We start from the raw sequence: 56,130 nt of genomic DNA, 5'->3' as shown, positions 1-56,130 counted from the left end.
GGCGCGGTTGTGGAATTGAAAGCGCTGCCCTCCGTCGATATAGGCAATCAGGGCCGGAACGGTATCGGTCAGCTGGCGCAATTGTTCCTCGCTGTTGCGAAGAGCCTCGGTAATGCGCACGCTCTCGGAGATGTCGTGAATGATGGCCGTGAAAAGTCGCTTTCCGCTCACATTGACATCGCCAAAGGACACATTGACGGGGAATTCGGTCCCGTCGTGGCGCTGGCCCAGGATCTTGACGTCCCACTCCCGGAAGCCGCGCTGGCGGCCGCCCAGCCCGGAGAAAAAGGCGCTAAACCCCATGCGGTACCGCGTCGGCAGCAGCATGGTGACTTCCTGGCCAACCAGGTCTTCGAGCCGGTAACCAAAAAGATGACGCGCTGCGCTGTTCGCGTGGACGATCAGGCCTTCCCCCGTTGCCGTGACCAGCCCTTCGGCCATGCTCTCGGTCACGGCCCGGCTCATGGCTTCGCTGTCCAAAAGCTGCGCCTCAGCACGGCGGCGCTTTTCCTGCGTCCGGAGAATCCTCTGGATCGCCCAGCCAAATATGCTGAGCGACAGCAGCCCGCCCATCAGAATCAGCTGCTTGACGGTTTGAGCAGTCTGGCGGGTTTCGGCCTTGGTGCGTTCAAGGGCTGATTCTTCACCCCCCTTGATACGGCCAACCAGTATCTCGATTTCATCGTGGAGCTGGCGGTTCAGGGGGCCACCCACGATGGCTATAGCGGCTTCCAGACCGGATTGCTGGCGTGCCGTGACGGTCTGTTCCATCAAGCCGACCGTTCGCGTGATCGCATCTTTCAGTGCAAGCCAATCTGCAACGGAGGTGACAACATCCTGGCTAGGCCGCATGCTTTCGAGCGCCTGCTGGATCTGTGCAAGGGACTGCCGGTAGTCAGCCAGGTCGCTGGAGGCATTGGTCAGCAAATAACGCCGCTGCAGGGATTCCGTCGCCTTGAATCCAGAAACCACGCGCTGGAGAACGAGCGCCTTTTCCCGCGCTTCGCTTTCACTCTGCGCATCGCTGATCAGCGAATTGATGGTGACATAGGATGCCGCAATACTCAGGGCGATCAGCACCATTCCGGCACACAGGGCCACGTTGGTGCTTGAGCGAAAGGGCATTTTCATGGCGCTTGGAGCTTCTTCAGGCCTGTTCGCCGCAAAGGCGCGCTATTGGGTGCCCAGCACGGTGCGGACTGCCTGAATCAGTGATTCCGTCTCTACAGGCTTGGTGACATACCCGTCGGCACCACCCGCCAGGCCCTTCAGCACGGACTCCCGCGTTGCCTTGGCGGTCAGCATGATGACCGGAACGTCCTTGAGCACGGGATGGGAGCGAATCCGCAGCAGGATGTCGAAGCCGTCCGCATCCGGAAGCATCACGTCCAGAAGCACCAGATCGGGAATCGGCTGCTTGCGAAATTCCGCCACGATTTCGGCACGGGAACCGGCCGTGCGAACGTCGAACCCCTCGAACGTCAGATAACTTTGCAGGAATTTGGCGAGGTGCTCCTCGTCGTCCACGATAACGACTGACAGGCGCTCGCCAGCTGCGCGGGCACGGGGTGCTCCGCGTTTGCGCGCAATACGCACATAGTAATTGGACTTCTTGAGCGTGGCCGCACAGGAGTCGGCTTCCGCGCCCGCCGCTGTCAGGGCCAACGGGCTGAGGTGGAGTTGAAGCGAGGCCGCAAACGGATCGGGCTGAACCATTTCCACAAGCCCCTTGGCATAGAGCAGATCGAGCGTGCCGTCTACTGTGGCACTGCCTGCTTCACCCATGCTCTGCCGGATCTGCGCAACCGTCAGAATGCCATCAAGGCGCACCAGCAATTCAATCTCAGGCTGCGAAATCGAAGTGGCGGCACTGCGCAGTTCCTGTTGACCTTTGGGTGTAACCGCATATACGTTGTTTGGATGCACTGTGGATGTCCTTTCGCGGGTAACGGGTAACAGTCGTGGCATGAGCCTGAATGCATTCTGATTCTAGTGGCTTGCGATGTAAGGAAACGATACACCTGCAGGCCCGGCCCCTCATGGATCGCTCGCTAAGGGCCTGTGGGGGCCGGATCCGTCGGTGGTAACCCTGACTGCAGCGCGGCAATCAGCTCGCCCAGGGATAACTCCAGTTTCCCCAACAATTCATCCAGACTTTTGCGCGGCAGGCCCTCATTGATGGCCTGCTCAAGCGCAGCCGCATCCGCCGGCACGCTAATGGCGCCGATCTGGGCCGAAACGCCCCGCAGGGAATGGCTGAGCAGTTCGGCATTCTTCAGGTCGCCCGCATCCAGCGCTTCGCGAATGTGCCGGGGAGTATCCCGTCGGCCGTCGAGGTAGCGGCGCAGCATCGACAGGTAGAACCCCTTCATCCCCATTGCGCGGGTCAGGCCGACGCTGAGATCCAGGCCGGCAATGCTCTCAGGCAACGTGGCGTCTGCGGCATCCGCCATGGGAATTCCCGTACCCGGCGTTTTGACGGTATCCCGCGGCGGCGGCTGCAACGTTGGCGGGGTCGCTGTCGCAACAGCCTGCGGCAAGCGCGCCGGTTTCAGCACAGCATAAACCGGAATGGGCTCCGCAAATCCCTTGGCCGTGACGGCAGGCCGCGCTTCGGCCTGGATTTCCGCCTGGACCAGTGCATGGGTTTCACGGGAGATCAGCATCTGGCCGGGCTCTGCGGCCTGCTCAAGCCGCGCGGCAAGGTTCACCTCCCGGCCAATGATGGTGTAGTCCATGCGCAGCTTGCTGCCGAAATTTCCGACATCGCAAAACCCGGAATGAATGCCGATGCGTATTTCAAACGCCTTGTCGATGCCCATCGTTTTCCACCGCACCTGGAGCTCGTCAAGCCGCACCAGCATGGCCACCGCCATCCGGACGCACTGCACGGCATCCTGCTGCCGGCCAAGGGTGTGCGGGTCCCCGAAAAAAATCACGATGGCATCGCCAATGAATTTGTCCAGCGTGGCGCCATAGTCGGCCGCGATTTGCGACATCTCTTCAAAATAGCTGTTCAGCAGGAACGTAACTTCTTCGGGCTGCCATTTACCGGTCGATTCGGTGAAGTTCTTGATGTCCGAAAAAAACACCGTAAGCCATTTGCGCTGCGTCTCGATTTCGGCCTGGCGCGACCCGTCAAAGAGGGACTGGTAGACCTGCGGTGCCAGGTAACGCGACAGTTGTTCTGACAGGGTCTTCAGGCGCTTGGCATTCGCGCTGCGTTCAAGATGCATCCTGACGCGCGCCAACAGGATGGGCGGGCTGACGGGCTTGGTGATGTAGTCGGTGGCCCCCAGGTCCAGCCCATATTGCTCCTCCTCCACGCTGGCAAGCGCCGTCAGGAAGATCACCGGGATATCAGCCGTGCGCGGATCGCCTGCCAGTTGCCGCATCACCTCGTAGCCGTCCATGCCGGGCATCATCACATCCAGCAGGATGATCTCTGGGCGTACCCCCGAAATTGCCGCCTGCAGGCCCTCCTCGCCCGACGCAGCGGCAATCACCTCATACCGGTCCTGCAGCAGCGTCGCGAGGAAATAACGTATGTCCTCGGTATCGTCCACCACCAGGATGCGGGCCCTCCGCGCGGAGGGCGCCTCACCAACCAGCGGCTTCACAGGTTCAGTCATGATGCGGCTCTTCCATGAATGCCGGGCCAGTTGCGGCCCTACCGGTTTTCGGGCAGAGAGATATGGGAGACAGGGGTCTGCATCGTTGCAGTCTGCCTTATTTCACCAGCTCCACCCGCATGGCGTCAATCACCGCCCTGTAGTCGGGTTTCCCGAAAATCGCACTGCCCGCGACAAAGGTATCGGCACCGGCCGATGCCACGCGCGCGATATTGTCGGTCTTGATGCCCCCATCGACTTCCAGGCGAATGTCTTTTCCCGAAGCGTCAATGCGTTTTCTCGCATCTTCTATTTTGCGCAGCGCGGAGTCAATAAAGCTTTGTCCGCCAAAGCCGGGATTGACGCTCATGATCAGGATGAGATCAATATCCTCAATCACCCAGTCCAGCACATCCAGCGGAGAAGCCGGATTGAACACCAGCCCCGCCTTGCAGCCTTTTGCCTTGATGGCCTGCACGCTGCGGTGCACGTGGCCCGACGCCTCGGGATGAAAACTGATGAAGTCGGCGCCTGCATCGGCAAAGGCTGCAGCCAGCGCATCGACGGGCTGCACCATCAGGTGCACATCCACCGGCACGGCCGTGCCATCGGCTTTTTTTGCATGGGGCTTGAGCGCCTGGCAAATCATCGGTCCAAACGTCAGGTTGGGCACATAGTGGTTGTCCATGACGTCGAAGTGGATCCAGTCGGCTCCCGCGGCAATCACGGCCTTGATCTCGTCACCCAGGCGGGCGAAGTCGGCGGACAAAATGGAGGGGGCGATCCGGTAGGTGGGCGGCGTGTTTTTAGGCATGGCAGGGATTGTCGCAGCAAGCCGCCGCCGCGTCATGCCCGCACGCATGACAGGCTCCCCGGCAGGCGGTTAACATGGGCGCCAACCGTTTACCTGCCATGCCCAAATACCAGTTCTCCTGCGAAGTCGTTCCGCAATACCAGCCTGACCAGTCGGCCCCGGAAGACCACATCTACGGGTTTTCCTACACCGTCACGGTGACCAACACCGGGGACGTGACCGCCCAGCTGATTTCCCGCCACTGGATCATCAGCGACGCCAACGGTCACAACGAGGAGGTCAAAGGGCTTGGCGTTGTGGGCCACCAGCCGCTGCTCAAGCCGGGTGAGTCCTTCCAGTACACCAGCGGATCACGCCTGCGCACGCCCACCGGCACCATGCACGGCAGCTATTTTTGTGTGGCCGAAGATGGCGAACGTTTTGACGTACCCATTGCCATGTTCGTTCTGGAAGCACACAACGGCAGCGCCCCGCACGGCCGGGTGCTGCACTGAACGGATGGGTTTGACCGGCTGATGAAGGATCTTGCTTCCCTCCTGAAGGCGCTCGACCCCGACGCCGACCTGGCCCAGCGCCATGTCTGGCTGATCAAGCTTTTCGAGTGGATTCGCGGCGACCAGACTTCCGTGCCTGCGGCCGTGTCACGGGTACAGGCGTTGATGGACGCCGTGGAGATGCAGCCCGAAGTGCGCACACGGCTGCAAGCCTGGTGGCAAACGCTGATGCAGACCGTTGACATCACCACCTTGCTGGCCGACTTCGGCTTTGCTCCGCGCACGGCGTTTGTCAGCGAGCTGGCCGAACGCCTGCGTCGCAAGCTGCTTCCCGGAACACCCGAAACCACCGATGCTTCGGAGCTTTTCCCGCTGGTCGCTCCCACGCGCTTCGATGCCCAGTGGATGGGCGCACTGGAAGATGCCCAGATCAGCCGCCTGACGCAGCTGCTGTCGGCCAGCCCAAAGCTGGATGCACTGCACTGGCAATACAGCCTGATGGACGCCCTGACGTATTGCACTGCGCAGATTCGCGCCACCGGTTTTGCGCCGGAGCTGCGGCTGCGCATGAACCGCGCCACGCCACACGCCCGGGCCTTCCATGCCCTGCCCGCTGATATTGACGAGCTGCGCAACGCGTTCTTCAAGCCTGACCGGAACGAAGCCCAGCTGCAATCCGCCATCGCACAGTACCGTGAGCGACTGGACGCCTGCCGCCAGGCCGTCAACAGCATTTACGTGCACCTTGAAGACCACGGCATCTCCGTCGGCATGGTGTTTCGCCTGCGCCAGTTACGCGAACGCATCCTGCGCGTGCGCGAACTGCTGGACGCCCTGCTTTCGGCCAAACCCGGCATGGCTGCGCTGAAACTGCTGACGCGCCGCGTCATCACGGCGCAGGAGAGCAAAAGCATAGGCGCGCTGATCAGCGCCAACTCCACGCTGCTGTCGGCCAAGATGGCTGAGCGCAGCGCAGAGACCGGGGAAACCTACATCACCCGTACCCGCGAGGAATACCGCGAAATGCTGGGCAAGGCCATGGGCGGCGGAGCGATCACCGCTTTCACCACGCTCCTGAAATTCATGGTCGTCGCCGTTGGTCTTTCTGCCTTCTGGGGCGGCTTCTGGTCCAGCGTCGTCTATGCCGGCAGCTTTGTTGTCATCCAGCTGCTGCATTTCACATTGGCCACCAAGCAGCCTGCCATGACCGCACCGGCGATGGCGGCCAAGCTCAAGGACATCGGTTCGGTCGATACGACCGGCCCCATTGAAGCGTTTGTCGACGAGGTGACACACCTGGTGCGTTCGCAAGTTGCGGCGGTGTGCGGCAATGTATTCATGGTCGTTCCGGCCGTGCTGCTCGTCAACACGCTGATCCAGGTCGTTCTGGGCCGGCCCATGATCAGCGTCGCCGACGCGCACCACGTGCTGGAAACCCTCACCGTGATGGGCCCCGCCCTGCTATGGGCCGGGTTCACCGGCGGCATCCTGTTCGCAGCCAGCATGATCGGGGGCTGGACCGAGAACTGGTTTGTACTGCATCATCTTGACTCGGCGATGCGCCACAACCCGCGTATCACTTCCGTGCTGGGCGGCGAGCGCGCTGCGCGCTGGTCCGGCTTCATGCGCGACAACATTTCGGGTTTCGCGTCCAACATCGCACTGGGTTTCATGCTCGGCCTCATACCGGCCTTCACCGGTTTCTTCGGGCTTGAACTCCAGGCCCGCCACGTCACCCTGTCAACCGGACAACTGGCGGCGGCCGGCGCCTCTCTCGGGCTCGAAGCATTCCGGCACTGGCAAATCTGGTCCTGCATCCTTGCCATTCCCCTGATAGGCGCGCTCAACCTCGGTGTGAGTTTTTACCTGGCGTTTCGTCTGGCCCTGCAGGCGCACAACGTGAGCAACCTGGACCGGGCCCGCATACGCATCGCCATCTGGGCACGCCTGCGCAGCCACCCGCGCAGCTTCTTCATGCCCTAAAAGCTGGCTCCCCCTGTCCAGGCTCACTTCGTGTAGCCTGTTCCCCCCTCAAGGGGGCGGCGCCTGGGGCCGGCGAAGCCGGACCCTCGGCCCCCACTGGTGAAATACCCCCGCTGCATACGCCCTGAATCTTCACGCCAGCATGAGCCGTGGAACCGGCTTTGCCGGGCCACAGGCGGGCGGCCCCCTCGGGGGGCAGGGAGCGACACGCAGTGCGCGACCGTGGGGGCCACATTCAGGTTTTGTCCTACAGGTCCCGCCGCGAGGCGCCTGTAAATTAATGCAACGTTTCTTTTCAGGAACACCACCGGGCTTCATGCCGCCAAGGCTGGCCACTCAACGCGCAACATGCCGCAGACACAGGGCATGCTTGTAGAAGAAGTCCTGACGACAGTGGAGACAACCCCGTATGAACGAAATTCTGGCCATATGGGCTGAGTGGATCAAGCCGTCGGCAGGTTTGCCGACCGTGCAATGGTCCATTCTGCTGGCGGTAGCGGCTGCTGCCGGCCACCTCGCCAACCGCTACACAGGCCTGCCCAAGGTCATCGGCTATTCACTCGTCGGCGGGCTGGCCGGACTGGCCGGTTTTACCGGCGCCGTGTGGCCATTGCAGGGCACCGGGCTTTTCCTGCTGGAGCTGGGCGTTGCCGTGGTGCTGTTTGAAGCGGGCGGGCGCATTCCGCTGCGCTGGTTTCGCCACAACCCCATGGTGCTGGTGCAAAGCCTGGCTGAATCTGCCCTCACCTATGTTTTTGTCCACTGGGCCCTGAGCAAGCTGGGCGTGCGCGAGATCGTTGCGGAGTCGCTCGCGCTGCTGGCCATGGCCGCATCACCGGCCGTTCTCTCGCGTGTGGCGATCGACACAGGTGCCGCCGGACCGGTGACGGAACGCGCCCTGGTGCTGTCAACGCTGGGCACCCTGTATGCCCTCACGCTGTGCAGCGCCCGCGCCGGCCTGATGCCGCGGGGCGAAGCCGCGCTGTCAAGCCCGCTCTACGCAGTGCTGGTGGTGCTGGGCCTGTCCGTCGTGGTCGGCGCTGTGCTCGCCCTCACATTGCGCATCGCCTTGCGAGTGATGAGCCCCACCAGCGAGAACACCGCCATCCTGCTGCTGGCACTGATCGCCACAGGCGCGGCGCTTGCAGCCCACTTCGGCGGCTCGGCGCCGCTGGCGGCCCTGCTGGGCGGCATGCTGCTCAAGCAACTGAACCCGCGCCCCTGGTCATGGCCGCGGCAGATGGGCACGGCCTCGTCGATGCTGACCATGTTGATGTTTGTGCTGGTCTCCGTGGTCGCCGCGCAAGCAGACTGGAGCGGGCCTGTTGCCGGGCTCGTCATCGGCATGGTCGTGGCCCGCATGGTTGCCAAGATTACCGGTGTCGCCATCGGTAACGTGGGCAGCGGCGCCAGCTGGAAGCAGGCCCTCTGGGTCGGCTGCGCGATGTCGCCGATGTCATCGGTGGCGCTGCTGCTGGTTTCACAGTTTGCGGCGGCCTCGGGCGCCACGGGGCGTCAGATTGCCAGCGTGGCCCTGCCTGCAATCTTGCTGATGGAAGTGCTGGGTGCCGTGCTCGCCACCGTGGCCATCTACCGCTCGGGCGAAAGCTCCAAACCCTGGGCGCCGCTCACACGCAGCCCTTCAACAGGACCTGTTCATGAGTCTTGAACCTTTCCAGAAGTCCGCAGCCCTCTCGCTGGGTGTCGAGCTTGAACTGCAGCTCGTCAATACCCACGACTATGACCTCGCGCCGTATGCCGAAGACATGCTGCGCCTGATGGCCAAAATTCCGCTACCCGGCGCCGTGGTGCCGGAGATGACGTCCAGCATGATCGAGATCTCGACCGGCGTGTGCCATAACGCCTCGGAGGTGCTGGGCCAGCTTTCGCAGATTCGCGACGCGCTCGTCAAGAGCGCCGACAAGCTCAACATTGCGGTGGTGGGCGGCGGCACGCATCCGTTTCAGCAATGGCACGAGCGCCGCATTTACGACAAACCGCGCTTTCGCGAACTGTCGGAGCTGTACGGCTACCTTTCCAAGCAGTTCACGATCTTCGGCCAGCACGTGCACGTGGGCTGCCCCGACGCCGACAGTGCCCTGCTGACGCTGCACCGCATGTCGCGCTATATCCCGCACTTCATTGCCCTGTCGGCATCTTCGCCTTACGTGCAGGGGCAAGACACAGCGTTTGATTCGGCGCGCCTCAACTCCGTGTTTGCCTTCCCGCTATCGGGCCGTGCACCGTTTGCCCTGACGTGGGACGACTTCACCGTGTACTTCGACAAGATGACGCGCACCGGCGTGGTCAAGAGCATGAAGGACTTTTACTGGGACATCCGGCCCAAGCCGGAGTTCGGCACCATCGAGATCCGCGTGTTCGACACCCCGCTGACCGTGGAGCGTGCCACCGCGCTGGCCGGCTTTGTGCAGTCACTGGCCTCCTGGTTCATGCACGAACAGCCCTTCATGCCGGTCGAGGACGACTACCTGGTCTACACCTACAACCGCTTCCAGGCCTGCCGCTTCGGGCTGGACGCAGTCTATGTCGACCCGGCCACGGGCGGGCACATGCCGCTGCGCGAGCACATCCTGCTGACCATGGCACAGATTGAACGCCATGCCACCGGCATGGGTGCCGGTGCGTCGCTGCACCTGCTGCGCAACAGCGTGGAGCGTGCCGACAATGACGCCCGCTGGCTGCGCGAAAAGCAGGGCGAGGAACACCTGCTGGCCGAAGTCATACGCCAGGCGGCCGACCGTTTCCGCGGTGGCGTCACGCACCAACAACATCCCTGATCCGGCTTTGCCGGATACCCTTGTATGCTCGGCATATGGGTGAATTTGACCTGATCGCACGCTATTTCACGCGTCCCGCCGGCCGGGCCGTCCTGGGTGTCGGTGACGACTGTGCATTGCTGCAGCCCGCGCCCGGCACACAACTGGCCATCTCCAGCGACATGCTGGTCGAGGGCCGGCATTTCTTTGCAGATGTAGATCCTTTTACCTTGGGCCACAAGGCGCTGGCCGTCAACCTCAGCGACCTCGCCGCCTGCGGCGCCCAGCCCCTGGCATTCACACTGGCCCTGGCCTTGCCCCTTATCGACGACGCCTGGCTGGCCGCGTTTTCGCAAGGCCTGCTGTCGCTGGCCGATGCGCACGGCTGCGAACTGGTGGGCGGCGACACCACCCAGGGGCCGCTCAACATCTGCATCACGGTGTTCGGCGAAGTGCCTGTGGTCGGCGGCAAGAGCCAGGCATTGCTGCGCTCCGGCGCAAAGCCCGGCGACGACATCTATGTCAGCGGCACGCTGGGTGACGCCCGGCTTGCCCTGGAGGCGCTGCGCGGCGCCCTGGCCCTGCCTCCAGGCGTCCTTGCACAGACCCGCCAGCGGCTCGAACAACCCACGCCGCGCGTCGCCCTCGGCCTGGCCCTGCGGGGTGTTGCCTCTGGAGCCATCGACGTGAGCGACGGCCTGCTGGGTGACTTGCAACACATCCTCAAGGCATCCGGCGCCGGCGCTACCATCGACACCTCACTTACTATCAATTTAATAGCTGTCCGCGCTTGTCCTGATTGGGCCGAAGGCACAATTCCCCATGAAAAGCAGCTGGAATGCGTACTGGCAGGCGGGGATGATTATGAGCTCGCCTTCACCGCGCCGCCCTCCGCGCGTGAGGCCGTACGGGCAGCTTCACGGCTTGCCGCAACGCCCGTCACCCGCATCGGGAAAATCGACTCCCAGCCAGGCCTTCGACTGATTGATGCACAAGGAAAAGCTGTTTCGCAGCGCTTCTCCTCGTTTGATCACTTTGTCGGGAAATAGACAAGGAAAGACAGCGCGTTTGCGCGCCGGCACCGGCGTGGTTCAGGTCCCCGTCTGTTTGCGCAGCCGGGCGTGGCGCGCCAGACTCTGTACAAACCGGGTTGCTGCCCGCAGGGCGGCCGGCGCGGCCCCGTTGCCGAAATTCTCCACGGCCTCGCGGCGTAGTTGCCTCGCACGCTGCCCGGCCAGATCGATCAGGCGGTTGTGCTCGTCAAGCGAAAGGGTGCGGTTCATGATGTTTTCCTTTTCTGTCCCCGGGGTTTGCGGGGGGTGAAAGCACTGTAGGAAAAGCACGGCCCGCCGGAAACGGCATGGTCCGCAAATGGGTCTTGCGCTGGCTGCAAAGCCACCCGCAGGCCCTGTACTGGTTACCATTGACCCATGCGCAACCTTGGCTTCGACGACATGCTCCTCTTTGCCCGCGTGGCCGAGCTGGGCACCCTCTCGGCCGTTGCCCGCGAACGCGACGTACCGGTCAGCCAGGTTTCGCGCAGCCTGAGCCGCATCGAAAAAGCCTGCGGTACGCGCCTGATCCATCGCTCCACGCACGGTTTGGCGCCCACCGCAGAGGGCGAAACCTTTCTGCAGTACTGCCGCCGCATCGTGGGAACGCTCGACGAACTGGAAGGCGAATTTGCCAGCCAGTCGCGGCAAGCCACCGGCTGGGTGCGTGTGGCGGCCAGCACGGTGGTCGCCCAGTACCTGCTGGCGCCCAGTTTTGACAGCCTGCACCGGCGCCACCCGCAGCTGTGCGTGGACCTCCAGGTGGAAGACCGGCTGGTGGACATGGCGCGCGACGGCATCGACATCGCGATTCGCACAGGCACCCCGGTAACCGACACAGTCGTTGCACGGCAAATCGGTGCGCTGGGCCGGCGCCTGTATGCTGCGCCGGGCTACCTTCAGGCCTACGGAACACCCCGGCACCCCGATGAGCTGCACAACCACCGGCTGATCACCAACAGCGGCGTGCCCATGCTCAACCACTGGCCCTTCGTGATTGACGGGAAACCCAGCGTGATCGTGCCCAAGGCATCCTGGCGCTCCGACAATACCGGCATGACCGCCACGCTCACGCTGCAGGGCTTGGGCATTTCACGCTGCGCCACGCTGGTCGCCGAACCCCTGGTGCGCCAGGGCTTGCTCGCCCCCGTGCTTGCGGACTTTGTCGACGACCAGCCCAGCCCGATTTACGCCGTCACACTCACCAACCGCCACCGCCTGCCCAAAATCAAGGCCTGCATCGACCATTGGGCCGAGTGGCTGGAAAAAACCAGCGCGGCCCCAGCTTCATGACCATGACATCCGAATTCACCCCCCCACCAGAAGCCCCCAGCCCGGCGCGGTTCCGGCCCAATGTCCGGTTCCTGCTGTCGCATCCTGCGCATTTCATCGCCCTCGGTTTCGGCTCGGGCCTGAGCCCGGTGGCGCCCGGCACGGCCGGCACACTCTGGGCCTGGCTGGCTTTTCTGGTGCTGCAGCAGTGGCTGTCGCCGGCCGACATGGGTTGGCTGATTGCCGCCTCTACCCTGATTGGCTGGTGGGCCTGCACCGTCACCGCGAAGGCCATGAACGTGCTCGACCCCGGCAACATCGTCTGGGACGAAGTGGTGGCCTTCTGGCTGGTGTTGTGGCTGGTCATGCCGGCGGGCTTCGAAGCGCAGCTCGCCGCGTTTTTGCTGTTTCGCTTTTTTGACGCCGTGAAGCCCGGCCCGGTGGCATGGGCTGATCAGGCTTTCAAGGGCTTTAGCTGGCGCGGCGGCTTCGGGATTTTGTTTGACGACTTCGTGGCGGCGTTCTGCGCCCTGCTGGTGATCGCCTTCTGGAGATTCTGGTGAGCAGCACATTGCTATCAAAAGAGGAGCTGCTTGCGCCCGTCTCTATTGCCTTGGTGGCCGATTTATTGCTCAAAAAGGGCTGGATGCTCGCCACGGCCGAAAGCTGCACCGGCGGCATGATTTCGGCGGTGTGCACCGACCTGGCGGGCTCCAGCGCCTGGTTCGAGCGCGGCTTTGTCACCTATTCCAACGAAGCGAAAAACGAACTGCTGGGTGTCGACGCTGCGCTGATTACCGTGCACGGCGCTGTCAGCGAGGAAGTGGCCCGTGCGATGGCTTCCGGCGCCCTGGGCCACTCCCGTGCGCAAGTGTCGGTGGCCGTCACTGGAGTGGCCGGCCCGACAGGCGGCAGTGCCGCCAAGCCTGTCGGTACGGTATGGTTTGGTTTTGCGCTGCCCGGCCGGCTGGTGTCTGAAGTCCGGCGCTTTGACGGCGACCGTGCCGCGGTGCGCAGCGCCACGGTGCAGCATGCGCTGCAGCGGCTGCTGCAATTGCTGCGCGAAGCCGGCTGACGCGTGAGCGACGCCGGCCCCTACCAAAGCGCTATAGAGTCGCGAAGCCACGAGGCCACCCGAAAACAACCACCCAGGAGACACCATGCACCCCAACCAGGCCACCCTCGAGAAGTTTTACAGCGCTTTTACACGGCTGGATTCCGACACCATGGCGACCTGCTACGCCCCGGACGCCGCTTTCGACGACGCGGCGTTTTCACTGCGGGGGCACCGCGAGGTCACCGGCATGTGGCACATGCTGTGCGACGCCACAAAAGCCAAGGGCATGGATGTCTGGAAACTCACCTACAGCGGGCTGGAAGCCGGCGCGAGCACGGGAAAATCACACTGGGATGCCTACTACCGCTTCAGCGCCACTGGGCGCATGGTGCACAACAGCATTGACGGCGCGTTTGAATTCAATGAACAGGGCCTGATCACGCGGCACCGTGATCACTTTGATTTCTGGACCTGGTCGCGGCAGGCGCTGGGCGCGCCCGGCCTGCTGCTGGGCTGGACGCCCTTCCTGCGCAACAAGGTGCGCGCGCAGGCGGCAGCAAATCTGCAAAAATACTTGGCCCAACGCAAGAGTTGATCCAAACGGGAGTTTTCATGTCCTGGTTTGACGGTTTTGAATCACGCAGCTTTGAGGTCAACGGCGCGTCCATCAGCGCGCGGTTTTCCCGGGTCGTGCCGGGCGATCCGCTGCGCCCGGCCCTGTTGCTGCTGCATGGTTTCCCGCAGTCGCATGTGATGTGGCACCGCGTGGCGCAACGCCTGGCAAAACACTACTTCCTGGTCATGCCCGATTTGCGGGGTTACGGAGACTCTTCCAAAACCGCAGGCCTGCCCGACCACAGCAACTACAGCAAACGCAACATGGCGCACGACATGGTCGGGGTGATGGATGCCCTAGGTGTGGACCGCTTTTACCTCAGCGGCCACGACCGCGGCGGGCGTGTGGCGCACCGGCTGGCGCTGGACTATGCGGCACGCGTGCAAAAACTCTGCATCATCGACATCGCCCCCACACTGGACATGTATGAAGGCCGCAGCATGACGGAGCCCTACATGGCGTTTGCGCGTGCCTACTACCACTGGTTCCATATGTTGCAGCCGGCGCCGCTGCCCGAAATCATGATGGGCGCCAACCATCCCGAAACCGCCAAAGCCTACCTGCACGCCAAGCTAGGCGGCTGGGGCAGCGCGGGGCTCAATTACATCGAACCTCAGGCCCTGGCCGAATATGAACGCTGCTTTTGCAACGCCGAAGCGCTGCATGCGGCCTGCGAAGACTACCGGGCAAGCGCCGGGATTGACCTGGACCACGACCGCGAAAGCCGCGCGCAGCACCTGAAGGTGGTCTGCGATTTGCTGCTCCTGTGGGGCGAACGCGGTGTGGTGCACCGGATGTTCGATCCGCTGGCGCTGTGGGAGGCGCAATGCAGCGGCGAGGTCTCGGGCCATGCCATGGCGGCGGGCCATTTCATCCCCGAGGAACAGCCCGTGGCGACGGCCACCGCGCTGCACAACTTCTTTCGCTGACTTCAAGGGGCGGCCATGTCGACTTACACGGCAGAGGTTTTGTGGGAAATCAATGGCGGCGATTTCCCGGGAAACCGCTACAGCCGCAGGCACCTGATCCGCTTCGACGGAGGCCTCGAAGTGCCGGGCTCTTCTTCACCGCATGTAGTGCCCCTGCCGATGTCGGACGCGTCAGCCATGGACCCGGAAGAGGCATTCGTCGCCTCGCTGTCGAGCTGCCACATGCTGTGGTTTTTGTCGATCGCGGCCAAACGCAAGTTTTCCGTGACACGCTACTTTGATGCGGCCAGTGGTGTGATGGAAAAGAACGCGGAAGGAAAAGTCGCCATGACCACCGTCACCTTGCGGCCTGACGTGGCGTTTGCCGGTGAACGCATGCCGACACGCGCCGAGATCGACAAGCTGCACCACGAGGCCCACGACGCCTGCTTCATCGCGAACTCGGTGAAAACCGATGTGCGCTGCGAGCCTGTGTATGGCGACGCATGACTGACCGCAGGCCGTTGCTGATCGCTCTCGGCCTGCTGGTACTGGCCGCGCTGGTGTGGTCGGGGATGGCGCCGTATGACCGGGGCACCTGGATGCTCGAGGTGGCGCCCGCCGTCATCGCCGCACCGGTACTGCTGGCCACGGGCCGGCGCTACCCGCTGACGACCTTGCTGTACGTGCTGATTGCGCTGCACATGCTGGTGCTGATCATGGGTGGCGCCTACACCTATGCCAGGGTGCCGCCGGGTTTCTGGCTGCAGGACTTGTTTCACCTGGGCCGCAACCCTTACGACAAGATCGGCCACTTCATGCAGGGGCTGGTGCCTGCGATGGTGGCACGCGAGGTATTGCTGCAGCGCGGCTACCTGGGCAGCCGCCGCATGGCAGGGTTTCTGTCAGTGTGCGTGGCCATGGCCATCAGCGCGGTGTATGAACTGGTGGAGTGGTGGGCCGCCTTGGCGCTGGGTCAGGGCGCGGATGAATTTCTGGGAACCCAGGGGGATCCCTGGGACACGCAGTCGGACATGTTCATGGCCTTGATCGGAGCTGCGGTGGCGATCACGCTGCTGGGCCGGTGGCATGACCGGCAAATGCGCAAGCTGTCGGGCTTGCAGGAACTTTGGCCGCAGGGCAATTGGGCTGGGCGCTAGTCGCTATTGAATTCATAGCAATCGGGTGGAGTCCATCTGGAAGGCAGCTCTTCCTCTTGCGACCTCATGCCCTGCGTGCCAACCCTGCCAGAATCCCCCCATGCAATTTTTCAAAGACCTCAACCTCGCCGCCTTCACCGCGGGCTTCGTCGCAGTCCTGGTCGGCTTCACCAGCTCGGTTGCCATCGTCTTTCAGGCAGCCCTTGCCTTCAACGCCACGCCTGCCGAGATTGCCTCGTGGATGTGGGCGCTCGGCATCGGCATGGGTTTGTGCTCTCTTGTGCCGTCGTTGTGGTTGAAAAAGCCGGTGATGGTGGCCTGGTCCACACCGGGTGCCGCCGTGCTGGCCACTGCAGGGCTGGCTGGCGGTTTCTCGATGGGAGAGGCGGTTGCGGCATTTATGGTCAGCGCGGCGCTCATCACCTTGTTCGGCATCACCGGCTGGTTTGAAAAAGTCATGAACCGCATTCCTGTGGCCATCGCCTCCGCGTTGCTGGCGGGTGTGCTTGCGCGCTTCGGCATCCAGGCCTTTGCGGCAGCTCAAACGGCTTTGCCTTTGGTGCTGCTGATGCTGGCGATCTACTTATTGGGCAAGCGGTTGATGCCGCGCTATGCGGTAGTGCTGACGCTGGTCGGAGCCATTGTGTTTGTCGCTGCGCGCGGGCAACTGGCGTGGTCTGGGGTCGCTTTTTCGTTGGCGATGCCGGTGTTCGTGATGCCGAAGTTCACACTGGCCGCCATTGTCAGCCTGGCCATTCCGCTGTTTGTGGTGACCATGGCTTCGCAGAATCTGCCGGGCGTGGCAGCCATCCACGCCGCCGGTTATGGGCCGGACAGTCCGGACGGCGGCATTCCGGTGTCAAAAATCATCACGCTGAGCGGCCTGACCACGCTGGTGCTGGCGCCTTTTGGCGCGTTTGCCCTCAACCTGAGCGCCATCACGGCGGCCATCTGCATGGGCCGGGAAGCGCATGAGGACCCCGCCAGGCGCTACACCGCGACCGTATGCTGCGGCGCGATCTACATCGTGATCGGCATATTCGGCGCAGCGATCACCGGCCTGCTGACAGCTTTCCCAAAAGAGCTGGTCGTGGCCATTGCCGGGCTGGCGCTGCTGGGTACCATCGGCAACGGCCTGGCCGCGGCGGTGAAGGAGGAATCGCACCGGGAAGCGGCGCTTATCACTTTTCTCGTCACCTTGTCGGGCGTCGTAATAGCCGGTGTGGGCTCGGCCTTTTGGGGTGTCGTCGCGGGCGCGATTGCGCTCTTTGTACAACAATACGGCCAACAGCGCCGGGAAGCCCGCTCCGGGGCGGCGCCAAACCCTGGGACACGTTCCACACCATGAATCTTCTTTTTGTTGCCGATCCGCTCGAGTCATTCAAGATTTACAAGGACACCACCTTTGCCATGATGCGGGAGGCGCAGCGGCGCGGGCACCGCGTCAGCGCCTGCGAGCCGGCCGACATGAGCTGGGAGACCGGTGCGAAAGTCACAGCCCAGGTGCGCCACATCACGCTGACAGGCGACGCAGATGTGTGGTTCACGGCCGATGCCGCCCGGCCCGACGGCCGCGAAGCCATTGCGGGTTTTGATGCGGCGGTCATGCGCAAGGACCCGCCTTTTGACAGCGAATACTTTTACAGCACGCACCTGCTGGAGCAGGCCGAGCGCGAAGGCGCCAGGGTCTTCAACAAGCCTGCCGCCTTGCGCGACCATCCTGAAAAGCTTGCCATCCTCGAGTTTGCGCAATTCAGCGGCCCGACGCTGGTCACGCGAAGTGCGGCCGACATCAAGCGCTTTCATGCCGAGCACAAGGACATCATCCTCAAACCGCTGGATGGCATGGGCGGCATGGGCATCTTCCGCGTGAAGGAAGACGGCCTGAATCTGGGCAGCATCACCGAAACACTGAACAGGAACGGCGCCGAAAGCGTGATGGTGCAGAAATTTTTGCCCGAGATCGTCAAGGGCGACAAGCGCGTGCTGGTCATCGGGGGAAAACCGGTTCCTTTCAGCCTGGCGCGCATTCCCCAAGGCAGCGAAGTGCGCGGCAATCTGGCAGCCGGCGGCGTGGGTGTGGCGCAGCCGCTCTCAAAGCGGGATTTTGAAATTGCCGAAGCGCTGGGCCCGGTGCTGGCCGCGCGCGGCCTGCTGCTGGCCGGCGTCGACGTGATCGGCGACTATGTGACCGAGATCAATGTGACCAGCCCGACCTGCTTCCAGGAAATCCACGACCAGGCCGGTTTTGACGTGGCGGCCATGTTCATTGACGCACTGGAGTCGGCCCTCACGACAGCCGGCGCCTGACGGCCTGATCGCACAAGCGGGCAGCAGCTGTCAGGCGGCGATGAGTGCGCCGCCTTCAAACACCTTGAGTTCCCCGGGCGCAAATGAGGTCCAGTTTTCATTGGTAGTGAGCGGCGCCGTGACCACCACGGCGACGCGGTCGGTCGGCCTGGTGTGCTCGGCAAAATTCACGCTCACATCCTCGTCGCTCAGCGTGGCATGCGCAAAGGGGTGCTTGCGCTCTACGTAATAGAGGTTGGTGGACGCGTGCGCCCACAAGGCCTGGCCGTTGCTGAGCAAAAAGTTGAAGGTGCCGTGGGTGGCGATGTGCGCCGCAAGCTCACGCAGCGTGATGCTCAGCTCCTGCACGCTGGGAACGCCCGCGTGAGACTTGGCCATCTCCTGCATGATCCAGCAAAAAGCGCGCTCACTGTCAGTGGTGCCGACGGGCCGGAAGCTGCCGTGCAGGCGGGGCGAAAAATCTTTCAGGTCGCCGTTGTGGGCAAACACCCAGTAGCGGCCCCACAGCTCGCGCACAAAGGGGTGGCAGTTCTCCAGCGCGACACGTCCCTGCGTGGCCTTGCGGATGTGTGAGATGACGTTGCGGCTTTTGATCGGGTAGCGGCTGATCAGCTCGGCCACCGGTGAACTGCAGGCCGGCTGGTGGTCGACAAAATGGCGCAGGCCGCGGTCGCTGCCGCCGGCCACTCTGTCGTCGCCCTCAAAAAAAGCGATGCCCCAGCCGTCGGCATGGTGGTCGGTGTGGCCGCCCCGCTGCGCGAAGCCCCTGAAACTGAAGGTCACATCCGTTGGCGCATTGCAGTTCATGCCGAGAAGTTGGCACATGTCAGTCCGCTTCCTGCTTGTTATTCGGTAAGTTGTCAGGCTGGGCGGGAGCCGGCACGCGAAGCTGCCATGCGGCCACCACGGCCAGTATGCAAAGGGCGGCCAGCATCAGGAAGGCTTCATTGAAAGCAGCCAGCCGCGCCGGGCTGCTGGTGGCGTTGGCCAGCGAATCGCCATGGGCCGCAAGCCGCCACTCCAGCACGATGCCGCACAGGCTCACACCGATCGCGCCGCCCAGCATGCGCAGGAAGTTGATGGCACTTGCGCCCTGCGATAACAGATGCTCATGCAGGGGCCGGAGCGACCCGAGGTTGAGCGAAGGCAGGATAAAACCCAGCCCGATACGCCCCAGCGTGGCCCACATCACCAGCATCCAGAGCCCCGAAGCCAGGTTCACCGTGAGCATCAATGCAAACGAGGCTGCCAGCAAAGCCAGCCCCGTGCTGACCAGCAGCCAGGTCGGGTGTTTGTCCGCCAGCCGGCCTACGCCCGCAATCGTGGCGGCCAACACCAGGCCCGCGGGCAGCAGGATGGTGCCGACGTGCGAGGCCGAGAGATTCAAGCCCAGTTGCAGGTACACCGGCAGCAGGTAGGTGGAGCCAAACAGCGCGGTGCCGTATATGAAAGCGACGATGCTGCCCATGGCAAAAGGCCGGTAGCCAAAGAGCGCCAGGTTCATCAGCGGTGCACCGCCCGAAGCCGCCAGGCGGCGTTGCCACCAGATGAATGCGGCCAGCGCCGCCAGCGCGGCGCCCAGCAATACAAAGGCATGCGCGCGCCCGGCGCCGTGCAGCTCGACCATGCCGTTGAGCAGGCACAGCGTGCCCACCGCGCCCAGCAACAGGCCGCGCCAGTCGATCATCGCGCCGTTGCGGTTGGGCTCCACGCCGCCCGGCGCGGTGTCGGGCACGTAGCGGTAGGCCATCCACAGCGACACCAGGCACAGCGGCACCACCATGAAGAAAATGGAGCGCCAGCCAAACAGGTCGACCAGCACACCGCCCACGCTGGGGCCCAGCGCCGGCGCCAGCACCACGCCCATGCCGAAGAGGCCGCTGGCGCGCCCCTGCTCGTGTGGCCCGAAGGCCCGCATGATGATGATCGCGGGAATCGGCTGCACCACACCGGCCGCCAGGCCCTCGGCCACGCGCGAACCCAGCACCAGCCCAAAGCTGTTGGCCAGACCGCCCACAATGCCGCCGGCCATCAGCAGCACCATGGTGCCCACATAGGTGCGGCGATAGCCGTAGCGCGAAAGCAGCCAGGGCGTGGTCAGCATGGAGACCGTCATGGCCACCATAAAGCCCGAACTCACCCACTGCGCGCGCTCCTGCCCCAGCGTGAAGTAGTGGCTCATGTCGGGAATCGCCACGTTCACGATGGTCGACGACATGATGGAAGCCATCGTGCCGATCATGACGGACAGCAGCAGCAACCACCGGTAACGCGGACCGTGGCGCGCCTGCAGGCCGGCAAGGGATGCGGGCATGGCCCGGGTGTCCGTCGTCAGTCTCTCGGCTCGGACCAGAGCTTACCGCCGGTCGCCCAGTTTTCGCGCTTGATGTCGGTGATCAGAATGTCCACCGAGTCGGGCTGGCCGCCGAGAATTTCGACGCTTACACGGGTAATGGCCTCGACGAGCTTTTTCTTCTGCTCGATGGTCCGGCCTTCCATCATTTCGACGTGGTAAGTGGGCATGGTGTCCTCTGGGGTGTTGTGGTTGATACGGGTTGAACACAGGGTTTTACGGGTGTCCGGTCAACTGGCCCGCAAACATGTCTGATACCCGATGATAAAAGCAAGAGGCCGGCCTTGTTTTGTCGGCCTCCACTGACAGCATGACAGGTGTTGGCGCCGGGCGCCGGAGGCTTCGCCGGGGCTATCCTGTACCCTTGGGTTCTCCTGCCGGGTGACCTCCTGCAGGTGCGTTGCGCTTTCGGCCTTGCAGGCCCACCATTCATTCGGGCAAGCCACTTGTTTTTCACCACGCCATCGCGATCCACCGACCAACCCCTGCCTTTGCTGGCCGGGCGCAACTACCGTTGCCATTGCGGACAGCCCGTCTTTTTTCGCAACAGCAAATGCCTGGCCTGCGGCACGCCGCTGGGTTATGACTGCGAGCGCGGCCTGCTGCTGCCGTTGATGCCTGGGCCGCAAGAGGGCACCTGGCAGGAATGGCAGGCCGGCGGCGCACCGGCCGGCGCGCCTCCCGACGATGTGCAGCCGCCTTCGCTCGAAGAAATTCCTGGCCAGGAATCTGCACCCGGCGCTGCGCCTGCCGCACCCGTTGAGGAAGCCGAGGCGACGCAGGCACCGCCCGCCCAGCCTGCCGAAAATGGCGAACCTCTTTACAGGCGATGCCTCAATCTCTCAACCCCAGCCTCCTGCAACTGGCTGGTGCCGGTGGAAGACCCCGCAGACATGTGCCGGGCCTGCCGCCTCAACCGCACCATTCCGGACCTGACGGACCCAGCCCTGCCCGACAACGGTTACCTGTGGGGGCTGGTCGAGCTGGCCAAGCGCCGGCTGGTGTCCGCACTGATCCTGCTCGGGCTGCCGGTGGCGTCCCGCATGAGTGAGGACACCGAGCGCGGCCTGATGTTCGACTTCCTGCGTTCGCCGGTGAACGGCCCGCACATCATGACGGGCCACAACACCGGCCTCATCACGCTCAACGTGGACGAGGCCGACGACGCCAAGCGCGAGGCGGTGCGCAAGGCCATGCGCGAACCCTATCGCACGCTGCTTGGGCATTTCCGCCATGAAGTGGGTCACTACTACTGGGACCGCCTGCTCGCCGGCACTGCCTGGATGGACGGCTTTCACGCACTCTTCGGCGACGAAACCCTGGACTACAAGGCCAGCCTGCAGCGCAACTACGACGAAGGCCCGCCCGCGGACTGGCCGCTGCATTACGTGAGCGCGTACGCCAGTACTCACCCCTGGGAGGACTGGGCCGAGTGCTGGGCGCATTACCTGCACATGCGCGATGCGATCGACACCGCTTTAAGTTTCGGCCTGAGCGTCGATCACTTCGACCTGGAGTTCACGCCGTTCACGATAGATGCGCTGTACCAACCGGATCACCCGGAGGCCGAACAGTTCCTCACCTTCCTGAACCACTGGACGCGGCTGACCACCATGCTCAACGAGATGTCGCGCAGCATGGGCCAGCCCGATTTCTATCCCTTCATCCTGCCGACGGAGGCGGTCGCGAAGCTGCACTTCATTCACCTGGTGGTGTCGTCGGGCAGCTGGCTGCAGGAGCAGGCCCCGGATAAGACACAGACGCAGACCCAGAGTCCAACCGAGGAAGAAGAAGAAAATGGAGAAATGAAGGAATCGCAGCAGCAGCAAGGCTAGCGCGTGATTTTCAGGTAGAAAGAAGTTGCAGACCAATAAGGATGGGCGCAAGCAGCTATTTTTTTGATAGCACCTGAATGGATCGCGATGCGTTAAAGTCGGCACAACGCACACCCTTCACGACCGCCCATTCATGCCCACCCGACCCAGAGGCCATCACTACAGCGTCTATGTGATCGAGCTTGGGCCCGAGGTGTGGAACGTGGCACGCTTTCGCCGCGCCAATCCGGACTACCAGCTGGGCAAGCCTTTTGTGTATGTGGGTATGACCGGGCTGGACCCGGATGTGCGTTTTGACAAACACAAGGCCGGCATTCAGTCCAACCGTTTCGCCCGTGATTTCGGCGTGCGGCTTTTACCCAAGCTGTACGAGATGTACAACCCCATGCCCTACGACGCCGCGCGCGACATGGAAGTCGAACTGGGTATTGCCCTGCGCGAAGCAGGTTACGGTGTATGGCAAGCCTGAGCGGGGCCGCACCGGAGCCGGCTATTCAAGTGCGCTCACGGCCACGCCGTGCTGCTTCGAAAACGCCTGGAGTGTTGCGGCGACCTGGGGATCCTGCACGGTGGTCGTCAATTCAATGATCTTGTTGCCGTCACCCTTGTGGCTGTCGCTCACCGTCACGGTGGCCGAAGGATCATCGGCGGCAAACAGCTTCTGCAGCGAAGGGCCCAGCGACCCCATCAGGCCGTCGCGCTCATCCTGAGCAGCACCTGACTGCGCAGCATACTGAACCTCAAAAGAAAAATTTGTCCTGGGATTCATATCGGGTGTCCTTCTGGGTGCCGGAAAAGCTACCGGCGTAATGTGGCCGCGAGGGTGATTTCGGGAACGCTGGCCAGGGCCCTGGAGAGCGGGCAGGCCTTTTTGGCGCCTTCGGCGAGTTCCTGGAATTTCGCTTCGTCGATATCCGGAATCACGGCCTCCAGGGTCAGCGCAATGCGGTCGATGAGGAAGCCATCGCCCTGGGGCACCAGGCGGACCCTGGCGCGGGTGTCCACCGAGCTGGTGCCGAACCCGGCCTTGTCGCAGGCAAAAGAAAACGCCATGGTGAAACAGGCTGCATGCGCGGCGCCCAGCAACTCTTCAGGATTGGTGCCGCTGCGGTCGTCCTCAAAGCGGCTGCCAAAGCCGTAGGGATACGCCTTGAGTGCAGCGGTGTCGGTGCTGATCTGGCCCTGGCCCTTTTTGCCTCGGCCTTCCCAGTGAACGGATGCGGTTTTTTCGGTCATGGGGTTCTCCAGGTTTGTGCGCGTGCAGGGTATATCCGTGCAGGGCAGTGAAATGAAATGTTGAACGTTCCAGCGTGCCCGCCTTTTTTGTGGCTGGCCGTCGGACAGCGCCGCACGTCGGGGTAAGGCCTTCCCGCCGTGGCCGGAGCTGGTGTGAGCCGGGATGCACCGGTCAGGCGTCGTCTGCGCCCGGGTCTTTCATGTGCCATGTGATCCGCCCAAACTCGGCCCTGAGCTGGGCCCGGCCCTCGTCGTCTGCCAGTGCGGAAAGAGCTTGTGCCACCGAGAGCTTGCGTGCAGAAACGGGCTTCCCGCGGTAGGCAAACACGATGCTGTTGGTTTTTTCCTGGGCAAGAATTTCCACGGAATTGCCGTCGAAACTGCGCGCAATGCGGCCCGCCAGCAGCGGATAGTCCGGGTCATCGTAGTGCAGGTTCACCACCAGTACGCCGCCCGGCGACAGCGCGGCAAAACAGTCGTCATAAAAGCGCTGCGAACAGAGGGCCGGCGGTTGCCCCTGGTGGTCAAACCCGTCGATCAGCAGCACGTCGAACCGGGAGGTACCGGCCTGCAGAAAATCGGCCCCGTCAGCGGCGATGACGCGGAACCGCGCATCATCGTCGGGCACGCGGAATTCGCGCCGCAGCGCCACCACCTGAGGGTTGATCTCCAGCACAGTCATCTGACTGGACGGCAGCTGCCGGTGGCAGAACTTGGCCAGGGAGCCGCCCCCGAGGCCGATCATTCCGATGTGCAGGGGCGCGGGCCGAAAGAGCAGGAAACCCATCATCGTCAGCGTGTAGTCCACTTCCAGGCGCCAGGGGCTGTGCATCAGCATGCGGCTTTGCAGTTCACCCATCGTGAAGTGAAGCGACCGGATGTTTCCGTCGTCATGCACAAACGGCTGGGCATGCGCTGGGGGCGGCAGTTCAGCCGGGCCCGCGGGTACAGGATCGGCAGGAAGTTGCGTGAGGTCGGGCCAGGAGGTCATGGGATTTAAGCTGTGCGGGATGGTTCCACCATCAAGCCGGCGGCGGCAGGTTTGCCGCCCCGTTCGGGACCCGCCTCAGACCGGCTGGGATTCGGGCTGCGTCGTGGTGGCGACTTCCGAAGCGACCGCGTCCAGGGCCTGCGCCACCACACCCTGGCTGTCGACCGGCCTGAGCAGGCGTTCGCGGATCAGCCGTTCGCAGCTGCGCTTGGTCATCGAGTGGGGCTGGCCGCCGTGGCTCACGAACATGAACAGCGTGCCCTTGGTGCTGGCCCAGATCAGCTGGGCTCGCAGCCAGCGGCGCCTGGAGTACATATCCACCCAGTGGCCGGAGCGCAGGCTGAGCAACAGGCGCTCGGCTTCGCTTTGGGCCATGGCCGGTACTGCATTTGCGGAGGCTGCCGCCGCGGCAAGGTATTCCGGATGGCTGGAGTCGGGCTCATTTGCCGCTTGCATGGGTTCTATCGGCGGCGGTTCGTCTTCCTCGATCGGAGCAAGTTCTCCAGGCACGGTCGGCAGGGTGTCTTCAAACCCTGCGGCGTCCAGATCGTCGCGCGCAAGCCAGGGGTGCGCGGCGGCCTTGGCAAGGCGCTGTTCAGGCGTGGCCGAATCTTCTTCGGGCTCCAGCGGTACGGCGCCCGATTCTTCGGCGTCACGCCGGCTTTTCAGGCGGCGCAGTTTGAGCACGGGCCGGTGCAGCATCATCAGGCCTTCGAAGAAAGGCTCGCTTTCGCGCGGGTCCTGCCCCAGCAGCTCCAGCCCCTCATGCAGCTTGCCCAAAAGGCTGGGAATCATCTCAATCAGTTTGGCCGGGCGTTTCAGGGTGACTTCCCGCTTGACGCTCCAGAGCAGGTCAGGCACCACCGAACCGAAGCCCATCGGATCAACCTGGTTGCGTGTATCGGAGAGTCTGGCGTGCGCCATGGCCAGCGCCCAGGGGCCGAACAGGAAGTCCAGCACCAGGCCAGGCACCTTGTCCAGGTCCGAGCGCGTGCTCAGCTCAAAGGCGATCTGGTCCGCCTGCGTCTGGCGCTCTTCGGCGAAACGCAGGGCCTGCAGCACGTTGTTGCGGTTTTCCGCTTCGAGCTGGTCTTGCTCGTCCCAGCCGTATTCGAGTTCGGCCAGTGCCATCGCGAAAGGCTGGGCATCTTCGATCGTCAGGCTGTTCAGCCCGTTGAAAGCGCGCGTGACCGGCTCAAAAAACGCCAGGAACTCAGGGCTGAATTCGTCGTTGTACTTGAAGCTGCGTTGCGCCACGCGCTCCATGACGCGGCGCCCGGCGTGGCCTTCGTCGCTGAAAAAGCGCGGGTCCACCATGGCCAGACGCAGCAGCGCAGGCTCCAGCGCCACGATGGCTTCCCGCACCGGCACCAGCAGGCGCGGGTCTTGCGCGACCTGTTTGACCAGCTTGCGCACCACTTCCAGGCCCAGCACCTGACCGACCTGCTTGGCCTCTTTCTTCAGCTGGGTCCGGACGATGGCGCGCTCGCGGGGCCGGGCGTACGAGCCCCAAACCTGCGGGCTGAGCTGGCTGCGCTCATCGACCATCCGCTGCGGACGGTCTACCGCCGGCAGGTTTTGGTATTCATGTGAGGGCGCGGCTTGCGACTCAGCCAACGGCGCGCCGGAAGAGTCGGGCGCTTCCTGCAGGGCGACCAGCTCTTCCTCGACCGTTTCGTAATAGGACGGCGCCAGCCCGTGATGGGCGTTGCTGCCGCCATGGAACAGGAAATCCTGGAACAACTCATCCCGGATCTCATAGTTGGAGAGGTCGGCATATTGCGGGGGCGGCTGGTGGCGGCCGGATTCGACGGAGCCCCCACCGTTTCCGCCCTCACCGCCTCCGGTACCGGCGCCCGACCCGGAACCTGCGCCGCCGGTACCCCTGGCCCTGCTGGGGGCTGCACTCGCAGGGGTCTGCAATACGCGGTAGCTGGCGCCCTGTACGTTGGCAAGTTCCAGCTGGTTAACCAGGCGTTCGTAGACCTGCCCGAGTTCGCGCCCCAGAGGCTCGGCAAGATACCTGAGCCACAGCGAAACGATGGCCGGGCCCGCATTGCTTGCGGTGATCATTTCGCGCAGGGTCTGCGCAAACACTTCAGGGCGCAGCGGATTGAGCTCCGGGCGCACATTCGGCAGCCCCTGCACTGTGCTGATCAGTTTGTTGAGTTCGGCGAGGACGTGGTCGACCGCCGGCAGCACCAGCTGGAGCAGCCGTGACGATTCAATGGCCTGGGACACATCGTCGTCGTCGACGAGGGCGAAGCTGGCATAAGACAGGGCGGCGAAGGTGCTGGATGCGGCTGCGGCTGAAGCAGCGAGCTGGTCTGGAGATGCTGCCGGCGCGCGCACCGCCTGCACCGCAACAGCCACATTCGCCTTGAAATGCACCAGCAGGTCTGCCGGGTATTGCACGACCCAGACGGGCTTGTTTTGTTGAAGTCCCCGCCAGGCCGCCGCGAGTTCGTCGCGCTCGGCCACTTTTGGGCTTTGTGACTCGGCAATCTGCAGCCCCGCCACGGCGTCATCAATGCACCGTTCCAGCGCAGGCCGGGCTGCTTTGGCAGCCGCCTGAAGACAGGATTGAAGGACGTCAGGTTGCGAAGCCATCGAGGAGTTCGGGAAAATTGGTATTAATCACATTTGCCGGCCGGCTTGCAACCGATCTGTGGCCGGAGAGGGGGGAGACGCTAGCGTAAGGGCCAACCGCGATTTCATTGAAGTACTTGCAAAGTGTTTCACTTGGTTTCCAACGCATACATATGAATTACAGGGTTTTTGTCACGGAACGGTCCGTAACCAGCCTTTAAATCCCGCGAATGGCGATGAGCGGCCGGTTTTGCAAGATCGGCGGCCCTTTTGTAAAGGTCAGTTTGGCGCAACACCTCCGCAAGCTCAGGGGTTATCAACGCCTGACCGGCTGTCATTCGCCATGGGGGCGCACCGGCGCCAGCGGGCCGAACCCGGATTTTCAAGAGTATTTGGCCTGCAGGCCAATAACAGCTTGCGCCAACAGCTATCAATTCAGTAGCAAGTTGACTCTGTCAGGCACAGGCTGCAGCAGGCGCAAGCCCCCGTCCGCACCCCTGCCGCAGACTTAACGGCTCACAAGCCGGCTTTTACCTTCAGCCGCCAGGCGTGCAGCAGCGGCTCGGTGTAGCCACTGGGTTGCTCCAGGCCCTTGAAGACCAGGTCGCACGCAGCCTTGTAGGCCGCCGACGTCTCGAAGTTGCCCGCCATCTTTTTGTAGAGGGGATCGCCGGCGTTCTGGCCGTCGACCACGGCGGCCATGCGCTCGAAGGTTTCCTTGACCTGCGCTTTCGTGACCACGCCGTGCAGCAGCCAGTTGGCGATGTGCTGACTGGAAATGCGCAGCGTGGCGCGGTCTTCCATCAGGCCAACGTTGTGGATGTCGGGCACCTTGGAGCAACCCACACCCTGGTCGATCCAGCGGACCACATAGCCGAGGATGCCCTGGGCGTTGTTGTCCAGCTCCTGCTGCTTCTCGGCGGGCGTCCATTGGGCATCGGGCGAGACCGGCACCAGCAGCAGCTCGGGCAGCAGGCGGGCGATTTCGGACTTCAGGTCGACCTTCTTCTCGATGTCTTTTTGCACCGCCGCCACGTTGACCTGGTGGTAGTGCAGCGCATGCAGCGTGGCAGCCGTGGGCGAGGGAACCCAGGCGGTGTTGGCGCCGGCCTGCGGGTGCGAGATTTTGGCCTTGAGCATGTCGGCCATCAGGTCGGGCATGGCCCACATACCCTTGCCGATCTGGGCGCGGCCGCGCAGGCCGCAGGCCAGGCCGACCAGCACGTTGCTGCGCTCGTAGGCGCTGAGCCAGGGGCTGATTTTCATGTTGCCCTTGCGGATCATCGGGCCGGCCTGCATGGCCGTGTGCATTTCGTCGCCGGTGCGGTCCAGGAAGCCGGTGTTGATGAAAGCCACGCGGCTGGAAGCGGCAGCGATGCAGGCCTTGAGGTTGACGCTGGTGCGGCGCTCTTCGTCCATGATGCCGAGCTTGACCGTGCTGCCCGGCAGTCCCAGCATTTTTTCGACGCGGCTGAAGAGTTCAGCGGCAAATGCCACTTCAGCGGGGCCGTGCATCTTGGGCTTGACGATGTAGACCGAGCCCTTGCGCGAGTTCCTGATGCCGGGCTTGCCCTTGCGCTTGAGGTCGTGGATGGCGATCGTGGTCGTGATCACGGCGTCCAGGATGCCTTCCGGAATTTCCTTCGTGCTGCCATCCGCGGCGGTGTACAGCACGGCCGGGTTGGTCATCAGGTGGCCCACATTGCGCACGAACATCAGCGAACGGCCGTGCAGTACCACTGCTTTGCCCTTGGGGCCTTTCGGCGAGGTGTATTCACGGTCAGGGTTCAGGCCGCGGGTGAAGGTCTTGCCGTCCTTGGTCACGCTTTCGGTCAGTGTGCCCTGCAGGATGCCCAGCCAGTTGCGATAGGCCAGCACCTTGTCGTCGGCGTCCACCACGGCCACCGAGTCTTCCAGGTCCATGATGGTCGACAGCGCAGCCTCTATCACCAGGTCGCTCACGCCGGCTGGATCCGTCTTGCCGATGGGCGTGCCGCGGTCAATGCGGATGTCGATGTGCAGGCCGTTGTGCTGCAGCAGCACCGACGACGGCGCGGAGGCTTTGCCCTGGTAGCCGAGGAACTGGCTGGCGTCTTCCAGCGCCGTTGTCTTGCCGCCTTTCAGGGTAACGACGAGCTTGCCGCCCTTGACCGCATAGGCGATCGAATCGATGTGCGAGCCCTTTTTCAGCGGCGCGGTGCGGTCCAGCACATAACGCGCGTATTCGATCACCTTGGCGCCGCGCACGGGGTTGTAGCCTTTGCCTTTGGTGGCGCCGTCATCCTCGGAAAGGGCGTCGGTGCCGTAGAGCGCGTCATACAGGCTGCCCCAACGCGCATTGGCGGCATTGAGCGCATAGCGCGCGTTCAGGATGGGCACCACAAGTTGCGGGCCGGCCTGTCTGGCGAGTTCGGCGTCCACGTTGGCAGTGGTGATGGTGACCTTCTTCGGCGAAGGCACGAGGTAGCCGGTTTTTTCGAGGAAAGCGCGGTAAGCCTTCATGTCCGCGATGGGGCCGGGGTTGGCCTTGTGCCAGGCGTCCATTTCGGCCTGCAGGCGGTCGCGCTCTGCCAGCAGGGAGAGGTTCCTGGGCGCCAGATCGGCCACGATGGCGTCAAAGCCCTTCCAGAAAGCGCCGCTGGCCACACCGGTGCCAGGCAGCACCTCGTCTTCGATGAAGCGGTAAAGCCCGGTGGCGACCTGCAGGCGGTGGCTGGAGGTGCGTGCGTTGGTTGTTGTGTTCATGGTGCGGTCCCTTTTCTCAAAAGCATCAGAAGAATAAAAACTAAAAAACTAAAAATAAAACGTGTCTGCGAAATCAGTGCAGCGGCAGCGAGAGCACTTCACGCAGGCTGCTGCCGGTGTACAGGGGCTGCGTGCCCAGCTCTTCAAACGGCAGTTGGTAACGATTAACCCACAGCGTCTGGTAGCCATACCAGGTGGCCGCCAGCGCGTCCCAGCCGTTGCAGCTCACGAAGGCGATCTGTTTCGCCTCCAGTCCGGTGGCTTTCAGCCCGAGCGCATAGGCTTCGGGCGCGGTCTTGTATTTGCGGATGCTGTCCACGCTGATGATGTGGTCCAGCAGGCCTTCCAGCCCTGCCGACTTGACGGCCACATCCAGCATGGAGGGATCGCCGTTGGACAGGATGCCGGTGGTGATGCCACGCGCCTTCAGCGCCTGCAGCACCTCGCGGTTTTCCGGAAACGCCGACAGATGGCGGTACTGGTTCATGAGCTGCTCCTCACGGGCGGCATTCAAATCCAGCCCCAGGCGTTTGCACGCATAACGCAGGCCTGCGCGCGTGAGGTCCCAGAAGGGCCGGTAATGCGAGCCGCCACTGCTGATGGTCACCAGGCGCGTGTACTCAATCTGCTTGTCGCGCCACAGCACGCCCAGCGCTTCGCCTTTGCCCGGAAACAGTTGCTCCGCCAGCAAGCCCACGCTGTACACGTCAAACAGCGTGCCGTAGGCATCAAACAGCACGGCACGAAGCTTGGGCTGTGGGTTGGAGCGAGGCTTTTCCATAAGCCTCTACTGTATTTGATACATCGAGCGCGATTAATTACCCAAGAATCGCTTTATCCATGACATTCATGCGCCTAATTGGATGACAAGCAGACATCAAAGTACTTTTCGTCATCGGCAGTGCTCGGGACGGCTCTACGGATTGGCACAACTCTTGCATCTCATCTTGTACACAAGTATGGATGCTTTCAATTGGTGCACATCTCTTCATCGCCGAACTCTCCTCAATCGCTCGCTGCACCTGAGCAGGTGATGGCATCTGCAGGCACGGACGCCGGCAGGGCTCCCGAGGCCTGGATTACCAGGACATCGTCTTTCCCGACCGGCCGCGGCGGCGCGCTGGCCGGGCTCTCATTTGCGGCCAAAGACAACATTGATGTAGCGGGCCTGCCGACCACCGCGGCCTGCCCCGCTTTTGCCTACACGCCGACGGTGCACGCCGCCGTGGTGCAAAAGCTGCTCGATGCGGGTGCGCAACTGCTTGGCAAGACCAACATGGACCAGTTCGCCTGCGGCCTCAACGGCACACGCTCCCCCTACGGCGCCGTTCCCAACGCGATCAACCCGGCATATATATCAGGAGGGTCGAGTTCCGGCTCCGCCTACGTGGTGGCGACCGGGCAGGCGGATTTCGCGCTGGGCACCGACACGGCGGGTTCCGGGCGCGTGCCGGCGGGCCTGAACAACATCGTGGGCCTGAAACCCTCCAAAGGCCTTGTCAGCGCACGCGGCGTGGTGCCGGCCGCGCAGAGCGTGGACTGCGTCTCCATCTTCGCGCGCACCGTGGCCACGGCCGCCCGCGTGCTCGAAGCGGCCATGGGCTACGACCCGCTGGATCCCTACTCGCGCGTGCTGGCGATGGCCGACACCGCCTTGCCCGCAGGCTTTCGTTTCGGTGTGCCTTCAACACTGGGCTTCTGCGGCGACGCGCTGGCCGAACAGGCTTTTGGCGAAGCTGTCACCCGCATGAAGGCCCTGGGCGGCGTGCCGGTCTCCATCAACTTCGCGCCGCTGGCCGAGGCGGCCGCGCTGCTCTATGAAAGCGCGCTGGTGGCTGAACGCTACACCGCCGTGCGCGATTTTTTTGACGCGCATGAAGAAGCGGTGATCGAGCCGGTGCGCAGCATCATCGGCGCAGGCCGCCAATACAGCGCTGCCGACCTGTATGCAGCCCAAACAAAGTTACGCGCGCTGGGCCAGCAGGCGGGCGCAATGTGGCGTGACATTGATGTGCTGTTGCTGCCGACCGCGCCCACGCACTACACGCTGCAGGCCATGCAGCGCGACCCCGTCACGCTGAACCGCCACCTGGGCACCTACACCAACTTCGTCAACCTGCTGGACTACGCGGCCCTTTCCGTGCCCAGCAGCCTGCGTCCTGACGGCCTGCCTTTCGGCATCACGCTGGTGGGGCTGGCGGGCAGCGACTGGCAACTGGCTGAGTTGGGGCAGCGCTATCACCATGCCACTGGTTTGCCGCTGGGCGCATTGAACGAAGCGCTGCCCGCACCCGCAGCGTTGCCAGGCATCCAGCCGGCGGCCACGGTCAGGCTGGCCGTGGTGGGCGCTCATCTTTCGGGCATGCCGCTGAACAGCCAGCTGACCTCGCGCGGCGCCACGCTGGTGGGCCCGGCACGCACCGCGCCAGACTACCGCTTTTACGCCCTGCCGGGCACGGTGCCGCCCAAGCCGGGGCTGCTGCGTGTGGCGGCCAATGAAGGTGCAGGCATCGCGCTGGAAATCTGGGAAATGCCGGTGCAGCACTACGGCTCTTTCGTTGCGCTGATCCCCGCACCCCTGGGCATAGGCACGCTGGCGCTGGAGGGCGGCGGCAGCGTCCAGGGCTTCCTCTGCGAGGCGCATGCCCTGCAAGGTGCACAAGACATCACACACCTGGGCGGCTGGCGCGCTTACCTCGACTCACTGAAGCCAGCCGCGCAGGCCTGAAGCTTTTCATCACCCTTTACCAACCTGTTCATCCACCGTTTATCCATCACCAGCAGGAGCATTTCATGAAGCCCGTTCTCACACCGTCACCCGCCCCCCACGGCCCGGCACGCCGCTCGCTGCTCAAGGCCACGGCCGCCGGTGCCACCCTGGGTCTATTGGGTATGCCCGCCTTCCTGCATGCGCAGGGCGGTCCCAAGATACGCATCGGCTACTGGCCCATTGCCGCCGGCCTGCCGTTCTACTCAGCCATCGAGCTGGGCTACTTCAAAGAGGCCGGCCTTGACGTGGAGCCGCTCAAATTCGCCGGTGCGCAGCAGGTGATGGAGGCGGTGCTCTCGGGCCGCGCCGACGGCACCGCCAACGGCACCGGTTCGGCCAACATCGCCATCGGCGAGATCGCCCAGCCCGGCACCTTCAAGATCTTCTGCTCCAACCCCAGCAACGTGAAGAATGTGCTCGACGAGGTGATCGTGCCGGCGGCCAGTCCGGCCAAGGTGATGGCCGACCTCAAAGGCAAGCGCGTCGGCTCCGGCCCCGGAATCCAGAACGTGACGCTGGCCAAGACCGTGCTGGAGCGCGGCGGCGCTACAGGCGCGACCGTGGTCGAGCTGCCCATCGGCCAGCATGTGGCCGCGCTCGCCGCCGGCCAGATCGACGGTGCCTACACGCTGGAGCCCACCGGCACCATAGGCCGCATGAACGGCACGACGCGCGTGCTTGAAGCCGGCGTCATCGCGCGCTATGTGCTGGGTGACCCGATGGCACCGTGGTTCGGCGGCTCGGCGTCGCTGTCTTCGGACTTCATCAAGAAGAACCCCGATGCCGCGAAAAAATTCGTCGCCGCCTACGGCAAGGGAGTGGCCTACGTGCGAAGCAAGTCGGTCGAGGCGCGCCAGTACCTCAAGGGCTACACCGCCATTGAAGGCCCGCTCACCGGCGAGGTGCCGCTGGCCGCCTACACCATGTACAACGAGTTCACCCCGGCCGACGTGGCGCACTTCCAGAAATTCTTCGACCTGTTCTCCGAAAAAGGCATCTTCAGTTCGCGCCTCATCGTAGACACCATGCTCTACAAGGGTTGAACACCATGAGTACCACCTCTCTCGTGACGGCAACGCCCGCCAAACCCTGGACGCCTCCGGCCGCGCCGGCGGCCGTCGTGCAGCGCAAACCGGCGCTGGACAAGGCCCTGCCCTTCATCGGCCCGGTGGCGCTCTTCATCATCTGGGACCTGGCCGTGCGCCTGGGCTTCATCAAGGCCATCCTGCTGCCGCCACCGATCGACGCGCTGGGCGCACTGCTCAGCGGCCTGGCTGGCGGGCCGCTCCTCAAGGACTTTGCCGTCACCGTGTGGCGAACGGTCCAGGCTTTCATGATCGCCGCCGCGGTCGGCATGCCGCTGGGCGTGCTGCTGGGCAGCAATGAAAAAGCCTACCGCAGCGTGGAATTCCTGATCGACTTCTTCCGCTCCACGCCGTCCTCGGCGCTGATTCCGCTCTTCCTGATGATTTTCGGCGTGTCGGACATCAACAAGGTGGCGATTGCCGCCTTCGGCGCGCTGCTGATCGTGGTCTTCAACAGCGCCTACGGCGTGATCAACGCGCGCAAGCAGCGTGTCATGGCGGCCAAAGTCATGGGCGCCTCGCGCTGGCAAGTGTTCAAGGACGTGTTGATCTGGGAAAGCCTGCAGCCGAGCTTTGTCGGCCTGCGTTCGGCGGTGTCCATGGCACTCGTCATCGTGATCGTTGCCGAGATGTTCATAGGCGCCGACACCGGCCTGGGCAACCGCATCATCAACTCGCAGCAGGTCATGAATGTGAAGGACATGTACGCGTCCATCCTGGCGGCCGGTGCGCTGGGGTATGCGCTGAATATTTTGTTTCTCGTCGCCGAGCGCCGCATCGTGCATTGGAGTGGAAGATAAATGGCCCCCACGCTTTTCACTTCGTGTAATGCGCTTCCCCCCGAGGGGGCCGCTGCGCCTGCGGCCCGGCAAAGCCGGTTCCGCGGCCCCTGCTTGAAGGTGAGAGGCCTGCAGTCACTCACCACTGTGTTTACCCATGGATCCCACCGGAGTCCGACATGTCCGCTGTAATTAATGCTCCCGTATTCGCCGATGTCCCGGTGCGTGAATTCCAGCCCGGCCCGGCAGGCACGCACATCACCATACGCGGTCTGACCAAGTACTTTGCGGGCTGGCCGCTGTATGAAGACTTCAACCTGGACATCCCCAAGCACAAGATTGTTTCGGTGTTCGGGCCCAACGGCTGCGGCAAGTCCACGCTGATCAACATGATCGCGGGCCTCATCCCCATCGACGCGGGCGAAATCCTGTTCGACGGCAAGTCGCTCAAGGACACCAAGATCGGCTACGTCTTCCAGAACTACCGCGAAGCCATGTTCCCGTGGATGCGTACCATCGACAATATCGCCTACCCGCTCAAGCTTGAAGGCAGATCCAAGGCTGAAGTCGACAGGCGCATGGCCGAACTCGTGGCCTCCTTCGACGTGAAGTTCGACCTGAACCGCTACCCCTATGAACTCTCGGGCGGGCAGCAGCAGACGGCCTCCATCATGCGGGCGCTGGCGCCCAATCCGGAAGTGCTGTTCCTGGACGAGCCGTTCTCGGCGCTGGACTTCGAGATGACGCTGTTCATCCGCGAAAAACTGCAGGAGGTGTTCATGCAGACAGGCACTACCATGCTGCTGGTGTCGCACGACCTGGAAGAAGCCGTGTACCTCGCCGACCAGGTACTGCTGCTGACCAAGCGCCCGACGCGCGTCGCCGAAATCCTGCCCTACGGCGATGCGCGTCCGCGCACGGTGGAGACCTTGTCTGAAGCCAGCTTCATCCGCACCAAGAAACTCAGCCTGGAAATATTCCAGCGCGAAGTCAGGCGCTGAACCACATGACACCCGCGCAAATAGATGCCTATGTCGACGCCGCCGCGGCCGCGCTGGACTTGCCGCTGAATCCGGAACACCGGCCCGGTGTGCTGCAGTTCTTCGCGCTGGCCGCCGGCTTTGCCGCGCAGCTGCAGGCCGTGCCGCTGGACGCCCATAACGACCCGGCGCCGGTGTTTGTACCTGTTGAGCCTTCCGGCAAGGCTGGCGGATGAGCGACGCTGCCGAATGCCTGCGCGGCGATGCGATGGCCATGGCGCGGGCCGTGCGAACGCGCGAGGTCGGTGCAGGCGCATTGATTGAAGCCAGCCTCGCGCACATAGCCGCCACCAATGGCCGCGTCAATGCCTTTACCGAAGTCACCGCCTCGCGGGCACGGCAACGCGCGGCACTGCTGGACCAGCAGCTCGCCGTCGATGCGCCCGGCCTCGCAGCACAGCCCTTGCTGGGCGTTCCTTTTGCCGTAAAGAACCTGTTTGATATCCAGGGCCTGTCCACACTGGCAGGTTCCGCCATTGAACGCGGGCGAACGCCTGCCACGGCCGACGCACTGCTGGTGCAGCGGCTCGAGGCAGCTGGCGCCGTGCTGGTGGGTGCGCTCAACATGGACGAATATGCCTATGGCTTCACCACCGAAAACAGCCATGCCGGCCCGGCCCGCAACCCGCACGACCTCACACGCATCGCCGGCGGCTCATCCGGCGGCTCAGGCGCCGCAGTGGCCGCGGGCCAGGTACCGCTGACGCTGGGGTCGGACACCAACGGCTCCATCCGTGTGCCGGCCTCGCTGTGCGGCGTGTTCGGGCTCAAGCCCACTTTTGGCCGGCTACCGCGTACCGGCAGCTACCCCTTTATTTCCGGGCTGGATCACCTGGGGCCGTTTGCGCGTTCTGTGCGCGACCTGGCCCTGTCTTATGACCTCATGCAAGGCCCGGAGGCCGCTGGGCCATCAACCCTCCGCGACCCCGGCTGCGCACAGCGCGCCGCCGAGCCGGCATTGCCATCACTGATGCAAGGCATGGGCGGACTGCGAGTGGGTGTGCTGGGCGGCTACTTCCAGGACCATGCCCAGCCCCAGGCCTGGGCCGCCGTGCAACGTGTAGCCCAGGCGCTGGGCGCCCGTGAAACGGTGGTGCTGCCGATGGTTGAGGCGGGCCGCGCCGCCGCCTTCCTGATCACCAACGCCGAGGGAGGCGCCCTGCACCTGGACGACCTGCGGCGCCGCGCCGGCGATTTTGAGCCTCTGTCGCGTGACCGCTTTCTTGCGGGCAGCCTGCTTCCGGCTGCCTGGGTAGACCGCGCCCAGCGCGTACGCCGCCTTTATGCCAAGGCCGTGGCCGGACTGTTTGAACACTTCGATGTGCTGCTCGCCGCCGCCACCCCCTGCGCCGCCACGCCCATAGGCGCCGAGTGGCTGGAATTGAACGGCAAACGACTGCCGCTGCGCCCAAGCATGGGTTTGTTGACCCAGCCTTTTTCGTGCATAGGCCTGCCCGTCTGTGCGGTGCCGGTGTGGCCGGATGAAGGCCTGCCCGTAGGAGTGCAGCTCGTCACCGCGCCCTGGCGTGAAGACCACGCGCTGCGCGTGGCGGCCGTGCTGGAGGCAGCCGGCATCGCCCGCGCTCCGCTGGCTTCGCTGGCTTCGCTGGCTTCGCTGACAATCGGTAAATCATGATCCATGCCATCAACCTGCCCGACGTTCATGCCGAAGTGACTGCCGCATTTTTTCGCTACGAAGACGCACTGGTCAACAACAACGTGGAAGTGCTCGACGAGCTGTTCTGGAACAGCGAGCACACCCTGCGCTACGGCGTCACCGAGAACCTCCACGGCTATGACGCCATCCGTGCTTTTCGCGCGGGGCGCTCCCCACAAGGGCTCGCGCGTACCTTGCGCGCCACAGTCATCACAACATACGGACGCGACTTCGCCACGGCCAACACAGAGTTTGCACGTGTAGGCAGCGATAGGACCGGGCGCCAAAGCCAGACCTGGTTGCGCACGCCGGATGGCTGGCGTGTGGTAGCCGCCCACGTGAGTCTGCTGGCATGAGCCGCACGCACGCCGCCCCGCCTGTTGCCGGCAGCGCCTTTCATTCGCGCGCCGAGCAAGCCTATGCCGAACTCAAGCGCGACATCGCCGAATTCAAGCTGGTGCCCGGCGACCGCTTCACCGAAAGCGAGGTCAGCGAGCGCCTGGGTGTCTCGCGTACACCGGTGCGCCAGGCCCTGTTTCGCCTGCAGCAGGAGGGATTCGTCGAGGTGCTGTTTCGCAGTGGCTGGCGCGTGCTGCCCTTTGATTTCGACAAGTTCGAGCAGCTCTACGATCTGCGCATGGTGCTGGAAACCACGGCCGTGCAGCGCCTGTGCAGCGGCAGCCAGACGGTGGACACGGCGCTACTCGATGAACTGGCGGCCATCTGGCTGGCGCCGCTAGCTCAACGCAGTACCGACATGGTGCAGGTTGCACAGTGGGACGAGGCGTTTCATTGTGCGCTGGTGGCGGCCGCCGGCAATGCCGAAATGGCCCGGGTGCACCGCGATGTGACTGACCGCATCCGCATCATTCGCCGGCTTGACTTCATCAAGCAGCCGCGCATTGACGCGACCTATGAAGAGCACGCCAAGATTCTCAAGGCGGTGCGCGCCAAGCGTGGCGACCAGGCCGCCATGCTGCTGCGGGCCCATATCGAAACCAGCCAGGCCGAGGTGCGGAAAATAACGCTGCACCAGGTGCATCTCGCGCGTCAGATCGGCTCCGGAACGTCGCCCAAGGCATAAAAACGCCTGGAGCCGTTAACCAGCGGGCGCGAGAAGCTATCAAAAAAGGAGCAATGTGCGGGGCATTACCCCGCGGCGTGCCCTGCTTACCGCCCCCAGCGCAGCACAAGCGGATCAAGCCGGCTGGCGGTTGCCAGCAGCCCGGCGCGCGTGTCCGGGTGCATGGCCGGAAAAGGATGACGCGGTGCTTCGCAGGCGATCACGCCGCCTTCCTTCATCAAGGTCTTGGCGGCCAGCAGCCCCGCCTGGCGGTTTTCATAATTGATCAGCGGCAGCCATTGCTGGTAAAGGGCATAGGCCTTGTCATGGTCGCCGGCGCGGTGCGCCTCGATGATCGGACGAATGCCGTCGGGGTAGCCGCCGCCGGTCATGGAGCCGGTGGCGCCGGCATCGAGGTCGGGCAACAGCGTGATGGCCTCTTCGCCGTCCCATGGCCCTTCCACCGAGTCACCTCCCAAACGGATCAGTTCGCGCAGTTTGGAGGCTGCACCGGCGGTTTCGATCTTGAAATAGGCGACGTGTTCAATCTCACGGGCCATACGCGCGAGGAAGCAGGCTGAAAGCACAGTGCCGCTGGCGGGCGCATCCTGGATCATGATGGGAATGTTGACCGCATCCGACAGCCGCGCATAAAACTCGTAAATCTGCGGCTCGCTCACGCGAAAGGTAGCCCCGTGATACGGCGGCATGACCATCAGCATGGCGGCGCCCATGTCCTGCGCCCGGCGGCTGCGTTCGGCGCAAACCTTCGTGCCGTAGTGGGTGGTGGTCACGATCACCGGCACGCGGCCAGCCACATGTTCGAGGACGGTACGGGTCAGGGTTTCACGCTCTTCGTCCGAAAGCACGAATTGCTCGGAGAAGTTGGCCAGGATGCAGATGCCGTCTGAGCCGGCGTCGATCATGAAGTCGATGCAGCGCTTCTGGCTTTCAAGGTCAAGCTCGCCGGTTTCGGTGAACGTGGTGGGGGCAACGGGGAAGATACCGCGGTAACGCGGCTGGCGGAGCGTGTTCATGGGGACTGGATCAGGTTGAATAAAGTTCAGTAATTCACTGCTTGCGCGATTTAATGGGAGTGCCGGGGAACTTCGGAGCCGCGGCAGCCGACCAGAAAATCGAAGTCGCAACCCTCGTCGGCTTGCAGCACGTGGTCGACATACAGGCGCTGGTAGCCGCCACGCATGCCTGCAGGGGCCTTCTGCAGGGCGGCAAGGCGTTCAGCCAGTTCGGCATCGCTGATGTCCAGGTGCAGGCGGCCCGCATCGCAGTCGAGCTCGATCCAGTCGCCGTCGCGTACCGCGGCCAGCGGCCCGCCGGCCGCCGCTTCTGGCGCCACATGCAGCACAACGGTGCCGTAAGCGGTGCCGCTCATGCGTGCGTCCGAGATGCGCACCATGTCCTTGACGCCCTGGCGCAGCAGCTTGGGCGGCAGGCCCATGTTGCCGACTTCGGCCATGCCGGGGTAGCCCTTGGGGCCGCAGTTCTTCATCACCATCACGCAGCTGGCATCGATGTCGAGGTTCTCGTCGACGATGCGCTCCTTGTAGTGCTCGAGGTTCTCGAATACGACCGCGCGGCCGCGGTGCTTGAGCAGTTCGGGCGAGGCCGCAGAGGGCTTGAGCACGGCGCCGCGCGGCGCCAGGTTGCCGCGCAGGATGCAGATACCGCCGTCGGCGATCAAGGGGTTGTCGAGGGGGCGGATCACCTCGTCGTTGTACTGCGGCGCCTCGCGCACGTTGTCCCATATCGACCGGCCATTGACGGTGAGCGCATTGGGATGCGGCAGCAAGCTGTTTTCACCCAGACGGCGCAACACGGCGGGCAGGCCGCCGGCGTAGTAGAACTCTTCCATCAGGAAACGGCCGGAAGGCTGCAGGTCAACGAGGGTGGGCGTGTTGCGGCCAATACGCGTCCAGTCTTCCAGGTCCAGCTGCACACCAATACGGCCCGCAATCGCCTTGAGGTGAATCACTGCGTTGGTGGAGCCGCCAATGGCGGCGTTGACGCGAATCGCATTTTCGAAGGCTTCGCGTGTGAGGATTTTCGACAGCGTGAGGCCTTCGCGCGCCATCTCGACAGCCCGCGCGCCCGACATTTGCGCCAGCACATAGCGGCGTGCATCCACCGCGGGAATGGCGGCGTTGTGCGGCAGCGAAGTACCCAGCGCTTCGGCCATGCAGGCCATGGTGGAGGCTGTTCCCATGGTGTTGCAGGTGCCGGCCGAACGCGACATGCCGCCCTCGGCCGCCAGGAACTGGTGCAGCTGGATTTCGCCCGCTTTCAGCGACTCGTGCAGCTGCCACACTGCCGTCCCCGAGCCGATGTTTTTGCCTTCAAGCTTGCCGTTGAGCATGGGCCCGCCGGTCACCACGATGGCCGGAATGTCGCAACTTGCAGCACCCATCAGCAGTGCGGGCGTGGTCTTGTCGCAACCGGTGAGCAGCACCACGGCGTCGATGGGATTGCCGCGAATCGCTTCTTCCACGTCCATGCTGGCAAGGTTGCGTGTGAGCATGGCGGTGGGCCGCAGGTTCGACTCGCCGTTCGAGAACACCGGGAACTCGACCGGAAAGCCACCCGCCTCTGAAATGCCGCGCTTCACATGCTCGGCGATCTTGCGGAAGTGGGCATTGCAAGGCGTGAGCTCCGACCAGGTATTGCAGATGCCGATGATGGGGCGGCCGTCGAACTCATGGTCGGGAATGCCCTGGTTCTTCATCCAGCTGCGGTACATGAAGCCGTTTTTGTCGGCCGTGCCGAACCACTCGGTGGAACGTAGTTTTCGTTTGGTGCTTGTCATGATGGTCTGGCCATTAAGGTTTCAGGAAGATTTGGGTGTGCGATTTGCCAGCAGCCGTTGCAGGAGGCAAAAAACAAACAGCAACACGCCGACGACAATGCGCGTCCACCAGGAACTCAAAGAGCCGTCAAAAGAGATCAGGGTCTGGATGATGCCGAGCATCAACACCCCGAACAGGGTACCGGCCACATAACCCACGCCGCCGCTGAGCAAGGTGCCGCCGATCACCACGGCGGCAATGGCGTCAAGCTCCATGCCGGTGGCGTGCAAGCCGTAGCCCGAAAGCATGTAGAAGGTGAAGACCACACCGGCCAGCGCCGAGCAAAAGCCCGATAGCGTGTAAACCCCCACCAGCGTGCGGCGCACCGGCAAGCCCATCAGCAGTGCCGACTGCTCGTTGCCGCCGACGGCATACACCGCGCGGCCAAAGGGAGTGCAGTGTGCAATGAACACTGCCGCCAGCAGCACCGCAATGGCGATCACGGCACTGATTGAGAGGGAGGCGTCTTCCCACAAGGGAATGCGCAGCTGCGAGACCTCCGAGTAAAACTCGTTGGTGATGCTGATGGAGTCGACACTAATCAGGTAGCACAGGCCGCGCGCCAGAAACATGCCGGCCAGCGTCACGATGAAAGGCTGCAGGCGAAAACGCTCAATCAGAAAACCCATGAAGGCGCCGAACGCCGTGCCCATAAGGAGCACCAGCGGAATCACCGCAGCTGGACTCCAGCCATGGTGCTCCACCAGCGCGGCAGACACCATGGTGGTCAGCGCCACCACGGAGCCGACGGACAGGTCGATACCGCCCGACAGGATGACAAACGTCATGCCCACGGCGATGATGACCAGAAAGGCGTTGTCGATCAGCAGGTTGAGGAACACCTGAGCCGAAAAGAACCCGCTGTAGAGCACCGAACCCATGGTCGCCATGGCGATGAAGAGCGATATGGTGGCCGCCAGCGGCAGGTATTTGGGATTAAAACCTGAAGCCGGCGCAGCAGGTGCCCGTTGGCTGGCGGCGGCCTCCTCTACGGGAGGCTGGGTGACGATTGTGCTCATGGCCGCATTCCCCGCGCGGCCGGCCGCCGCATCCAGATACCGATCTCGGCCCGGAATTCAGCCGATTGCAGCAGCATGACCACAAATACCACCACAGCTTTGACCACCAGATTGATCTCGGGCGGCACACCCAGCGAGTAGATGGCGTAAGTCAGGGTCTGGATGATCAGCGCACCGATGACACTGCCCACGAGGCTGAAACGCCCACCGGTGAGGGCGGTACCGCCCAGCGTCACGGCCAGGATGGCATCAAGCTCAAGCAACTGGCCCGCATTGTTGCCGTCGGCGCTTTTGACGTTGGAGCTGATCAACAAGCCCGCGATGCCCGCGCAGAAGCCGCAGAAGGCATAGGCCGCAACCATCAGACGCCGGGCCTGCACACCGGCAACGCGTGCCGCAGTCGGGTTGATGCCCACAGCCTGGATGAACAGCCCGAGGGCCGTGCGCGTCACCGCCAGATATAGCAGCGCAAAGACTACGGCCACGATAAAAAGCGAGAACGGCAAGCCCAGCAGGTAGCCACTGCCCAGGAAGAAGAACGGCGCGTAATAGATGGTGATGATCTGCCCGCCGGTGATCAGCTGCGCGATGCCCCGGCCTGCCACCATGAGGATCAGTGTGGCGATGATCGGTTGCATGCCCACCCTGGCGACCAGCAGCCCGTTCCACAGCCCGCACAGCAGCGCGACGGCCAATGCCGCCAGAATTGCCAGCGGCATCGGGAAACGGCTCACGCTCCCTGCCACCGACCCGCCAATCATCCAGGCGGCCACTGCGGCAGCAATGGCCACCACGGCGCCCACGGAAATGTCGATGCCGCGGGTGGCGATCACCAACGTCATGCCGAGCGACACCAGCACCAGCGGCGCGGCACGGTTGAGAATATCGATCAGGCTGCCGTACAAATGACCGTCACGCCACTCGACGTGCAGGAAACTGGCGTTAAACGCTGTGTTCACAGCCAGCAGCAGGAACAGCGTGATGAGCGGCCAGGCCAGGCGGTGCCTCATGGCAGTGGCCAGAGGCGAGGGGTGGTGTTTCTCTTCAGGCATGTTCAGCTGCAATCAGTTCATAGACGGTGTCTTCGCTGCTGCCTGCCGGCAACTCACCCACCTTGCGGCGGTCACGCAGCACCACAATGCGATGCGCCACGCGAACCACTTCGCTCATTTCGGAAGAGATGAAAATCACGGCCATACCGGCTTCTGCCAGGCGCAGGATCTGCTCCATGATTTCCTGCTTCGCGGCCACGTCGACGCCGCGCGTGGGTTCGTCCAGGATCAGCAGGCGCGGCTCGGTCGCGAGCCAGCGCGCGATCATGGCCTTTTGCTGGTTGCCGCCCGACAGCAGGCCTATGGGGGTGTCCACACTCGCGGTCTTAATGCCCATCGTCTGAACAAAGCGTTCGGCCAATGCGGTTTGTTCGGCACGCGACAGAAAACGGCGCATGCCCATGCGGGCCTGCAGCGCCAGTACGATGTTTTCCCGGACTGAGAGCTCGGCCACGATGCCATCGGTCTTGCGCTCCTCGGGACATAGGGCGAGGCCCTGCCGGATCGCCTCGGCGGGATTGGAAAACGTGACCGCCTCGCCGTCGATTCTGAGCATGCCGCGGTCCGGCGTCTCCAGGCCGAACAGCAGGCGCGCCAGTTCAGTGCGGCCCGAGCCCAGCAGCCCGGCCAGGCCCACGACCTCGCCGGCACGCACGCGCAGGTCCACAGGCTGCAACTGACCGGCCTGGCCCAGACCTTCAGCTTGCAAAAGCGCCGGCGCAGCATCGTCAAATTCCGGAGGCACGGCGGCGGTGGCGGATTGCGCGGCCAGTTCCCGGCCCAGCATGGCCGCGATCAGTGCCTGCGGCCCCAGTTCACTGGCACGCCACTCGCCGACCCAACTGCCGTTGCGCAGAACGGTGATGCGATCCGACACCGCATACACCTGGTTGAGGAAATGAGTGACAAAAACAATGGCCAGCCCCTCGCCACGCAAGCGACGCAGCACCTCAAAGAGTTTTTGCACCTCGTCATCGTCGAGGCTGGAGGTTGGCTCGTCGAGGATCAGCACTTTGGATTCAATGCCGATGGCGCGCGCGATGGCCACCAGTTGCTGCACGGCGACCGGGTAGCTGGACAACAGGCGCGTGACGTCGATGTCCAGGCCCATGCGCGCGACCAGTTCGCGCGCACGGCGGTTCACGGTGGTCCAGTCGATGCGAGACCCCTGCGCAAACCCGTACCGCGGATAGCGGCCCGCGAAGATGTTTTCCGCTACCGACAGGTTGGGGCAGAGATTGACTTCCTGGTAGACCGTGCTGATACCCAGCCGCTGCGCGGCCAGGGGAGAGTCCGGCCATACCGGTTTTCCGGCAAGTCGCATCTGACCGCCGCTGGCTTCCAGCACGCCTGTCAACACCTTGATGAGCGTGGACTTGCCGGCGCCGTTTTGCCCCATCAAGGCATGGATTTCACCGGGATACAGGCGCAAACGCACATCCTGCAAGGCCGGAATACCCGCGAACTGTTTGTGGATGCCCGCAAGCTCCAGCACGGGGGCGGCGTCGGCCACGGTCATGGAGCGGCCTTCGCGCCACGCGCCACGATATTCGCCTTCAGAACGGCCAGGAGGTTCATGCCTTGTTCTTGTTGTAGACGTCGACAAACACGGCGGCCAGCAACACCACGCCCTTGATGACCTGCTGGTAGTCGATGCCGATGCCCAGGATGGACATGCCGTTGTTCATCACGCCCATCACAAACGCACCGATCACCGCGCCCATGACCTTGCCGACACCGCCCGAGGCCGAGGCCCCGCCGATAAAGCAGGCGGCGATGACGTCGAGCTCAAAGCCCAGGCCGGCCTTGGGCGTCGCGGTATTCAGGCGCGCGGCGAACACCAAGCCTGCCAGCGCCGCCAGCACGCCCATGTTCACGAAGGTATAGAAGGCCAGGCGCTCGGTCTTGATGCCCGACAGCTTGGCTGCCTTTTCGTTGCCGCCCAGCGCATAGACGCGCCGCCCGATAGTGGTGCGACCCGTGATGAAGTGGAACAGGAAAATCAGCGCGGCCATCACGATCAGCACATTCGGCAGCCCCCTGTAGGAAGCCAGCAGGTAGCTGAAATAGATCAGCAGCGCCGAGAACATCGCCGTTTTGACGAAGAAAATGGCGGCGGGCTCGGCCTGGATGCCGTGCTTGAGCTGCTTGGCCCGCGCGCGTATGCCGGCCACGGCGAGCACGGCGGCCAGCGCCACGCCCAGCAGCAGCGAAGTCATGCGCAGGCCTTCGCTGCTCAGCAGGTCGGGCATGAAACCCGAGCTGAGCATCTGGAATGAATCGGGGAAGGGGCCGACCGACTGGCCCTGCAGCAGTGCCAACGCCAGCCCCTTGAACACCAGCATGCCGGCCAACGTGACGATAAAAGAAGGGATGCGGAAGAACGCGACAAACCAGCCCTGAACCCCGCCTATCAGCGCGCCGCAGAGCAGGCACACCAGCGAGGCCGGCACGAAATGCCAGCCGTACTCCACCATCAGCACGGCCGCCAGCGCGCCGATGAAACCGCACACCGAACCGACCGACAGGTCGATATGCCCGGCCACGATCACCATCAGCATGCCCAGCGCCATGATGACGATGTAGCTGTTCTGCAGGACCAGATTGGTGAGGTTGAGGGGCTGCATGAGCGTGCCCTCGGTCATGTACTGGAAGAAGCCCATGATGGCCACCAGCGTGATCAGCATGCCGTACTCGCGGAAGTTGTGCTTCAGGTAGTCGAGCGGCGATTTGCCGCTGGCAGCGGCGGTTTTTGCCGCAATCGCGGTGGCGTTGGAGGACTCGTTGTTCATTTCAGCTTGCTTTCATGATCGCGCGCATGATCTTTTCCTGGGAGGCTTCGGCCGTCGGCATCTCGGCGATGAAGCGGCCTTCGTTCATGACGTAGATGCGGTCCGTCATGCCCAGCAATTCGGGCATTTCCGAGGAAATCATGATGATGCATTTCCCTTCTGCCGCGAGCTGGGCCATCAGGGTGTAAATCTCGTACTTGGCGCCCACGTCGATGCCGCGCGTGGGCTCGTCGAGGATGAGGACTTCGGGGCTGGTGAACAGCCATTTCCCGAGCACCACTTTCTGCTGGTTCCCGCCCGAGAGGTTGAGGACTTTCTGGCCAACGCTTGAGCACCGGATGCGGAGCTTTTCCCGGTAGCTCTGCGCGACCTGGTATTCGCGGCCGCTGTCGATGACGGAGGCACTTGAAACGCCCTTGAGGTTGGCCAGCGACACATTGAACTGGATGTCTTCGTTCAATATCAGCCCGTTGCCCTTGCGGTCTTCGGTCACATAGGCCAGACCATGGCGAACGGCTTTCTCTACCGTGCCGACATCAACAGGCTGGCCGTTCAGAAGAACCTGGCCGCTGATGCGGCGCCCCCACGAACGGCCGAAGATGCTCATGGCAAGCTCTGTGCGCCCCGCCCCCATCAGTCCGGCAATGCCGACGATTTCACCGCGCCGCACCTGCAGGCTGACACCTTTGATGAATTTCCTGTCCGTGTGCAGCGGGTGATAGACGTTCCAGTCGCGCACTTCAAACACGGTCTCGCCAATTTGCGGCTGGCGCGGCGGATATCGATCAGCCATCTCACGGCCCACCATGCCGCGAATGACGCGATCCTCGCTGATGGCTTCGGCACGGCAGTCCAGTGTTTCGACGGTGCTGCCGTCGCGCAGGATGGTGATCGCGTCCGCCACGCGTGAAATTTCGTTGAGCTTGTGTGAAATAAGGATGCAGGTGATGCCCTGCCCCTTGAGTTCCAGCAACAGGTCCAGCAAGGCCTGGCTGTCGTTTTCGTTGAGGCTCGCCGTCGGCTCATCGAGGATCAGCAACTTGACCTGCCTCGACAGGGCCTTGGCAATTTCCACCAGTTGCTGCTTGCCCACGCCGATGTCCGTGATCAGCGTGGCGGGTGATTCCTTGAGGCCCACTTTTTTCAGCAGGGCCTGTGTCTTGCTATGCGCAGCCATCCAGTCGATCACGCCGCGCTGTGCGGTCTCGTTGCCAAGGAAAATGTTCTCGGCAATGGATAGCAGCGGCACCAGCGCCAGCTCCTGGTGGATGATGATGACGCCCAGCTGCTCGCTGTCGTGGATGCCGAGGAACTGGCGCTCCTGGCCTTCGTAGACGATGTCCCCGCTGTAGGAGCCGTGCGGATAGACCCCCGAGAGCACTTTCATCAAGGTCGATTTTCCGGCGCCGTTTTCACCGACGATGGCATGAATCTCACCCGCGCGCACGCGCAGGTTGACCTTGTTCAGCGCGACCACCCCTGGGAAGGTTTTGCGGATGTCGCGCATCTCGAGAATCGTTTCCAATGCCTGTCCTTTGGTACAAAAATCGCTCCGCAGGTGATTGACACCCATGGGCGTAAACAGTCCCGCGCCTCCCCGGCACGGGACCGTCGTGCTTTCACCCTTCAGCCGGGGTTACTTGATTTGTGACTCTTTGTAGTAACCGCTGCCAATCAGAACCTGGTTCCAGTTAGAGGCATCCACAGCCACCGGCTTGAGCAGGTAAGAGGGCACCACTTTCACGCCGTTGTTGTAGGTCTTGGTGTCATTGATCTCGGGCTGCTTGCCCGAGAGGGTGGCGTCCACCATGTTGGCCGTTACCTTGGCCAGCTCGCGCGTGTCCTTGAAGACCGTCGAGTACTGCTCGCCTTTCAGGATGGACTTCACCGAAGGAATTTCGGCGTCCTGCCCACTGACCACCGGGCAAGGCTGCTGCGCCGTGCAGTAGCCGACGCCTTTGAGCGAGGACAAAATGCCGATGGACAGGCCGTCATATGGCGACAGGACCGCGTGGACCTTTTCCTTGCCGTAGTAGGCCGAGAGCAGGTTGTCCATGCGTGCCTGGGCGACCGCACCGTCCCAGCGCAGCGTGCCAACCTTGTTCATACCCATCTGCTTGCTGCGCACCACCAGCTTGCCGCTGTCGATGTAGGGCTTGAGCACGCTCATGGCGCCGTCGTAGAAGAAAAATGCATTGTTGTCGTCCGGGGAACCGCCGAAGAGTTCAATGTTGAAAGGGCCCTTGCCCTGCTTCAGGCCCAGCTTGTCGACGATGGAAGTGGCCTGCAGCACGCCAACCTGGAAGTTGTCGAAGGTGGCGTAGTAATCCACGTTCTTCGAACCCTTGATCAGACGGTCATAGGCGATGACCTTGACACCCTTGTCGGCCGCGTTCTGCAACGCCTTGGACAGTGTGGTGCCGTCGATGGAGGCGATCACCAGCACCTTCGCGCCCTTGGTGATCATGTTCTCGATCTGGGCAAGCTGGTTCGGGATGTCGTCATCAGCATATTGCAGGTCGGTTTTGTAGCCGCGCTCCTTGAGCACCTTGACCATGTTGTCGCCGTCGGCGATCCAGCGGGCAGAGGATTTGGTGGGCATCGAAATGCCGATGCTGCCTTTGTCTTGCGCCTGGACTGACGGTGCAATACCGAGGGTTCCCAGCACGAGGCCGGCGAGCAGGGTCTGGAGAAATGTACGTTTCATGAAATAGTTTCCTTCTGGAGGTTTGAAAGAGCGCCCCAGTATCGGGGCGCCGGCCCGGATGCTGATCAGTATTTACGCTTGGGGAATTCCTTGGCGGCTACTTCCATCGGAAAAATACCCTCTTCGGTAACGATACGTTTCTGAACGGACTTGCCGGCCTTGATGTCCTTGACTGCCGCCATCAGCTGCGGGCCCAGCAAGGGGCTGCACTCCACGGAGACATTGAGCTTGCCGGCCATCATGGCTTCGAAAGCGCCCTTGACGGCATCGATCGAGATGATGGTGATGTCCTTTGCCGGCTTCATGCCAGCCTCTTCAATCGCCTGGATCGCACCGATAGCCATGTCGTCGTTGTGCGCGAAAAGCACATTGATCTTCTTGCCTTCGGCCTTGAGGAAGGCTTCCATCACCTCCTTGCCCTTGGCCCGGGTGAAATCACCCGTCTGCGAGCGAATGATCTTGAACTTCGGGTCGGCCTTGATGATTTCTTCAAATCCTTTTTTGCGGTCAATCGCCGGCGCGGAACCCACGGTTCCCTGCAACTCAACGATGTTGACCTGGCCGCTTGTGCCCTTCATTTTTTCGACAAGCCAGCGGCCTGCCTTGCGGCCTTCCTCCACAAAGTCCGAGCCCATGAAGGAAACATACAGCGAGGTGTCTTTGACGTTCACGGAGCGGTCAGTCAGCACCACCGGAATTTTGGCGGCCTTGGCTTCACGCAAAACGGTTTCCCAGCCCGACTCGACCACGGGCGAGAACGCGATCACGTCAACCTTTTGGGCAATGAAGGAGCGGATCGCCTTGATCTGGTTTTCCTGCTTCTGCTGGGCATCGGAGAATTTGAGTTCGATGCCGGCGTCCTTGGCGGCCGATTTGATGGATTCGGTATTGGCGGTGCGCCATTCGCTCTCCGCGCCGACCTGGCTAAAGCCCAGCACGATGGGCTTTTGTGCCCATGCTGAAACCGGCAACAGGCCGGCAAGGGGGGCGCAGGCGAGTGCGACAGTGAGGGTGCGGCGATGGATCTTCATTTTGTCTCCTTGGTTGAAATGGAACTGAAAGCTCTCTGGTGATCTTCAATGGCTCAGGCTAGCACGTAACCGGTCTTGACGGTGGTGTAGAACTCGGCAGCGTAGCGGCCTTGTTCGCGTGAGCCGTAACTCGACCCCTTGCGCCCGCCGAACGGAACGTGGAAGTCGACACCCGCAGTAGGCAGGTTCACCATGGTCATGCCGACTTCTGCATGACGCTTGAAATGCATGGCGTGCTTGAGGGAAGTCGTGCAGATGCCTGCACAGAGGCCGAAGGGTGTGTCGTTGGCCAGGGCCAGCGCGTGTTCAAAGTCATCGGCCTGCAACACACATGCTATCGGCCCAAAAATCTCTTCGCGCGCAATGCGGTGTTCCGGCCGGGCCAGGAAGAGCGCCGGATTCATGTAATGCCCCGGTGTCGGGCGCTCCAGCAATTCGCCGCCCCAGACATGCTCGGCACCTTCGTTGCGCCCTATGTCCAGATACGACTGGTTCTGTTCGAGCTGGCTGCGATCAACCACCGGGCCCATTTCGATACCCCGCTCCAGCGCGTGGCCCACCTTGAGCCCGGCAATGCGGTGGCGCAGGCGCGCAACGAATGCATCGTGTACGGGCGCTTCCACGATGAGCCTGCTTGACGCGGTGCAGCGCTGGCCGGTCGAAAAGTACGAGCCTTGCACGGCGCATTCGACGGCCTGGTCAAGATCGGCATCAGCCAGTATCACCAGCGGATTTTTGCCACCCATTTCAAGCTGCACCTTGGCGCGGCGCGCGGAAGCCGACTGAAGGATGCGTTCGCCGGTTGTCACCGAGCCCGTGAAACTCAGCGCATTGACCAGGGGATGGTCGACCAGCGTTTGCCCGACTTCCCGGCCGCTTCCCATGACAAGGTTGAAGACGCCCGCAGGCAGCCCGCAGCGGCTGATGATTTCGGCCAGAGCCCAACCGCAGGTGGGCACCAGCTCGGCCGGTTTGAAAATCACCGTGTTCCCATAGGCCAGTGCCGGCGCGATTTTCCAGGCCGGAATCGCCAGCGGGAAATTCCATGGCGCGATGATTCCCACCACGCCGACAGGTTCACGCGTCACGTCGACCTGAATGCCGGGCCGGACCGATGCCATGGTCTCCCCCTGAACACGCAATGCTTCGCCTGCGAAAAACTTGAATATCTGGCCGGCCCGTGCCGCTTCGCCCACGCCTTCGGGCAAGGTTTTTCCTTCTTCCCGTGACAGCAGCATGCCCAGCTCATCTTTTCGCGCCAGGATCTCGCTGCCGATCTGGTCAAGTACATCAGCCCGGCGTTGCGGCGTGCTGTGACTCCAGTGCGGCAATGCCTCGGCTGCGGCCCGGATCGCAAGTTCGGTCTGGTTGCGGTCGGCACGTGCGTACTCGCTGACCACCTCCCGGGTATCCGAGGGGTTGGTGCTGGTGCCCGTGGTAGTGCCGGTTTCCCAGCGCCCATTGATATAGTGCCGGGCGTTTTGTTGCAGTTCGCCAAATTTCATGAGAGTGAGAGCCTCGTCTTCATAGCGCTGCAGTCTAGAATTAATTTTGATATCAATCCAATCGTTTTTTTGACAAAATAGATATCGTTCTACGCATTCTGGAAAACCCGATGAGCACCTACAACCACTGGTTCATACGCGCACGGCTCAAAACAAGGCAATTGCTGTTACTGGTTGCACTGGCCGAAGAAGGCAATATTCATCGCGCAGCGCAGGTTCTCAGCATGACCCAGCCGGCGGCGTCCAAGTTGCTCAAGGATCTGGAAGATGTTCTGGAGGTACAGCTTTTTGAGCGCTTGCCCCGGGGCATGCGGCCAACCTGGTATGGCGAAACCATGATCCGGCATGCGCGCATGGCACTGGCCAGCCTGAACCAGGCACATGACGAGCTGACCGCACTCAAAACCGGCCACTTCGGCCAGGTCGGCATCGGCGCCATCACGTCGCCGGGCCTGGCCTTGTTGCCGTCTGCGGTGGCCGTGGTCAAACAGGAGCACCCGAGCCTGCGCATTTCGCTGGATATCGAAACCAGCCCGGTGCTGCTGGAGCGGCTGGAGCAGGGCAAGCTCGACATCCTGGTGGCACGCCTCTTTGCCGAACACGACAAGACCAATTTGCGCTATGAGCCCCTGGTCGAGGAGCCGGTGTGCGCCATGGCGAGGCCGGGACATCCACTGCTGGGTGTGTCTGGCCTCACCCTGCGCGACGTGGTGGCCGCCGCCTGGATTGTGCCGCCCGCGGGCAGCGTCCTGCGGCACCGGTTCGAGCTGATGTTCCGCGAGGATGGGCTTGCTCCACCCATCAACGTGGTGGAGTCTTCAGCCCTGCTTTTCATCACGCGCATGCTGCAGCAAAGCGACATGGTGGCCGTGGTCGCGGCCGATGTGGCGCGGTATTACGCCGCGCACGGTATCGTCTCGGTACTGCCGCTGGACATGCCCTGTCACATGGACGCCTTCGGCATCATTACCCGCACCGACCGGCTGCCATCGCCAGCCGCCAAGGTCATGATGAAAGCGCTGAAGACAGCGAGCCTGACACTCTATGGCCGCAGGCTGGAGATGGACTAAAAGTCTTCGCGACTCAGGCCAAGGACACCGCGGAACCGGCTTTGCCGGGCCGCCAGTGTCGCCCCCTGAGGGGCTGAGAGCCGCGGCTCCAAGCCTGCCCGCGCAGGCTTGGACGGCTCCGAAGAGCCGTCGCGTCTGGCGGCGGTACGGGGCGCCGAAGGCGCCCCGGGGGGATTGTTAAACCCAGCCGGCATCCACCGTGAACTCCTGCGCTGTGCACATGGCGGCGTCATCGGATGCCAGGAACAGCACCATGCGCGCGATGTCGTGGGGCAGCAGCTTGTCGGGCAGGCATTGGTTGCGCTGGAGTTCCTTCTCGCCTTCGGCATCCAGCCAGAGCTTGATCTGCCGCTCGGTCATGACCCAGCCCGGCGACACGGTGTTGATGCGGATGCGGTCCCGGCCCAGCGTTTTCGCGAGGCCGCGCGTCAGGCCGTTCACCGAAGATTTGGCGATGGCATAACAAGGGTAGCCTGCGCCCTTGCCTTGCCAGCCGGTGGAGCCCAGGTTGATGATGGAGCCGGCGCCGAGGCGCTGCATGCCCGGCACCACCGACTGGATTGCAAAGAAGGCGGGCCGTTCATTGATCGCGATGCGGTCGTCGTAGTAGGCGGGCGTTACAGACTCCAGGCTGTGGCGGTCATCGCTGGCAACATTGTTGACCAGCACCGAAAAGTCGCCCAGCGTGCTTGCTGCGTCGGTGATTGCCGACTGCAGCGCGGCCACGTCCCGCACATCGCAGGCGCGCCACCATGGGCGGGCGTGCCCCGCATCTGCCAGCTCCTGCGCAAGCGCTTCACTGGCCTCCTTCGCGACATCGATGAAGGCAACGCGCGCGCCCTGCTGCGCAAAGGCTGTCACGATGGCGGCGCCTATGCCGCTGCCTCCGCCGGTGACAAATACCGACCGCTTGTTCAGGCTGGGAAAGACGGAGAGGGTCTCGCTTGCGGGAGCGGCACGCATGGGGGCAGAGCTGGAAATGTTTGACATTGCAAGTTGTGTATCAATTAATATAAAAAGAATAAGTTTCCAACATCACTATGCATTGATATCATCCACCGCGTCAAGAGGCCACCGCACAGCCCCGCAATACGGAGACATTAGTGACATTGATTCCAGACACACCCGCGGGCATGCATCAGCAGCGGCCGGCCATGTTGGTCCCCGGCAAGGTGCATTGCGTCCATCCGGCGGGCGCCCTGCTGGGTGAGGGTACCTTGTGGTCGCCGCGGGAGCAATCCCTGTATTGGGTGGACATTCTTGGCTGCCGCCTGCACCGCTTTCACCCCGCCACCGGCGCGCGCAGCAGCTGGGCCTTTGACGAGGAAATTTCCGCGCTGGCCGAGCGGGCGCATGCGCCCGGTCTGATCGTGACCCTGCGGCGCGGCTTCGCGCTGTTTGACCCCGCTTTGGGCGGCGAACCACACTACCTGCACCAACCCGAGGCTACGTTGCCGGGCAATCGCTTCAACGATGGCAAGTGCGATGCGCAAGGCCGCTTTTGGGCGGGGACGATGGACTTTGACTGCGTGGCCCCCACCGGCGCGCTGTATCGCTATGACCCTGATGGCCGCTGCACGCGCCATGAAGAAGGTTTTGCGGTGACCAACGGCCCCACCTGGTCCGCCGACGGTCGCACCCTGTATTTCAACGATACCGTCAATGGCCGCATCCATGCGTATGACTTCGACAGCGCGGCGGGAACCTTGTCAGGCGGCAAGCGCCTGTGGCTGGCTTTTGCGGCCGGCGACGGCGTACCCGACGGCATGACCACCGACGCCGCCGGCCGCCTGTGGATTGCCCATTGGGGCGGTGCCTGCATCAGCTGCCATGACCCGGTCACTGCACAGGAGCTGTGCCGCGTGCCGCTGCCGACAAGCCATGTGACCAACTGCGCCTTTGGCGGGCCGGACATGCGCACGCTTTTCATCAGCACGGCACGCACCGGGCTGACGCCCGCGCAGCTCGCAGACCAGCCGCTGGCCGGCGGCCTGTTCGCGGTGGCGATTGACAGTCCGGGTCTGCCTGCCGGTTTGTTCGGCGCCTGATATCACGAACAAAACACCATCTACCTGCCCTCACCGTGAAAGATCTTCAATGACCGATTCCGCACATCCTGTAGTCTGGCTGCGCCACGCCGGCCAACGCCTGGGACTGGTTCCCTCGCTCGGCGGCAGTGTGGCTGCCTGGCAGCTTGACCGTCCGCAAGGGCCGCTGGACCTCTGGCGGCCTTGGGACGGCAAAACGGACGATCTCTACCAGACCGCTTCGTTTGCCATGGTGCCGTGGTCCAACCGCATCAGCGGTGGCGGCTTCACGCATGAGGGGCAATTTCACGCCATGCGCCCGAATCGCGCGGGGGAGCCCTATCCCATTCATGGCGACGGCTGGTTGCAGCCATGGCAGGTTTCGCAGCCGGCTGCCGACACCCTGGTGATGACGCTGGTGTCGTATGGGTTCGACGGCAACCCCTATGACTACGAAGCCGTGCAGACCTTCCGGCTGGTTGATGGTGGGCTGAACCAGAAGCTGCAGGTGCGTCACCTGGGCGTCAAGCCGCTGCCGTATGGTTTGGGCGTGCATCCCTGGTTTCCCCGCACCCCGCAAACACGGATTACCGCGCAGGTAGAGGGCCTCTGGCTCTGCGGTGACGATCCGCTGCCGGTTGCGCACACGACCGACTTTCCGGCAAGCTGGAACCTGAACGAAGGTGCGCCAGCCAACGGCCCGCTCATCGACAACGGCTACACAGGCTGGGGTGGCAAGGCCAGCATCGCATGGCCCGAGCTGGGCCTGCAGGTCACGGCCAGCATGCCGGACTTCGCGCGCGACGGCGGTGCTGCACAGCACTTCTGCCTGGTTTACCGGCCGCCGCAAGGCCCCGCGTTTTGTTTTGAGCCCATCACGCAGCCCATCGACGCCTTTCATCTGCCGGGGCAGCCAGGCCTGCGCGAGCTGGGGCCCGGGGAGCAGTTCTCGCTCAACATCCAGTGGCGCATCGAATCCACCGCCGCGCAGGGCTGAACGGCAATACAGGCTTAGACCGCGAACAGATGCTTAAACCAGGCCAGTCAGGCGGCGGGCTGCTTCGAGTACCGGTTTGACGTGGCGTTCTCTGTAACGGGTGTCGGGCATGGTCAGCGTCAGCGCGCCTGCCAGTGCGCCGCCAGCCCCAAACACCGGCGCTGAAATGCCTGCTACCTCGGCCAGGCGGTCACCCACGGCCGTGTAGTAACCCTGTTCGCGGATTCTGGCGTACAGCTGACGGTCTTTTGAGCCACCAGCCCTTACCCGTTCTGCGCCAAACGCTATCAAAATGCGAGCACCTGTGCCGCGGTCGGCGGGTAGCAGGTCGCCGGCCTTGATGTGGTCGCGGATCGGATGCGGCGAGTCCACGCGGTACAGGCACAGGCGGGCCTCCCCCTGGCGCACATGGTAGGCCGCGCTCTCGCCAGTGGCTGCCACCAGTTCACGCAGCACCGGCAGCACCACGCGGTCCAGCGAAAACGAGGCGGCGTAAACACCGTGCAGGCGCGCCACCTCGGCGCCCAGTGCGTAGCGGCCGTCGCCGAGTTTCTGGACCAGCCTCGCATGCTCCAGCGAAGCCAGCAGCCGCAGCACCGTGCTCTTGTAAAGCTGCGTGCGCTCCGCCAACTCTCCCAGGCCCAGTGAGATGTCGCCCGCCCTGAAGGCCGACAGCAGCGACAGGGCGCGGTCCACTGCCGCGGCACCGCCGGGAGCGGCATGGGCGTCTGCAACGGATTCGGTCTGGGCTTTGCGCGGCATGGCTCGATCTCCTGGGCTTTCGTGCCGGTTGCCTGCTTGACAGTGCTTGCAACCTGCTTCATCATTCCATCAGAAAGAATATAGTTCTATCTTACAGAATACCGGAAACG

At 63.2% G+C, this 56,130-nt stretch carries 53 protein-coding genes (1 of these 53 only partly in view); 27 read left to right on the top strand and 26 right to left on the bottom strand.

Translation table 11 applies throughout. The features are described 5' to 3' along the window. From AC1DZE_RS20705 to rpe, 4 genes are all read right to left on the bottom strand, one after another. Window positions 1–1,131, bottom strand: partial view of a PAS domain S-box protein gene (locus AC1DZE_RS20705; RefSeq protein WP_477700497.1) — the 5' portion only. Its footprint begins 1,398 nt before the window's first position; only the first 1,131 of its 2,529 coding nucleotides appear in the window; the start codon lies at window positions 1,129–1,131; the stop codon falls past the left edge of the window. Window positions 1,132–1,173: 42 nt separating this feature from the next. Beyond that, the gene (locus AC1DZE_RS20700) at window positions 1,174–1,968 is read right to left on the bottom strand and encodes a response regulator (protein WP_477700496.1); all 795 of its coding nucleotides are present in this window, start codon (window positions 1,966–1,968) and stop codon (window positions 1,174–1,176) included. Window positions 1,969–2,051: 83 nt separating this feature from the next. Then, the gene (locus AC1DZE_RS20695; protein WP_477672037.1) at window positions 2,052–3,632 is read right to left on the bottom strand and encodes an adenylate/guanylate cyclase domain-containing protein; all 1,581 of its coding nucleotides are present in this window, start codon (window positions 3,630–3,632) and stop codon (window positions 2,052–2,054) included. A 97-nt stretch (window positions 3,633–3,729) separates the two neighbouring features. Beyond that, window positions 3,730–4,425, bottom strand: a complete 696-nt coding sequence (rpe, locus tag AC1DZE_RS20690; RefSeq protein ID WP_457282302.1) for a ribulose-phosphate 3-epimerase — start codon at window positions 4,423–4,425, stop codon at window positions 3,730–3,732. Between the two features lie 98 nt (window positions 4,426–4,523). Here rpe and apaG point away from each other — a divergent pair, with 98 nt between their 5' ends. The 5 genes from apaG to thiL all read left to right on the top strand — a co-directional run bounded on the left by apaG (window position 4,524) and on the right by thiL (window position 10,728). Then, window positions 4,524–4,919, top strand: a complete 396-nt coding sequence (gene apaG, locus AC1DZE_RS20685) for a Co2+/Mg2+ efflux protein ApaG (RefSeq protein ID WP_457282449.1) — start codon at window positions 4,524–4,526, stop codon at window positions 4,917–4,919. A 21-nt stretch (window positions 4,920–4,940) separates the two neighbouring features. Next, window positions 4,941–6,902: a site-specific recombinase gene (locus AC1DZE_RS20680; RefSeq protein WP_457282303.1), complete on the top strand. Its 1,962-nt coding sequence runs from the start codon at window positions 4,941–4,943 to the stop codon at window positions 6,900–6,902. A gap of 409 nt (window positions 6,903–7,311) precedes the next feature. Then, entirely contained in the window at window positions 7,312–8,571 is a 1,260-nt protein-coding gene (locus AC1DZE_RS20675; RefSeq protein ID WP_477700495.1) for a cation:proton antiporter, read from the top strand. Beyond that, window positions 8,561–9,700 carry a YbdK family carboxylate-amine ligase gene (locus AC1DZE_RS20670; protein WP_457282305.1) on the top strand — a complete coding sequence of 380 codons (1,140 nt, stop codon included), beginning with the start codon at window positions 8,561–8,563 and terminating at the stop codon, window positions 9,698–9,700. Before AC1DZE_RS20675 ends, AC1DZE_RS20670 begins: the two co-directional genes overlap by 11 nt. Before the next feature lie 35 nt (window positions 9,701–9,735). After that, window positions 9,736–10,728 (top strand): thiamine-phosphate kinase, encoded by a 993-nt coding sequence (thiL, locus tag AC1DZE_RS20665; RefSeq protein WP_477672035.1) that lies wholly within the window; start codon window positions 9,736–9,738, stop codon window positions 10,726–10,728. Between the two features lie 42 nt (window positions 10,729–10,770). Here thiL and AC1DZE_RS20660 read toward each other — a convergent pair whose 3' ends face one another. Further along, window positions 10,771–10,962, bottom strand: a complete 192-nt coding sequence (locus AC1DZE_RS20660) for a hypothetical protein (RefSeq protein ID WP_477672034.1) — start codon at window positions 10,960–10,962, stop codon at window positions 10,771–10,773. 147 nt (window positions 10,963–11,109) lie between these two features. On the opposite strand from AC1DZE_RS20660, the gene AC1DZE_RS20655 reads away from it, so the two are divergent. From AC1DZE_RS20655 to gshB, 9 genes are all read left to right on the top strand, one after another. After that, window positions 11,110–12,024, top strand: coding sequence for a LysR family transcriptional regulator (locus tag AC1DZE_RS20655; protein ID WP_477672033.1), 915 nt, complete (start codon window positions 11,110–11,112; stop codon window positions 12,022–12,024). A gap of 2 nt (window positions 12,025–12,026) precedes the next feature. Then, entirely contained in the window at window positions 12,027–12,566 is a 540-nt protein-coding gene (locus AC1DZE_RS20650) for a phosphatidylglycerophosphatase A family protein (RefSeq protein ID WP_477670712.1), read from the top strand. Beyond that, window positions 12,563–13,078 (top strand): CinA family protein, encoded by a 516-nt coding sequence (locus tag AC1DZE_RS20645; protein ID WP_477672032.1) that lies wholly within the window; start codon window positions 12,563–12,565, stop codon window positions 13,076–13,078. The genes AC1DZE_RS20650 and AC1DZE_RS20645 overlap by 4 nt, the downstream gene beginning before the upstream one ends. A gap of 85 nt (window positions 13,079–13,163) precedes the next feature. Continuing rightward, window positions 13,164–13,655, top strand: coding sequence for a nuclear transport factor 2 family protein (locus AC1DZE_RS20640; RefSeq protein ID WP_477670710.1), 492 nt, complete (start codon window positions 13,164–13,166; stop codon window positions 13,653–13,655). Between the two features lie 17 nt (window positions 13,656–13,672). After that, window positions 13,673–14,605, top strand: coding sequence for an alpha/beta fold hydrolase (locus tag AC1DZE_RS20635; RefSeq protein WP_477672031.1), 933 nt, complete (start codon window positions 13,673–13,675; stop codon window positions 14,603–14,605). A gap of 15 nt (window positions 14,606–14,620) precedes the next feature. Further along, window positions 14,621–15,094, top strand: a complete 474-nt coding sequence (locus tag AC1DZE_RS20630) for an OsmC family protein (RefSeq protein ID WP_477670708.1) — start codon at window positions 14,621–14,623, stop codon at window positions 15,092–15,094. Next, a complete protein-coding gene (locus AC1DZE_RS20625) occupies window positions 15,091–15,744 on the top strand; it encodes a DUF2238 domain-containing protein (protein WP_477670707.1) in 654 nt (217 codons plus the stop codon). The genes AC1DZE_RS20630 and AC1DZE_RS20625 overlap by 4 nt, the downstream gene beginning before the upstream one ends. 100 nt (window positions 15,745–15,844) lie before the next feature. Next, entirely contained in the window at window positions 15,845–17,092 is a 1,248-nt protein-coding gene (locus tag AC1DZE_RS20620) for a benzoate/H(+) symporter BenE family transporter (protein WP_477700494.1), read from the top strand. After that, window positions 17,089–18,054: a glutathione synthase gene (gene gshB / locus AC1DZE_RS20615; protein ID WP_477670706.1), complete on the top strand. Its 966-nt coding sequence runs from the start codon at window positions 17,089–17,091 to the stop codon at window positions 18,052–18,054. The genes AC1DZE_RS20620 and gshB overlap by 4 nt, the downstream gene beginning before the upstream one ends. A 30-nt stretch (window positions 18,055–18,084) precedes the next feature. On the opposite strand, the gene AC1DZE_RS20610 is transcribed toward gshB, so the two are convergent. From AC1DZE_RS20610 to AC1DZE_RS20600, 3 genes are read right to left on the bottom strand one after another with little or no spacing between them, the layout of a single operon-like run. Beyond that, on the bottom strand, window positions 18,085–18,879 hold the full coding sequence (locus AC1DZE_RS20610; protein WP_477673544.1) for a class II glutamine amidotransferase: 795 nt from the start codon (window positions 18,877–18,879) through the stop codon (window positions 18,085–18,087). Window position 18,880: 1 nt separating this feature from the next. Next, window positions 18,881–20,368: an MFS transporter gene (locus tag AC1DZE_RS20605; protein WP_477700493.1), complete on the bottom strand. Its 1,488-nt coding sequence runs from the start codon at window positions 20,366–20,368 to the stop codon at window positions 18,881–18,883. A gap of 17 nt (window positions 20,369–20,385) precedes the next feature. After that, window positions 20,386–20,577, bottom strand: coding sequence for a 4-oxalocrotonate tautomerase (locus tag AC1DZE_RS20600; protein WP_411881369.1), 192 nt, complete (start codon window positions 20,575–20,577; stop codon window positions 20,386–20,388). A 276-nt stretch (window positions 20,578–20,853) separates the two neighbouring features. On the opposite strand from AC1DZE_RS20600, the gene AC1DZE_RS20595 reads away from it, so the two are divergent. Together AC1DZE_RS20595 and AC1DZE_RS20590 are read left to right on the top strand one after the other, a co-directional pair. Then, window positions 20,854–22,242 carry a zinc-binding metallopeptidase family protein gene (locus tag AC1DZE_RS20595; RefSeq protein WP_477700492.1) on the top strand — a complete coding sequence of 463 codons (1,389 nt, stop codon included), beginning with the start codon at window positions 20,854–20,856 and terminating at the stop codon, window positions 22,240–22,242. Window positions 22,243–22,375: 133 nt separating this feature from the next. Then, entirely contained in the window at window positions 22,376–22,711 is a 336-nt protein-coding gene (locus tag AC1DZE_RS20590) for a hypothetical protein (protein WP_457282321.1), read from the top strand. A 21-nt stretch (window positions 22,712–22,732) separates the two neighbouring features. Here the strand turns inward: AC1DZE_RS20590 and AC1DZE_RS20585 are convergent, their stop codons facing one another. From AC1DZE_RS20585 to AC1DZE_RS20560, 6 genes are all read right to left on the bottom strand, one after another. Continuing rightward, window positions 22,733–23,011 (bottom strand): hypothetical protein, encoded by a 279-nt coding sequence (locus tag AC1DZE_RS20585; RefSeq protein WP_477673334.1) that lies wholly within the window; start codon window positions 23,009–23,011, stop codon window positions 22,733–22,735. 29 nt (window positions 23,012–23,040) lie between these two features. Then, entirely contained in the window at window positions 23,041–23,478 is a 438-nt protein-coding gene (locus AC1DZE_RS20580; RefSeq protein ID WP_477673335.1) for an OsmC family protein, read from the bottom strand. Window positions 23,479–23,650: 172 nt separating this feature from the next. After that, the gene (locus AC1DZE_RS20575; RefSeq protein WP_477673336.1) at window positions 23,651–24,469 is read right to left on the bottom strand and encodes a fused MFS/spermidine synthase; all 819 of its coding nucleotides are present in this window, start codon (window positions 24,467–24,469) and stop codon (window positions 23,651–23,653) included. Between the two features lie 75 nt (window positions 24,470–24,544). Next, the gene (locus AC1DZE_RS20570; protein ID WP_477673337.1) at window positions 24,545–27,079 is read right to left on the bottom strand and encodes a DUF1631 family protein; all 2,535 of its coding nucleotides are present in this window, start codon (window positions 27,077–27,079) and stop codon (window positions 24,545–24,547) included. Between the two features lie 495 nt (window positions 27,080–27,574). Further along, window positions 27,575–29,803 (bottom strand): malate synthase G, encoded by a 2,229-nt coding sequence (locus AC1DZE_RS20565; protein ID WP_477700491.1) that lies wholly within the window; start codon window positions 29,801–29,803, stop codon window positions 27,575–27,577. Window positions 29,804–29,876: 73 nt separating this feature from the next. Then, a complete protein-coding gene (locus tag AC1DZE_RS20560) occupies window positions 29,877–30,584 on the bottom strand; it encodes a haloacid dehalogenase type II (protein ID WP_477672536.1) in 708 nt (235 codons plus the stop codon). A 252-nt stretch (window positions 30,585–30,836) separates the two neighbouring features. On the opposite strand from AC1DZE_RS20560, the gene atzF reads away from it, so the two are divergent. The 8 genes from atzF to AC1DZE_RS20520 all read left to right on the top strand — a co-directional run bounded on the left by atzF (window position 30,837) and on the right by AC1DZE_RS20520 (window position 38,218). Beyond that, window positions 30,837–32,531, top strand: a complete 1,695-nt coding sequence (gene atzF, locus AC1DZE_RS20555; RefSeq protein ID WP_477672535.1) for an allophanate hydrolase — start codon at window positions 30,837–30,839, stop codon at window positions 32,529–32,531. 65 nt (window positions 32,532–32,596) lie between these two features. Then, window positions 32,597–33,616, top strand: a complete 1,020-nt coding sequence (locus tag AC1DZE_RS20550; RefSeq protein ID WP_477700490.1) for an ABC transporter substrate-binding protein — start codon at window positions 32,597–32,599, stop codon at window positions 33,614–33,616. A gap of 5 nt (window positions 33,617–33,621) precedes the next feature. Continuing rightward, on the top strand, window positions 33,622–34,458 hold the full coding sequence (locus AC1DZE_RS20545) for an ABC transporter permease (protein WP_477672533.1): 837 nt from the start codon (window positions 33,622–33,624) through the stop codon (window positions 34,456–34,458). Between the two features lie 158 nt (window positions 34,459–34,616). Then, entirely contained in the window at window positions 34,617–35,438 is an 822-nt protein-coding gene (locus AC1DZE_RS20540; protein ID WP_477656435.1) for an ABC transporter ATP-binding protein, read from the top strand. 5 nt (window positions 35,439–35,443) lie between these two features. Further along, on the top strand, window positions 35,444–35,653 hold the full coding sequence (locus AC1DZE_RS20535) for an AtzG-like protein (RefSeq protein WP_477670693.1): 210 nt from the start codon (window positions 35,444–35,446) through the stop codon (window positions 35,651–35,653). After that, a complete protein-coding gene (locus tag AC1DZE_RS20530) occupies window positions 35,650–37,113 on the top strand; it encodes an AtzE family amidohydrolase (RefSeq protein ID WP_477672532.1) in 1,464 nt (487 codons plus the stop codon). The genes AC1DZE_RS20535 and AC1DZE_RS20530 overlap by 4 nt, the downstream gene beginning before the upstream one ends. After that, entirely contained in the window at window positions 37,110–37,490 is a 381-nt protein-coding gene (gene hpxZ, locus AC1DZE_RS20525; RefSeq protein WP_477700489.1) for an oxalurate catabolism protein HpxZ, read from the top strand. Before AC1DZE_RS20530 ends, hpxZ begins: the two co-directional genes overlap by 4 nt. Beyond that, entirely contained in the window at window positions 37,487–38,218 is a 732-nt protein-coding gene (locus AC1DZE_RS20520) for a GntR family transcriptional regulator (RefSeq protein WP_477670690.1), read from the top strand. The genes hpxZ and AC1DZE_RS20520 overlap by 4 nt, the downstream gene beginning before the upstream one ends. 86 nt (window positions 38,219–38,304) lie before the next feature. Here the strand turns inward: AC1DZE_RS20520 and AC1DZE_RS20515 are convergent, their stop codons facing one another. The 10 genes from AC1DZE_RS20515 to AC1DZE_RS20470 form a co-directional block, all read right to left on the bottom strand. Beyond that, complete coding sequence (locus tag AC1DZE_RS20515; RefSeq protein ID WP_477670689.1) at window positions 38,305–39,234, bottom strand: dihydrodipicolinate synthase family protein; 930 nt, start codon at window positions 39,232–39,234, stop codon at window positions 38,305–38,307. Between the two features lie 50 nt (window positions 39,235–39,284). After that, window positions 39,285–41,018, bottom strand: a complete 1,734-nt coding sequence (locus AC1DZE_RS20510; RefSeq protein WP_457282341.1) for an IlvD/Edd family dehydratase — start codon at window positions 41,016–41,018, stop codon at window positions 39,285–39,287. 21 nt (window positions 41,019–41,039) lie between these two features. Continuing rightward, entirely contained in the window at window positions 41,040–42,077 is a 1,038-nt protein-coding gene (gene yjfF, locus AC1DZE_RS20505) for a galactofuranose ABC transporter, permease protein YjfF (RefSeq protein ID WP_477670688.1), read from the bottom strand. Then, window positions 42,074–43,129 (bottom strand): ABC transporter permease, encoded by a 1,056-nt coding sequence (locus AC1DZE_RS20500; RefSeq protein ID WP_477670687.1) that lies wholly within the window; start codon window positions 43,127–43,129, stop codon window positions 42,074–42,076. Before AC1DZE_RS20500 ends, yjfF begins: the two co-directional genes overlap by 4 nt. Next, complete coding sequence (locus AC1DZE_RS20495; protein ID WP_477700488.1) at window positions 43,122–44,648, bottom strand: sugar ABC transporter ATP-binding protein; 1,527 nt, start codon at window positions 44,646–44,648, stop codon at window positions 43,122–43,124. The genes AC1DZE_RS20500 and AC1DZE_RS20495 overlap by 8 nt, the downstream gene beginning before the upstream one ends. Before the next feature lie 55 nt (window positions 44,649–44,703). Further along, the gene (gene mmsB / locus AC1DZE_RS20490) at window positions 44,704–45,921 is read right to left on the bottom strand and encodes a multiple monosaccharide ABC transporter permease (RefSeq protein ID WP_457282345.1); all 1,218 of its coding nucleotides are present in this window, start codon (window positions 45,919–45,921) and stop codon (window positions 44,704–44,706) included. Between the two features lies 1 nt (window position 45,922). After that, the gene (mmsA, locus tag AC1DZE_RS20485; protein ID WP_477700487.1) at window positions 45,923–47,494 is read right to left on the bottom strand and encodes a multiple monosaccharide ABC transporter ATP-binding protein; all 1,572 of its coding nucleotides are present in this window, start codon (window positions 47,492–47,494) and stop codon (window positions 45,923–45,925) included. Between the two features lie 63 nt (window positions 47,495–47,557). Beyond that, complete coding sequence (gene chvE, locus AC1DZE_RS20480; protein WP_457282346.1) at window positions 47,558–48,628, bottom strand: multiple monosaccharide ABC transporter substrate-binding protein; 1,071 nt, start codon at window positions 48,626–48,628, stop codon at window positions 47,558–47,560. A gap of 65 nt (window positions 48,629–48,693) precedes the next feature. Further along, window positions 48,694–49,659 carry an ABC transporter substrate-binding protein gene (locus AC1DZE_RS20475; protein WP_477670684.1) on the bottom strand — a complete coding sequence of 322 codons (966 nt, stop codon included), beginning with the start codon at window positions 49,657–49,659 and terminating at the stop codon, window positions 48,694–48,696. 53 nt (window positions 49,660–49,712) lie between these two features. Next, entirely contained in the window at window positions 49,713–51,164 is a 1,452-nt protein-coding gene (locus AC1DZE_RS20470; RefSeq protein ID WP_477670683.1) for an aldehyde dehydrogenase family protein, read from the bottom strand. A 110-nt stretch (window positions 51,165–51,274) separates the two neighbouring features. On the opposite strand from AC1DZE_RS20470, the gene AC1DZE_RS20465 reads away from it, so the two are divergent. Then, the gene (locus AC1DZE_RS20465) at window positions 51,275–52,234 is read left to right on the top strand and encodes a LysR family transcriptional regulator (protein WP_477670682.1); all 960 of its coding nucleotides are present in this window, start codon (window positions 51,275–51,277) and stop codon (window positions 52,232–52,234) included. Window positions 52,235–52,411: 177 nt separating this feature from the next. Here the strand turns inward: AC1DZE_RS20465 and AC1DZE_RS20460 are convergent, their stop codons facing one another. Next, window positions 52,412–53,224 carry an SDR family NAD(P)-dependent oxidoreductase gene (locus tag AC1DZE_RS20460; RefSeq protein ID WP_477700486.1) on the bottom strand — a complete coding sequence of 271 codons (813 nt, stop codon included), beginning with the start codon at window positions 53,222–53,224 and terminating at the stop codon, window positions 52,412–52,414. Between the two features lie 143 nt (window positions 53,225–53,367). On the opposite strand from AC1DZE_RS20460, the gene AC1DZE_RS20455 reads away from it, so the two are divergent. Beyond that, the gene (locus tag AC1DZE_RS20455) at window positions 53,368–54,282 is read left to right on the top strand and encodes an SMP-30/gluconolactonase/LRE family protein (protein ID WP_477671879.1); all 915 of its coding nucleotides are present in this window, start codon (window positions 53,368–53,370) and stop codon (window positions 54,280–54,282) included. Between the two features lie 49 nt (window positions 54,283–54,331). Then, window positions 54,332–55,258, top strand: coding sequence for an aldose 1-epimerase (locus tag AC1DZE_RS20450; protein WP_477671876.1), 927 nt, complete (start codon window positions 54,332–54,334; stop codon window positions 55,256–55,258). A gap of 33 nt (window positions 55,259–55,291) precedes the next feature. Here the strand turns inward: AC1DZE_RS20450 and AC1DZE_RS20445 are convergent, their stop codons facing one another. Next, window positions 55,292–56,020 carry an IclR family transcriptional regulator gene (locus AC1DZE_RS20445; RefSeq protein ID WP_477700485.1) on the bottom strand — a complete coding sequence of 243 codons (729 nt, stop codon included), beginning with the start codon at window positions 56,018–56,020 and terminating at the stop codon, window positions 55,292–55,294. Window positions 56,021–56,130 lie beyond the last annotated feature (110 nt).

The organism is Polaromonas sp. P1_F1, from assembly GCF_056405795.1.
This window is presented reverse-complemented; position numbering and strand designations above follow the sequence as displayed.

Excerpts from the sequence above, each read along its gene's own strand:
- AC1DZE_RS20650 (WP_477670712.1), top strand. The coding sequence starts at position 12,027 with ATGACATCCGAATTCACCCCCCCACCAGAAGCCCCCAGCCCGGCGCGG.
- AC1DZE_RS20550 (WP_477700490.1), top strand. The coding sequence starts at position 32,597 with ATGAAGCCCGTTCTCACACCGTCACCCGCCCCCCACGGCCCGGCACGC.
- AC1DZE_RS20560 (WP_477672536.1), bottom strand. The coding sequence starts at position 30,584 with ATGGAAAAGCCTCGCTCCAACCCACAGCCCAAGCTTCGTGCCGTGCTG.
- AC1DZE_RS20600 (WP_411881369.1), bottom strand. The coding sequence starts at position 20,577 with ATGCCCACTTACCACGTCGAAATGATGGAAGGCCGGACCATCGAGCAG.
- AC1DZE_RS20660 (WP_477672034.1), bottom strand. The coding sequence starts at position 10,962 with ATGAACCGCACCCTTTCGCTTGACGAGCACAACCGCCTGATCGATCTG.
- AC1DZE_RS20445 (WP_477700485.1), bottom strand. The coding sequence starts at position 56,020 with ATGCCGCGCAAAGCCCAGACCGAATCCGTTGCAGACGCCCATGCCGCT.
- AC1DZE_RS20460 (WP_477700486.1), bottom strand. The coding sequence starts at position 53,224 with ATGTCAAACATTTCCAGCTCTGCCCCCATGCGTGCCGCTCCCGCAAGC.
- AC1DZE_RS20565 (WP_477700491.1), bottom strand. The coding sequence starts at position 29,803 with ATGAACACAACAACCAACGCACGCACCTCCAGCCACCGCCTGCAGGTC.
- AC1DZE_RS20695 (WP_477672037.1), bottom strand. The coding sequence starts at position 3,632 with ATGACTGAACCTGTGAAGCCGCTGGTTGGTGAGGCGCCCTCCGCGCGG.
- AC1DZE_RS20635 (WP_477672031.1), top strand. The coding sequence starts at position 13,673 with ATGTCCTGGTTTGACGGTTTTGAATCACGCAGCTTTGAGGTCAACGGC.
- AC1DZE_RS20700 (WP_477700496.1), bottom strand. The coding sequence starts at position 1,968 with ATGCCACGACTGTTACCCGTTACCCGCGAAAGGACATCCACAGTGCAT.
- AC1DZE_RS20585 (WP_477673334.1), bottom strand. The coding sequence starts at position 23,011 with ATGAATCCCAGGACAAATTTTTCTTTTGAGGTTCAGTATGCTGCGCAG.
- AC1DZE_RS20465 (WP_477670682.1), top strand. The coding sequence starts at position 51,275 with ATGAGCACCTACAACCACTGGTTCATACGCGCACGGCTCAAAACAAGG.
- AC1DZE_RS20575 (WP_477673336.1), bottom strand. The coding sequence starts at position 24,469 with ATGACCTCCTGGCCCGACCTCACGCAACTTCCTGCCGATCCTGTACCC.
- hpxZ (WP_477700489.1), top strand. The coding sequence starts at position 37,110 with ATGATCCATGCCATCAACCTGCCCGACGTTCATGCCGAAGTGACTGCC.
- AC1DZE_RS20520 (WP_477670690.1), top strand. The coding sequence starts at position 37,487 with ATGAGCCGCACGCACGCCGCCCCGCCTGTTGCCGGCAGCGCCTTTCAT.
- AC1DZE_RS20675 (WP_477700495.1), top strand. The coding sequence starts at position 7,312 with ATGAACGAAATTCTGGCCATATGGGCTGAGTGGATCAAGCCGTCGGCA.
- AC1DZE_RS20500 (WP_477670687.1), bottom strand. The coding sequence starts at position 43,129 with ATGCCTGAAGAGAAACACCACCCCTCGCCTCTGGCCACTGCCATGAGG.
- AC1DZE_RS20605 (WP_477700493.1), bottom strand. The coding sequence starts at position 20,368 with ATGCCCGCATCCCTTGCCGGCCTGCAGGCGCGCCACGGTCCGCGTTAC.
- AC1DZE_RS20625 (WP_477670707.1), top strand. The coding sequence starts at position 15,091 with ATGACTGACCGCAGGCCGTTGCTGATCGCTCTCGGCCTGCTGGTACTG.
- mmsA (WP_477700487.1), bottom strand. The coding sequence starts at position 47,494 with ATGGGTGTCAATCACCTGCGGAGCGATTTTTGTACCAAAGGACAGGCA.
- gshB (WP_477670706.1), top strand. The coding sequence starts at position 17,089 with ATGAATCTTCTTTTTGTTGCCGATCCGCTCGAGTCATTCAAGATTTAC.
- AC1DZE_RS20545 (WP_477672533.1), top strand. The coding sequence starts at position 33,622 with ATGAGTACCACCTCTCTCGTGACGGCAACGCCCGCCAAACCCTGGACG.
- AC1DZE_RS20640 (WP_477670710.1), top strand. The coding sequence starts at position 13,164 with ATGCACCCCAACCAGGCCACCCTCGAGAAGTTTTACAGCGCTTTTACA.
- AC1DZE_RS20540 (WP_477656435.1), top strand. The coding sequence starts at position 34,617 with ATGTCCGCTGTAATTAATGCTCCCGTATTCGCCGATGTCCCGGTGCGT.
- AC1DZE_RS20495 (WP_477700488.1), bottom strand. The coding sequence starts at position 44,648 with ATGACCGTGGCCGACGCCGCCCCCGTGCTGGAGCTTGCGGGCATCCAC.
- atzF (WP_477672535.1), top strand. The coding sequence starts at position 30,837 with ATGGCATCTGCAGGCACGGACGCCGGCAGGGCTCCCGAGGCCTGGATT.
- apaG (WP_457282449.1), top strand. The coding sequence starts at position 4,524 with ATGCCCAAATACCAGTTCTCCTGCGAAGTCGTTCCGCAATACCAGCCT.
- AC1DZE_RS20630 (WP_477670708.1), top strand. The coding sequence starts at position 14,621 with ATGTCGACTTACACGGCAGAGGTTTTGTGGGAAATCAATGGCGGCGAT.
- AC1DZE_RS20470 (WP_477670683.1), bottom strand. The coding sequence starts at position 51,164 with ATGAAATTTGGCGAACTGCAACAAAACGCCCGGCACTATATCAATGGG.
- AC1DZE_RS20530 (WP_477672532.1), top strand. The coding sequence starts at position 35,650 with ATGAGCGACGCTGCCGAATGCCTGCGCGGCGATGCGATGGCCATGGCG.
- thiL (WP_477672035.1), top strand. The coding sequence starts at position 9,736 with ATGGGTGAATTTGACCTGATCGCACGCTATTTCACGCGTCCCGCCGGC.
- AC1DZE_RS20580 (WP_477673335.1), bottom strand. The coding sequence starts at position 23,478 with ATGACCGAAAAAACCGCATCCGTTCACTGGGAAGGCCGAGGCAAAAAG.
- AC1DZE_RS20570 (WP_477673337.1), bottom strand. The coding sequence starts at position 27,079 with ATGGCTTCGCAACCTGACGTCCTTCAATCCTGTCTTCAGGCGGCTGCC.
- AC1DZE_RS20515 (WP_477670689.1), bottom strand. The coding sequence starts at position 39,234 with ATGAACACGCTCCGCCAGCCGCGTTACCGCGGTATCTTCCCCGTTGCC.
- AC1DZE_RS20510 (WP_457282341.1), bottom strand. The coding sequence starts at position 41,018 with ATGACAAGCACCAAACGAAAACTACGTTCCACCGAGTGGTTCGGCACG.
- mmsB (WP_457282345.1), bottom strand. The coding sequence starts at position 45,921 with ATGAACAACGAGTCCTCCAACGCCACCGCGATTGCGGCAAAAACCGCC.
- AC1DZE_RS20455 (WP_477671879.1), top strand. The coding sequence starts at position 53,368 with ATGCATCAGCAGCGGCCGGCCATGTTGGTCCCCGGCAAGGTGCATTGC.
- AC1DZE_RS20620 (WP_477700494.1), top strand. The coding sequence starts at position 15,845 with ATGCAATTTTTCAAAGACCTCAACCTCGCCGCCTTCACCGCGGGCTTC.
- yjfF (WP_477670688.1), bottom strand. The coding sequence starts at position 42,077 with ATGAGCACAATCGTCACCCAGCCTCCCGTAGAGGAGGCCGCCGCCAGC.
- AC1DZE_RS20680 (WP_457282303.1), top strand. The coding sequence starts at position 4,941 with ATGAAGGATCTTGCTTCCCTCCTGAAGGCGCTCGACCCCGACGCCGAC.
- AC1DZE_RS20590 (WP_457282321.1), top strand. The coding sequence starts at position 22,376 with ATGCCCACCCGACCCAGAGGCCATCACTACAGCGTCTATGTGATCGAG.
- chvE (WP_457282346.1), bottom strand. The coding sequence starts at position 48,628 with ATGAAACGTACATTTCTCCAGACCCTGCTCGCCGGCCTCGTGCTGGGA.
- AC1DZE_RS20610 (WP_477673544.1), bottom strand. The coding sequence starts at position 18,879 with ATGTGCCAACTTCTCGGCATGAACTGCAATGCGCCAACGGATGTGACC.
- rpe (WP_457282302.1), bottom strand. The coding sequence starts at position 4,425 with ATGCCTAAAAACACGCCGCCCACCTACCGGATCGCCCCCTCCATTTTG.
- AC1DZE_RS20475 (WP_477670684.1), bottom strand. The coding sequence starts at position 49,659 with ATGAAGATCCATCGCCGCACCCTCACTGTCGCACTCGCCTGCGCCCCC.
- AC1DZE_RS20655 (WP_477672033.1), top strand. The coding sequence starts at position 11,110 with ATGCGCAACCTTGGCTTCGACGACATGCTCCTCTTTGCCCGCGTGGCC.
- AC1DZE_RS20670 (WP_457282305.1), top strand. The coding sequence starts at position 8,561 with ATGAGTCTTGAACCTTTCCAGAAGTCCGCAGCCCTCTCGCTGGGTGTC.
- AC1DZE_RS20450 (WP_477671876.1), top strand. The coding sequence starts at position 54,332 with ATGACCGATTCCGCACATCCTGTAGTCTGGCTGCGCCACGCCGGCCAA.
- AC1DZE_RS20535 (WP_477670693.1), top strand. The coding sequence starts at position 35,444 with ATGACACCCGCGCAAATAGATGCCTATGTCGACGCCGCCGCGGCCGCG.